The organism is Streptomyces sp. NPDC060035 (genome assembly GCF_042736635.1).
In the GTDB taxonomy this organism is placed as follows: Bacteria; Actinomycetota; Actinomycetes; order Streptomycetales; family Streptomycetaceae; genus Streptomyces.
The window spans coordinates 1-56,270 of record NZ_JBHWVO010000032.1 but is presented as its reverse complement, the minus strand read 5'-3'; the positions used below and the strand labels follow the sequence as shown (position 1 = coordinate 56,270).

At 70.3% G+C, this 56,270-nt stretch carries 51 protein-coding genes, 3 tRNA genes and 1 pseudogene (1 of these 55 running past the window's edge); 32 read left to right on the top strand and 23 right to left on the bottom strand.

The window, feature by feature from the left end:
* The 3 genes in view from ACFWBQ_RS33580 to era are tightly spaced (at most 51 nt apart) and all read left to right on the top strand, a layout consistent with a single transcriptional unit that may run on beyond the window.
* A protein-coding gene (locus ACFWBQ_RS33580) for a helix-turn-helix transcriptional regulator (RefSeq protein ID WP_385505986.1) crosses the window boundary here: on the top strand, positions 1-246 show its 3' end. Its footprint begins 663 nt before the window's first position; 246 of the gene's 909 nt are visible here — the last part of the coding sequence; its start codon lies off the left edge, out of view; it ends in the stop codon at positions 244-246.
* 49 nt (positions 247-295) lie between these two features.
* Positions 296-649, top strand: coding sequence for a cytidine deaminase (locus tag ACFWBQ_RS33575; protein WP_385505982.1), 354 nt, complete (start codon positions 296-298; stop codon positions 647-649).
* Between the two features lie 51 nt (positions 650-700).
* Positions 701-1,675 (top strand): GTPase Era, encoded by a 975-nt coding sequence (gene era, locus ACFWBQ_RS33570; protein WP_329211232.1) that lies wholly within the window; start codon positions 701-703, stop codon positions 1,673-1,675.
* Positions 1,676-1,717: 42 nt separating this feature from the next.
* Here the strand turns inward: era and ACFWBQ_RS33565 are convergent, their stop codons facing one another.
* A complete protein-coding gene (locus ACFWBQ_RS33565) occupies positions 1,718-1,984 on the bottom strand; it encodes a protealysin inhibitor emfourin (protein ID WP_385505978.1) in 267 nt (88 codons plus the stop codon).
* Positions 1,985-2,054: 70 nt separating this feature from the next.
* The gene (locus ACFWBQ_RS33560) at positions 2,055-3,131 is read right to left on the bottom strand and encodes a M4 family metallopeptidase (RefSeq protein ID WP_385505975.1); all 1,077 of its coding nucleotides are present in this window, start codon (positions 3,129-3,131) and stop codon (positions 2,055-2,057) included.
* Positions 3,132-3,423: 292 nt separating this feature from the next.
* Here ACFWBQ_RS33560 and leuA point away from each other — a divergent pair, with 292 nt between their 5' ends.
* The 9 genes from leuA (at position 3,424) to ACFWBQ_RS33515 (ending at position 12,682) form a co-directional block, all read left to right on the top strand.
* Positions 3,424-5,232, top strand: coding sequence for a 2-isopropylmalate synthase (gene leuA, locus ACFWBQ_RS33555; RefSeq protein WP_385505972.1), 1,809 nt, complete (start codon positions 3,424-3,426; stop codon positions 5,230-5,232).
* Between the two features lie 201 nt (positions 5,233-5,433).
* Positions 5,434-6,138 (top strand): TerB family tellurite resistance protein, encoded by a 705-nt coding sequence (locus tag ACFWBQ_RS33550; protein WP_385505969.1) that lies wholly within the window; start codon positions 5,434-5,436, stop codon positions 6,136-6,138.
* 169 nt (positions 6,139-6,307) lie between these two features.
* The gene (locus ACFWBQ_RS33545; RefSeq protein WP_385506047.1) at positions 6,308-8,398 is read left to right on the top strand and encodes an MMPL family transporter; all 2,091 of its coding nucleotides are present in this window, start codon (positions 6,308-6,310) and stop codon (positions 8,396-8,398) included.
* A gap of 32 nt (positions 8,399-8,430) precedes the next feature.
* On the top strand, positions 8,431-9,732 hold the full coding sequence (locus tag ACFWBQ_RS33540; RefSeq protein ID WP_385505967.1) for a sensor histidine kinase: 1,302 nt from the start codon (positions 8,431-8,433) through the stop codon (positions 9,730-9,732).
* Positions 9,729-10,403, top strand: a complete 675-nt coding sequence (locus ACFWBQ_RS33535) for a response regulator (RefSeq protein ID WP_385505964.1) — start codon at positions 9,729-9,731, stop codon at positions 10,401-10,403. Before ACFWBQ_RS33540 ends, ACFWBQ_RS33535 begins: the two co-directional genes overlap by 4 nt.
* Positions 10,404-10,446: 43 nt before the next feature.
* Positions 10,447-11,193, top strand: coding sequence for a DNA repair protein RecO (gene recO / locus ACFWBQ_RS33530; protein WP_385505962.1), 747 nt, complete (start codon positions 10,447-10,449; stop codon positions 11,191-11,193).
* A 21-nt stretch (positions 11,194-11,214) separates the two neighbouring features.
* Positions 11,215-12,027, top strand: coding sequence for an isoprenyl transferase (locus ACFWBQ_RS33525; protein WP_385505959.1), 813 nt, complete (start codon positions 11,215-11,217; stop codon positions 12,025-12,027).
* Between the two features lie 91 nt (positions 12,028-12,118).
* Positions 12,119-12,406: a hypothetical protein gene (locus tag ACFWBQ_RS33520; protein WP_385505955.1), complete on the top strand. Its 288-nt coding sequence runs from the start codon at positions 12,119-12,121 to the stop codon at positions 12,404-12,406.
* A gap of 78 nt (positions 12,407-12,484) precedes the next feature.
* The gene (locus ACFWBQ_RS33515) at positions 12,485-12,682 is read left to right on the top strand and encodes a hypothetical protein (RefSeq protein WP_385505952.1); all 198 of its coding nucleotides are present in this window, start codon (positions 12,485-12,487) and stop codon (positions 12,680-12,682) included.
* 34 nt (positions 12,683-12,716) lie between these two features.
* Here ACFWBQ_RS33515 and ACFWBQ_RS33510 read toward each other — a convergent pair whose 3' ends face one another.
* The 4 genes from ACFWBQ_RS33510 to ACFWBQ_RS33495 all read right to left on the bottom strand — a co-directional run bounded on the left by ACFWBQ_RS33510 (position 12,717) and on the right by ACFWBQ_RS33495 (position 15,913).
* Positions 12,717-13,151: a Fur family transcriptional regulator gene (locus ACFWBQ_RS33510; protein ID WP_385505950.1), complete on the bottom strand. Its 435-nt coding sequence runs from the start codon at positions 13,149-13,151 to the stop codon at positions 12,717-12,719.
* Positions 13,152-13,224: 73 nt separating this feature from the next.
* Complete coding sequence (locus ACFWBQ_RS33505; protein WP_385506045.1) at positions 13,225-14,124, bottom strand: metal ABC transporter permease; 900 nt, start codon at positions 14,122-14,124, stop codon at positions 13,225-13,227.
* Entirely contained in the window at positions 14,121-14,897 is a 777-nt protein-coding gene (locus ACFWBQ_RS33500) for a metal ABC transporter ATP-binding protein (protein ID WP_385505947.1), read from the bottom strand. Before ACFWBQ_RS33500 ends, ACFWBQ_RS33505 begins: the two co-directional genes overlap by 4 nt.
* A 44-nt stretch (positions 14,898-14,941) precedes the next feature.
* Positions 14,942-15,913 carry a metal ABC transporter substrate-binding protein gene (locus ACFWBQ_RS33495; RefSeq protein WP_385505943.1) on the bottom strand — a complete coding sequence of 324 codons (972 nt, stop codon included), beginning with the start codon at positions 15,911-15,913 and terminating at the stop codon, positions 14,942-14,944.
* Between the two features lie 166 nt (positions 15,914-16,079).
* On the opposite strand from ACFWBQ_RS33495, the gene ACFWBQ_RS33490 reads away from it, so the two are divergent.
* From ACFWBQ_RS33490 to ACFWBQ_RS33480, 3 genes are all read left to right on the top strand, one after another.
* A complete protein-coding gene (locus ACFWBQ_RS33490) occupies positions 16,080-17,462 on the top strand; it encodes a glycine--tRNA ligase (protein WP_385505941.1) in 1,383 nt (460 codons plus the stop codon).
* Between the two features lie 91 nt (positions 17,463-17,553).
* The gene (locus tag ACFWBQ_RS33485; protein WP_329211258.1) at positions 17,554-17,757 is read left to right on the top strand and encodes a hypothetical protein; all 204 of its coding nucleotides are present in this window, start codon (positions 17,554-17,556) and stop codon (positions 17,755-17,757) included.
* Between the two features lie 194 nt (positions 17,758-17,951).
* Positions 17,952-18,185, top strand: coding sequence for a DUF6243 family protein (locus ACFWBQ_RS33480; protein ID WP_385505936.1), 234 nt, complete (start codon positions 17,952-17,954; stop codon positions 18,183-18,185).
* A 58-nt stretch (positions 18,186-18,243) separates the two neighbouring features.
* On the opposite strand, the gene ACFWBQ_RS33475 is transcribed toward ACFWBQ_RS33480, so the two are convergent.
* Positions 18,244-19,716, bottom strand: coding sequence for an MFS transporter (locus tag ACFWBQ_RS33475; RefSeq protein WP_385505932.1), 1,473 nt, complete (start codon positions 19,714-19,716; stop codon positions 18,244-18,246).
* A gap of 101 nt (positions 19,717-19,817) precedes the next feature.
* Between ACFWBQ_RS33475 and ACFWBQ_RS33470 the strand changes: the two genes are divergently transcribed.
* The 5 genes from ACFWBQ_RS33470 (at position 19,818) to ACFWBQ_RS33450 (ending at position 27,256) form a co-directional block, all read left to right on the top strand.
* Positions 19,818-20,681, top strand: coding sequence for a helix-turn-helix transcriptional regulator (locus tag ACFWBQ_RS33470; RefSeq protein WP_385505930.1), 864 nt, complete (start codon positions 19,818-19,820; stop codon positions 20,679-20,681).
* Positions 20,682-20,727: 46 nt separating this feature from the next.
* On the top strand, positions 20,728-21,876 hold the full coding sequence (gene dusB, locus ACFWBQ_RS33465; protein ID WP_385505928.1) for a tRNA dihydrouridine synthase DusB: 1,149 nt from the start codon (positions 20,728-20,730) through the stop codon (positions 21,874-21,876).
* Positions 21,877-22,437: 561 nt separating this feature from the next.
* Positions 22,438-25,149 carry a pyruvate, phosphate dikinase gene (ppdK, locus tag ACFWBQ_RS33460; RefSeq protein ID WP_385505927.1) on the top strand — a complete coding sequence of 904 codons (2,712 nt, stop codon included), beginning with the start codon at positions 22,438-22,440 and terminating at the stop codon, positions 25,147-25,149.
* 510 nt (positions 25,150-25,659) lie between these two features.
* Positions 25,660-26,676, top strand: coding sequence for an ArsR/SmtB family transcription factor (locus tag ACFWBQ_RS33455; RefSeq protein ID WP_385505924.1), 1,017 nt, complete (start codon positions 25,660-25,662; stop codon positions 26,674-26,676).
* Between the two features lie 163 nt (positions 26,677-26,839).
* Entirely contained in the window at positions 26,840-27,256 is a 417-nt protein-coding gene (locus ACFWBQ_RS33450) for a VOC family protein (RefSeq protein WP_385505921.1), read from the top strand.
* Positions 27,257-27,313: 57 nt separating this feature from the next.
* Here the strand turns inward: ACFWBQ_RS33450 and ACFWBQ_RS33445 are convergent, their stop codons facing one another.
* The 4 genes from ACFWBQ_RS33445 to ACFWBQ_RS33430 all read right to left on the bottom strand — a co-directional run bounded on the left by ACFWBQ_RS33445 (position 27,314) and on the right by ACFWBQ_RS33430 (position 32,788).
* Entirely contained in the window at positions 27,314-28,480 is a 1,167-nt protein-coding gene (locus ACFWBQ_RS33445) for an alkaline phosphatase PhoX (RefSeq protein ID WP_385505920.1), read from the bottom strand.
* A gap of 116 nt (positions 28,481-28,596) precedes the next feature.
* Positions 28,597-28,956 carry a nitrite reductase small subunit NirD gene (nirD, locus tag ACFWBQ_RS33440; protein WP_385505918.1) on the bottom strand — a complete coding sequence of 120 codons (360 nt, stop codon included), beginning with the start codon at positions 28,954-28,956 and terminating at the stop codon, positions 28,597-28,599.
* The gene (gene nirB, locus ACFWBQ_RS33435; protein WP_385505916.1) at positions 28,956-31,541 is read right to left on the bottom strand and encodes a nitrite reductase large subunit NirB; all 2,586 of its coding nucleotides are present in this window, start codon (positions 31,539-31,541) and stop codon (positions 28,956-28,958) included. Before nirB ends, nirD begins: the two co-directional genes overlap by 1 nt.
* Positions 31,541-32,788: an NAD(P)/FAD-dependent oxidoreductase gene (locus ACFWBQ_RS33430; protein WP_385505913.1), complete on the bottom strand. Its 1,248-nt coding sequence runs from the start codon at positions 32,786-32,788 to the stop codon at positions 31,541-31,543. Before ACFWBQ_RS33430 ends, nirB begins: the two co-directional genes overlap by 1 nt.
* A gap of 146 nt (positions 32,789-32,934) precedes the next feature.
* Between ACFWBQ_RS33430 and ACFWBQ_RS33425 the strand changes: the two genes are divergently transcribed.
* Positions 32,935-33,726, top strand: coding sequence for a sulfite exporter TauE/SafE family protein (locus ACFWBQ_RS33425; protein ID WP_385505911.1), 792 nt, complete (start codon positions 32,935-32,937; stop codon positions 33,724-33,726).
* Here ACFWBQ_RS33425 and ACFWBQ_RS33420 read toward each other — a convergent pair whose 3' ends face one another.
* The 4 genes from ACFWBQ_RS33420 to ACFWBQ_RS33405 form a co-directional block, all read right to left on the bottom strand.
* A complete protein-coding gene (locus tag ACFWBQ_RS33420; protein ID WP_385505909.1) occupies positions 33,727-34,359 on the bottom strand; it encodes a class F sortase in 633 nt (210 codons plus the stop codon).
* A 24-nt stretch (positions 34,360-34,383) separates the two neighbouring features.
* On the bottom strand, positions 34,384-35,004 hold the full coding sequence (locus ACFWBQ_RS33415; protein ID WP_385505908.1) for a hypothetical protein: 621 nt from the start codon (positions 35,002-35,004) through the stop codon (positions 34,384-34,386).
* A gap of 341 nt (positions 35,005-35,345) precedes the next feature.
* Positions 35,346-35,807, bottom strand: a complete 462-nt coding sequence (locus ACFWBQ_RS33410; protein WP_385506040.1) for a DUF5990 family protein — start codon at positions 35,805-35,807, stop codon at positions 35,346-35,348.
* A gap of 47 nt (positions 35,808-35,854) precedes the next feature.
* Positions 35,855-36,649 (bottom strand): aminotransferase class IV family protein, encoded by a 795-nt coding sequence (locus ACFWBQ_RS33405; protein WP_385505906.1) that lies wholly within the window; start codon positions 36,647-36,649, stop codon positions 35,855-35,857.
* A 70-nt stretch (positions 36,650-36,719) separates the two neighbouring features.
* Between ACFWBQ_RS33405 and ACFWBQ_RS33400 the strand changes: the two genes are divergently transcribed.
* Genes ACFWBQ_RS33400 through ACFWBQ_RS33390 form a run of 3 tightly spaced genes read left to right on the top strand, consistent with a single transcriptional unit; the run spans position 36,720 to position 38,162 of the window.
* Positions 36,720-37,319, top strand: a complete 600-nt coding sequence (locus tag ACFWBQ_RS33400; protein ID WP_385505904.1) for an NADPH-dependent FMN reductase — start codon at positions 36,720-36,722, stop codon at positions 37,317-37,319.
* A 58-nt stretch (positions 37,320-37,377) separates the two neighbouring features.
* Positions 37,378-37,716 (top strand): divalent-cation tolerance protein CutA, encoded by a 339-nt coding sequence (gene cutA / locus ACFWBQ_RS33395; protein WP_385505903.1) that lies wholly within the window; start codon positions 37,378-37,380, stop codon positions 37,714-37,716.
* Positions 37,713-38,162 (top strand): gamma-glutamylcyclotransferase family protein, encoded by a 450-nt coding sequence (locus tag ACFWBQ_RS33390; RefSeq protein ID WP_385505901.1) that lies wholly within the window; start codon positions 37,713-37,715, stop codon positions 38,160-38,162. The genes cutA and ACFWBQ_RS33390 overlap by 4 nt, the downstream gene beginning before the upstream one ends.
* On the opposite strand, the gene ACFWBQ_RS33385 is transcribed toward ACFWBQ_RS33390, so the two are convergent.
* Positions 38,125-40,203 carry a molybdopterin oxidoreductase family protein gene (locus tag ACFWBQ_RS33385; protein ID WP_385505899.1) on the bottom strand — a complete coding sequence of 693 codons (2,079 nt, stop codon included), beginning with the start codon at positions 40,201-40,203 and terminating at the stop codon, positions 38,125-38,127. The genes ACFWBQ_RS33390 and ACFWBQ_RS33385 overlap by 38 nt on opposite strands.
* Positions 40,204-40,270: 67 nt before the next feature.
* Positions 40,271-41,011: a vancomycin high temperature exclusion protein gene (locus ACFWBQ_RS33380; protein ID WP_385505897.1), complete on the bottom strand. Its 741-nt coding sequence runs from the start codon at positions 41,009-41,011 to the stop codon at positions 40,271-40,273.
* A gap of 190 nt (positions 41,012-41,201) precedes the next feature.
* Between ACFWBQ_RS33380 and ACFWBQ_RS33375 the strand changes: the two genes are divergently transcribed.
* The 5 genes from ACFWBQ_RS33375 to ACFWBQ_RS33355 all read left to right on the top strand — a co-directional run bounded on the left by ACFWBQ_RS33375 (position 41,202) and on the right by ACFWBQ_RS33355 (position 48,142).
* Complete coding sequence (locus tag ACFWBQ_RS33375) at positions 41,202-42,119, top strand: sirohydrochlorin chelatase (RefSeq protein WP_385505896.1); 918 nt, start codon at positions 41,202-41,204, stop codon at positions 42,117-42,119.
* 36 nt (positions 42,120-42,155) lie between these two features.
* Positions 42,156-43,493: a deoxyguanosinetriphosphate triphosphohydrolase gene (locus ACFWBQ_RS33370; protein ID WP_385505894.1), complete on the top strand. Its 1,338-nt coding sequence runs from the start codon at positions 42,156-42,158 to the stop codon at positions 43,491-43,493.
* Between the two features lie 105 nt (positions 43,494-43,598).
* A complete protein-coding gene (locus ACFWBQ_RS33365) occupies positions 43,599-44,858 on the top strand; it encodes an NAD(P)/FAD-dependent oxidoreductase (protein ID WP_385505891.1) in 1,260 nt (419 codons plus the stop codon).
* A gap of 92 nt (positions 44,859-44,950) precedes the next feature.
* Complete coding sequence (gene dnaG / locus ACFWBQ_RS33360) at positions 44,951-46,855, top strand: DNA primase (RefSeq protein ID WP_385505888.1); 1,905 nt, start codon at positions 44,951-44,953, stop codon at positions 46,853-46,855.
* Between the two features lie 198 nt (positions 46,856-47,053).
* A complete protein-coding gene (locus ACFWBQ_RS33355; RefSeq protein ID WP_385505886.1) occupies positions 47,054-48,142 on the top strand; it encodes an RNA polymerase sigma factor in 1,089 nt (362 codons plus the stop codon).
* An 88-nt stretch (positions 48,143-48,230) separates the two neighbouring features.
* Here ACFWBQ_RS33355 and ACFWBQ_RS33350 read toward each other — a convergent pair whose 3' ends face one another.
* The 4 genes from ACFWBQ_RS33350 to ACFWBQ_RS33335 form a co-directional block, all read right to left on the bottom strand.
* Positions 48,231-50,156, bottom strand: coding sequence for an ABC transporter ATP-binding protein (locus tag ACFWBQ_RS33350; protein WP_385505882.1), 1,926 nt, complete (start codon positions 50,154-50,156; stop codon positions 48,231-48,233).
* On the bottom strand, positions 50,156-51,889 hold the full coding sequence (locus ACFWBQ_RS33345) for an ABC transporter ATP-binding protein (RefSeq protein WP_385505877.1): 1,734 nt from the start codon (positions 51,887-51,889) through the stop codon (positions 50,156-50,158). The genes ACFWBQ_RS33350 and ACFWBQ_RS33345 overlap by 1 nt, the downstream gene beginning before the upstream one ends.
* Positions 51,890-52,030: 141 nt before the next feature.
* Positions 52,031-53,476: an FGGY family carbohydrate kinase gene (locus ACFWBQ_RS33340; protein WP_385505874.1), complete on the bottom strand. Its 1,446-nt coding sequence runs from the start codon at positions 53,474-53,476 to the stop codon at positions 52,031-52,033.
* Between the two features lie 71 nt (positions 53,477-53,547).
* Positions 53,548-53,859: a YtxH domain-containing protein gene (locus tag ACFWBQ_RS33335; RefSeq protein ID WP_385505870.1), complete on the bottom strand. Its 312-nt coding sequence runs from the start codon at positions 53,857-53,859 to the stop codon at positions 53,548-53,550.
* 181 nt (positions 53,860-54,040) lie between these two features.
* Between ACFWBQ_RS33335 and ACFWBQ_RS33330 the strand changes: the two genes are divergently transcribed.
* The 3 genes from ACFWBQ_RS33330 to ACFWBQ_RS33320 all read left to right on the top strand — a co-directional run bounded on the left by ACFWBQ_RS33330 (position 54,041) and on the right by ACFWBQ_RS33320 (position 54,477).
* Positions 54,041-54,113, top strand: a tRNA-Asn gene (locus tag ACFWBQ_RS33330).
* A gap of 5 nt (positions 54,114-54,118) precedes the next feature.
* Positions 54,119-54,191, top strand: a tRNA-Asn gene (locus tag ACFWBQ_RS33325).
* A 212-nt stretch (positions 54,192-54,403) separates the two neighbouring features.
* Positions 54,404-54,477 (top strand) — tRNA-Ile (locus tag ACFWBQ_RS33320).
* Between the two features lie 166 nt (positions 54,478-54,643).
* Here ACFWBQ_RS33320 and ACFWBQ_RS33315 read toward each other — a convergent pair.
* Both ACFWBQ_RS33315 and ACFWBQ_RS33310 read right to left on the bottom strand, forming a co-directional pair.
* Positions 54,644-54,876, bottom strand: a pseudogene (locus tag ACFWBQ_RS33315) (hypothetical protein); the annotation flags it as partial.
* A 320-nt stretch (positions 54,877-55,196) separates the two neighbouring features.
* Positions 55,197-55,589 carry an ATP-binding protein gene (locus tag ACFWBQ_RS33310; protein WP_385505868.1) on the bottom strand — a complete coding sequence of 131 codons (393 nt, stop codon included), beginning with the start codon at positions 55,587-55,589 and terminating at the stop codon, positions 55,197-55,199.
* Positions 55,590-56,270: the final 681 nt, after the last annotated feature.

The following is a 56,270-nucleotide window of genomic DNA, read 5'->3' as shown; positions in this document are numbered from 1 at the left end:
AGCCCCGAATTCGCCGCGCTCTGGGACCAGCGCGATGTCGCCCCGGGCGGCCAGGTCCGCAAGGAACTGCAGCATCCGCTCGTCGGCACCCTCAGCGTGGAATCCACCCAGCTGCGGGTACCGGCCCGCCCGGACCTGGTGATCGTGCTGCACACCCCGCTGCCCGACACCGGTACGGAGGCCAAGCTCCAGTGGCTGGCCTCGCCCGAGGGACGACGTGGCTCGATGTACCCCGTGCCCGGGTGACCGGACCCCGTTGAGGGGTGGGTGCCCGCCCCCTTCGTATGCTCAGCACATGACCGATAGCACCGACCTCGGCCCCGAGGACCGCAAGATCGTCACGCTGGCCCGCAGCGTCCGCGCCCGCAACGGAGTGCCGGAGGGCGCCGCGGTACGGGACGAGACGGGACGTACGTACGCCGCGGGCACCGTGGCCCTGGAGTCGCTCAATCTCAGTGCGCTGCAGACCGCCGTCGCCATGGCGGTGGCCGGCGGTGCCACATCCCTGGAGGCTGCCGCGGTCGTCTCCGAGGCCGGGACCCCCTCGGCACAGGACCGGGCGGCCGTCCGTGACCTGGGAGGACCCGACACACCCGTGCTGCTCGCCGGGCCCGACGGGACGCTGCGGAGCACGGTGGCCGCGGGCTGAACCGGGGCGGAAGCGCCCTGCTGTGCAACGCCGGCGCCGGGATCGGGGAGAATGGGCGCCATGAGCGCTCGACCGAACACAGAAGCTGCTGCGCAGCAGGCTGAGAACAACGCCCCCCACCGGGCCGGCTTCGCCTGCTTCGTGGGCCGCCCCAACGCGGGCAAGTCCACCCTCACGAACGCTCTGGTCGGTCAGAAGGTGGCGATCACTTCCAACCGCCCCCAGACCACCCGGCACACGGTGCGAGGCATCGTGCACCGTGCGGACGCGCAGCTGATCCTGGTGGACACGCCGGGTCTCCACAAGCCGCGCACACTGCTCGGGGAGCGGCTGAACGACGTCGTACGGACCACCTGGGCCGAGGTCGACGTCATCGGCTTCTGCCTGCCCGCCGACCAGAAGCTCGGCCCCGGCGACAAGTTCATCATCAAGGAACTCGCCGGGATCAAGAAGACCCCGAAGATCGCGATCATCACCAAGACCGACCTGGTCGACTCCAAGGCGCTCGCCGAGCAGCTGCTGGCCGTCTCCCGCGCCGGCGAGGAGCTCGGCTTCGAATGGGCGGAGATCATCCCGGTCTCCGCGGTCAAGGACCAGCAGGTCGGCCTGCTGGCCGACCTGATCGCCCCGCTGCTCCCCGAGAGCCCCCCGCTCTACCCGGAGGGCGACCTCACCGACGAGCCCGAGATGGTCATGGTCGCGGAGCTGATCCGGGAGGCCGCACTCGAAGGCGTACGGGACGAGCTGCCCCACTCCATCGCGGTCGTCGTCGAGGAGATGCTGCCCCGCGAGGACCGCCCCGCGGACAAGCCGCTGCTCGACATCCACGCGAACGTCTACATCGAGCGCCCCAGCCAGAAGGGCATCATCATCGGCCCCAAGGGCCAGCGGCTGAAGGACGTCGGCACGAAGTCGCGCAAGCACATCGAGGCACTGCTGGGCACGCCGGTCTTCCTGGACCTGCATGTGAAGGTCGCCAAGGACTGGCAGCGGGACCCCAAGCAGCTGCGCAAGCTCGGTTTCTGAGCGGCACCGGGCGGGCGGGCCGCCCGTCCGGGTGCCCTCTTTCTACGCGCCCTCTTCGAGGATCCGTGCGATCAGCGTTCGCTGCTCCTCGGTCAGGCGGGGGTCCGCGCAGTGTACGGTCCGGTCGCCGACCGTGATCCGGTAGCGGAAACCGTCGGGCACTCCCGCCGGCGGACCGCCCCGGCCTGCGGCCAGCGCCGCCTCGGCCAGGGTCTCCCACTCCGCGGCGTCGGGCCGTCCCGAGGTGTCGACCTCGCCCTGGCGTGCGATGCCGGCGAACCCGCCGGTCCGGCTCACCTGAATCCGCATTGCGCACCGGCTCCTGTCTGATCCGCCCGGACGGCCCCGCTCCTGCCCACTGGCTCTGGTTCCTACCCGCTCATCTGGTCGGAACGCCCACCTCCGACCAGGCCTTCAGCACCGCCTCCGCCTCGTCGCCCTCCCCGAAACGGCTCCGCGCCGCAGCGACCGTCAGCCGGGCGAAGTCCGCGAACTCCGCGTCCTGGGCCAGCCCGCCCCCGGTCAGGACGTCGAACCAGATCTGGCCGGCCCGCTCCCACGCGTTGCCGCCGAGCGCCGTGGCCAGCAGGTAGAACGCCCGGTTGGGGATGCCGGAGTTGAGATGCACCCCGCCGTTGTCCTCGTCCGTCTCGATGTAGTCGTCCATCGATGCGGGCTGCGGGTCCTTGCCGAGCACGTCGTCGTCGTACGCCGTGCCCGGAGCCTTCATCGAGCGCAGCGCGACACCGCTGACACGGGGCGCGAGCAGTCCCGCGCCGATCAGCCAGTCGCCCTGTTCCGCGCTCTGGCCGAGCGAGTACTGCTTGACCAGGGAGCCGAACACGTCGGACACCGATTCGTTGAGCGCGCCCGACTGGCCCTGGTACGCCAGGTTGGCCGTGTGCTGGGTCAGCCCGTGCGCCAGCTCGTGGGCGATCACGTCGATGGCGACGGTGAAGTCGAGGAAGATCTCCCCGTCCCCGTCGCCGAAGACCATCTGCTCGCCGTCGAAGAACGCGTTGTTGTACTTCTCGTCGTAGTGCACGGAGCCGATCAGCGGCAGCCCTTTGCCGTCGATCGAGCTGCGGCCGTACGCCGTGAGGAGCAGCTCGAAGGTGGCGCCGAGCCCCGCGTACGCACGGTTGACGCTGGCGTCCTGGGTGGCTTCGTCGCCCTCGTCGCGGACCTTGTGGCCCGGCAGGTCCGTGCCGTGGCGGCAGTCGTACAGGGTCCGGTGGGGTTTGGAGGGGACCGGGTCCGAGGTGAGCGGGACCTCGGGTGTGTGGGCCAGCGCGGTCATCCGGCGACGGTCGCGCCGGGCCCCGTCGGCTTCCAGGGTGCGGCGCGCGGGGTCGGCCAGGCGCGGGTCGTCGGCCTGGGACAGCTTGTCGAGGACATGGGGCGGCACGATGGTGCAGAAGACGGGGTGGAACCCGTGGTTCGGTCGAGGCTGCATGCAAATGACTGTGGCACTCCGTCACCGGACTGTCACTGGTTGCGATGGTGATTGACGAAATAGAGTGATGAGTCACCGTTTTGCCCTCATGGTGATTCGATCCCGCATACTGATACGGACCGACGCATCGGGCGCCTCTCGGTTAGTGTTGCCGCATCATGCGTTTCGGGCTGCTCCTTCTTAGCTGCCGCGGCGAGGGCCTGTAGTCGTAGGCCGGCTCCCTCCCCGCGGAGTTCGCTGCTGCAGCGACACAGTCGGCCGCCCCTGCTGGACCTCCTAGGAGCCCTACGCCATGACTGCCGTAAATCCCGCTGCGCACTCCGTGAACGCCGACGACGCAGCTGCCCCCGTGGGCGGGCCCACTCCGGTCACCAACGCGACGCAGCTCCAGAAGCCCTCCGGGATGCCGGTCCACAAGTACCGCGGGTACGAGGCCGTGGACATCTCCGACCGCACCTGGCCGGACAACCGCATCACCCGGGCGCCCCGCTGGCTGTCCACCGATCTGCGCGACGGCAATCAGGCACTGATCGACCCGATGTCGCCGGCCCGCAAGCGCGAGATGTTCGACCTGCTGGTGACCATGGGCTACAAGGAGATCGAGGTCGGCTTCCCGTCCTCCGGCGAGACCGACTTCGCGTTCGTGCGCTCCATCATCGAAGAGGGCGCGATCCCCGAGGACGTGACGATCTCCGTCCTGACGCAGGCCCGCGAGGAACTGATCGAGCGGACCGTCGAGTCGCTGGTCGGTGCCCACCGCGCCACCGTCCACCTGTACAACGCCACCGCGCCCACCTTCCGCCGTGTGGTCTTCCGCGGCTCGAAGGAGCAGGTCAAGCAGATCGCCGTGGACGGCACGCGGCTGGTCATGGAGTACGCGGACAAGATCCTGGGCGACGAGACGATCTTCGGCTACCAGTACAGCCCGGAGATCTTCACCGACACCGAGCTGGACTTCGCCCTGGAGGTCTGCGAGGCCGTCTGTGACGTCTGGCAGCCGGAGGAGGGCCGCGAGATCATCCTGAACCTGCCCGCCACCGTGGAGCGTTCGACGCCGTCCACACATGCGGACCGGTTCGAGTGGATGTCGCGCAACCTGAGCCGCCGCGAGTACGTCTGCCTGTCGGTCCACCCGCACAACGACCGCGGTACCGCCGTCGCCGCCGCCGAGCTGGCGATCATGGCGGGTGCCGACCGCATCGAGGGCTGCCTGTTCGGTCAGGGCGAGCGCACCGGGAACGTCGACCTGGTCACCCTGGGCATGAACCTGTTCTCCCAGGGCGTCGACCCGCAGATCGACTTCTCGCAGATCGACGAGATCCGCCGCACCAGCGAGTACTGCAACCAGATGGAGGTCCACCCGCGCCACCCCTACGCGGGCGACCTGGTCTACACCGCCTTCTCCGGCTCCCACCAGGACGCCATCAAGAAGGGCTTCGACGCCATGGAGGCCGACGCGGCCGCCCGGGGCGAGGGCGTGACCGTCGACGATCTCGAGTGGGCGGTGCCGTACCTGCCGATCGACCCGAAGGACGTCGGCCGCTCGTACGAGGCCGTCATCCGGGTCAACTCGCAGTCCGGCAAGGGCGGAATCGCCTACGTCCTGAAGAACGACCACAAGCTGGACCTGCCGCGCCGGATGCAGATCGAGTTCTCCCGGATCATTCAGGCCAAGACCGATGCCGAGGGCGGCGAGGTCACGCCGACGCAGATCTGGTCCACGTTCCAGGACGAGTACCTGCCCAACCCGGAGAACGCCTGGGGACGCGTACAGATCCGCTCCGGCCAGACCACGACCGACACCGACGGCAAGGACACGCTCACCGTCGAGGCGACCGTCGACGGCTCGGACACCGTGCTGACCGGTACCGGCAACGGTCCGATCTCCGCGTTCTTCGAAGCGCTGCAGGCCATCGGCATCGACGCGCGCCTGCTGGACTACACCGAGCACACGATGAGCGAGGGCGCGAGCGCCCAGGCCGCCTCCTTCATCGAGTGCGCGATCGACGGCAAGGTGCTGTGGGGCATCGGTATCGACGCCAACACCACCCGCGCCTCACTCAAGGCGGTCGTCTCCGCGGTCAACCGCGCGACGCGCTGACGGCTCCGCCGGCCCTTCGGGGATACGTCCGACACGTCGCGGAACCACCCGGTTCAGGAGCCCCGTCCACCCGCCGAGGGTGGGCGGGGTTCGGCCATCTCCGGGTGTTGTGACACCCGGGATACTGACGCCACATCACGCATGTGGCTAACATCACGTCCAACGCGGCAATGTTGCCGGAGCGTTACGGAGGTGTGCGACGTGCGGTCAGCCAAAGGACAACGCGCCATAAGACTGCGTATCTGCGGCATCCGCACCGTATGGGACACCACGGGTGACGGGGAGTTCTTCTGCCCCGGCTGCGGAGGCGACCGCAACTACCGGCGTCTTACGGGCCGCAACCGCTTCACCGTGCTCGGCATGCCGTTGCTGCGGCGCGGCGCCGCGGGCCCCGTGATCGAATGCGCCGCCTGCCGGGACCACTTCCCCACCGACACCCTCGACCACCCCACCACCACCCGGTTCTCCGCCATGCTCCGGGAGGCCGTGCACACCGTCACGCTCGCCGTGCTGGCCGCGGGCGGAACCACCTCCCGAACGGTCCTGGAGACCGCGGCGGCCACCGTCCGCGACGCCGGTCTCGACGACTGCACCCAGGAACAGCTGTTCACCATCGTCGAGGTACTCGCGGCGGACACCGGCCACGGCGACGGCACCGATCCCGCCGCCGAGGCCTGCGGCGCCGCCCTCGCCATCGAGCTGCACGAGGTGCTGAAGCCGCTCGCCCCGCACCTGGCCACGGCCGGACGCGAGGTGGTCCTGCTGCAGGGCGCCAGGATCGCGCTCGCCGACGGACCGTACAGCCCGGCCGAACGCGAGGTGCTGACGACGGTGGGCGGCGCGCTCCAGCTCTGCCCCGGCGATACCGCCGAGCTGCTCGCGGCAGCCGCGCGTACGCCTTCGTAGAGGGCACCGCGGTACTCCCCAGGAAGTACCGCGGTGCGCTGCGCCACCCCTGGCAGTAACGGCGATGTCCCTCCCGCGCGCGACGAATCGGCCTTCCCCGGACGGGAGTCTGGACAGGACCGACACCGTCCAGGAGGGGAGGGCCCACGTCATGAGGGCCGAAACGGAAATGAGCGGCAGGCGACCGCAGCCGGAGCGGAGGTCACGGCTGCGACAGGCGCTGCCCTGGGTGATCGTCGCCTTCTGGGTCGCGCTGATCGCTGTCGTGGGGCCGTTCGCCGGCAAGCTCGGGGACGTACAGCGTGACCGCGCCGTCGACTATCTGCCGGCGGGCGCGGACTCGACGCAGGTCGCGAAGATCCAGGACACCCTGCCCGGCGGCGAGTCCACCGACCTCGTCCTCGTCTACCACCGGGACGGTGGACTGACCGCGGCAGACCGGGCCACGGCCGGCGAACAGACCGCCGCGATCGCGCGTGGCCACACGCTCTCCGGCGCCCCCGAAGGCATCGGGTCCAAGGACGGGACGACTCTGATGTTCCCGCTCTCCTCGACCGAGCCGGGCCAGGACGAGGAAGCCAGAACCGCGTTCGTCGGCGAGGTACGCGCGATCGCCGAGGGGAGCGGCGGGCTGAGCGTCGAGGTCGGCGGCCCGGGGGCGCTGATCAGCGACGCCCAGGAGGTCTACACGTCCCTGGACGGCCCGCTGCTCTACACGACCGTCGGCGTCGTCGCGATCCTGCTGATCCTGATCTACCGCAGCCCGTTCCTCTGGCTGGTGCCCCTTGTCGTCGCGGGGCTCGCCGACGTCCTTTCGATGGCAGTGGTGTACGGGCTCAACCAGGGCCTCGACATCACGGTCAGCGGTCAGAGCTCGGGTGTGATGACCATCCTGGTCTTCGGCGCGGGCACCGACTACGCCCTGCTGCTCGTGGCCCGCTACCGCGAGGAACTGGGCCGCTGGGCACGGCCCCGCGACGCCATGGCCGCCGCCCTGCGCGGCTGCGGGCCCGCCGTCGTCGCCTCCTCGGGCACCGTCGCAGCCGGACTCCTGTGCCTGCTCGCCGCAGACCTCAACAGCAGCCGAGGCATGGGACCCATCGCAGCCGTCGGGGTGCTGTGCGCCCTCTTCGCCATGATGACCCTGCTGCCGGCGCTCCTCGTGCTCCTGGGCCGCCGCGTCTTCTGGCCGCTCGTTCCCGCCTACGGCAGCACCCCCAGGCAGCGCCGGTCGCTCTTCACCGCCATGGGCAGCTCCGCCGGACGCAGGCCGGTCGCCGTGCTCGTCTCCGGAGGAGTGCTGCTCGGCGCACTGGCGCTCGGCGTGTTCAGCCTGCCCGGCGACCTCAAGCAGGAGGACTCCTTCACCAGCAAGCCCGAGTCCATCACCACGATGGAGACCCTCTCCGCCGCCTACCCCGAGCGCTCCACCCAGCCGATCACCGTGATCACCCCCACCGGCCGGGCGGACGAGACGCTGGCGGCGGCCCGTACGACCGAAGGCGTCGCGGGCGCCGAGCGAGGACGCAGCGGCGGCGGCTGGACCGAGCTGTCCGTCACGGCCCAGGACCCGCCCGAATCGGCGGGGGAGCAGGCCACCATCAGGGCCCTGCGCAGCGGTCTGGACGGCAGCCACGTAGGCGGGCCCGGCGCCCAGCAGATGGACCTGGAGAAGACCAGTGCCCGTGACCTGAAGCTCGTCGTGCCGCTCGTCATCCTCTCCGTCCTGCTGATCCTGATCGTGCTGCTGCGGAGCCTCGTCGCCCCGCTGCTGCTCGTCGCCGCCGTCGTCGCGGTCTGGGGAGCCTCGCTCGGCATCGCGGGACTCGTCTTCGAGCCGCTCCTCGGCCTCGAGGGCACCGACCCCGGACTTCCCCTGCTGTCCTTCGTCTTCCTGGTCGCGCTCGGCGTCGACTACGGGATCTTCCTCCTGCACCGCATGCGGGAGGAATGCCTGTCCGGAGCCGAACCGGCGGCCGCCGCGCTCACCGCGCTGCGCACGACCGGCGGGGTCATCGCCTCCGCGGGCCTGGTGCTCGCGGCCACCTTCACCGTGCTCACGAGCATGCCGATGGCGGCCCTGGTCGAGATGGGCTTCGTCATCGCGGTCGGTGTGCTCCTGGACACCTTCCTGGTCCGCACGTATCTGGTGACCTCGGCGAGCGTGGCTCTGGGACGCAGGGTGTGGTGGCCCGGCGCACTCGGCCGCAGGCCCGCCACGGACCACCCCCGCACACCGGAACTCGCGACGACCCGCTGACGGGAACCGTGCAACCGACCGAGGATGGCAGCGTGTCCGCAACCCGAACCACGCGCCGCAGCGAGCGCGTCCTGGCCGTCGTCAACCGCGACCCCCTGGCCGCGCCGCACAAGCTGCGCACCGACGCCCTCATCGCCGGGGGCGCCGGTGCGCTGTCCGTCGTGCTCGCCCTCGTCACCGACGACGGACGGATCCCCGACGCGGTCGGCTGGGTCCTGCTCCTGGCCGGTGCCGTGCCGCTGGTGTGGCGCCGCAGCAACCCCGTCGTCGTTCTGCTCACGATGATCCCGGTCCTCATGGCGTACCACGGGATGGACAACGCCCACTCGGCACCGATGCCGCAGACCTTCATCGCGCTCTACACCGTGGCGGTGACCGGCCGTCCGCTGCGCACCCTGCTCACCGGCGGTGTCGTGCTCGGCGCGATGGTGTCGGTGGTGTCGGCCATCGACGCCCACCAGGGGCTCGAACTGCTGCGGATCTCCGGCTGGATCATCGCCGTGCTGTTCTTCGGCGTGGACGTGCGGTTCTACCGCCGGTACGTCGCCTCCATGGTGGAGCGCGCGGAACGGGCCGAACGCACCAGGGAGGAGGAGGCCCGGCGCAGGGTCACCGAGGAGCGGCTGCGGATCGCCCGTGATCTGCACGACCTGCTGGCCCACAGCATCACCGTCATCGGGGTGCAGACCTCCGTGGCCTCGCACATCCTGACCGTCGACCCGGAGCGCCTGGACCGCGAAGCCGTCGCGCGGGCCCTCGACGACATCGCGGGGACCTGCCGGGAGGCCCGCGCCGAACTGAGGACCACCCTCCAGGTACTGCGGGCGGACTCCGACGAGAGCGACGGGCCGCTGCCGGGCCTGGTCGCCCTGCCCGGTCTCGTACGGGCTGCGGAGGCGGCCGGAGCGACGGTGGAGCTCTCCCTGCGGGCCCCGGCGAGCGGAATCGCCCCGGCGACCGGTGCCGCCACGTACCGGATCGTGCAGGAGTCACTGACCAACGCCGTGCGGCACGCGGGGCCCGGGGTACGGATCAGGGTCGCCGTGGAACCGGAATCCGGCAGTCCCGCCCTGCGGGTCACGGTCACCGACGACGGTGCGGGCAGCGGCTCCGGGCCGGGCGGCCCGGCCCAGGGAAGCCCCGAGGGGGGCGCCTCCGGGCCCGGATTCGGAATCGTGGGGATGCGGGAACGCGCACGCAGTTCGGGCGGCACACTGGCCGTGGGACCCCTTCCCGGGGGCGGCTTCGAAGTCGCGGCGGTTCTGCCGCTGCCCGGGCCCCGGGGCGAGGAGCGTGCGGCGGCCGCCGCCGACACGAGGGAGACCGCACGATGATCAGGGTCCTTCTCGCCGACGACCAGACCCTCGTCAGGGCCGCCTTCGCGATGCTCGTCGGGTCCGACCCGGACATGACCGTCGTCGCCGAGGCCGGTACCGGCCTGGAGGCGGTCGAGAAGGCCCGCTCGGCACGGGCCGACCTCGTCGTCATGGACATCCGGATGCCCGAGCTCGACGGCATCGAGGCCACCCGCCGTATCGCAGCCGACGAGGACCTCGCCGGGGTGAAGGTGCTCGTGCTGACGACGTACGACACCGACGACCATGTCGTGGAGGCACTGCGCGCGGGCGCGTCCGGCTTCCTGGTCAAGGACACCCGGCCCGCCGAACTCCTCGCCGCCATCAGGACGGTGGCCGCGGGGGAGTCCCTGCTCTCCCCGGGCCCGACCGCCCGGCTCATCGCCCGGGTGCTCAGCGCTCCCCGCGCTCCGGTCACCGGGGCGACAGGCGGTCCGGACCGTCTCTCGGACCGCGAGCGCCAGGTTCTCGGCCTCGTCGCGCGCGGACTGAACAACACGGAGATCGCCGAGACCCTGGGCCTCAGCCCGCTCACCGCGAAGACACATGTGAGCAGGATCATGGGCAGACTGGGCGCCCGGGACCGGGCACAACTGGTGATCATCGCTTACGAGTCCGGTCTGGTCGTACCCGCGGGCCACCAGGAATGAGGACCGCCGACGGACGTTCGTCCCGGTGCGCGACAATGGGCGCATGAGCTTGTTCCGGGACGACGGCGTCGTGCTGCGCACGCAGAAGCTGGGCGAGGCCGACCGGATCATCACGATCCTGACCCGCGGCCACGGCCGGGTGCGTGCCGTCGCGCGCGGAGTGCGGCGCACCAAGTCCAAATTCGGGGCGCGGCTCGAACCCTTCTCCCATGTGGACGTGCAGTTCTTCGCACGCGGCAGTGAACTCGTCGGCCGCGGCCTTCCCCTGTGCACCCAGAGCGAAACGATCGCCCCGTACGGCGGCGGCATCGTCTCCGACTACGGCCGCTACACCGCCGGCACCGCGATGCTGGAGACCGCCGAACGCTTCACCGACCACGAGGGCGAGCCCGCGGTCCAGCAGTACCTGCTGCTGGTGGGCGGGCTGCGCACACTCTCGCGCGCCGAACACGCGCCGAACCTCATCCTCGACGCGTTCCTGCTGCGTTCCCTCGCGGTCAACGGCTACGCCCCCAGCTTCGACGACTGTGCCAAGTGCGGAATGCCCGGCCCGAACCGGTTCTTCTCCGTCGGGGCGGGCGGCGTCATATGCGGCGACTGCCGGGTGCCCGGCAGCGTCGTACCCTCAGCGGAGGCCCTCGAACTGCTGAGCGCACTGCTCACCGGTGACTGGGAGACGGCGGACGCGTCCGAGGCGCGTCATGTCAGGGAGGGCAGCGGACTGGTGTCCGCCTATCTGCACTGGCATCTGGAGCGCGGGCTGCGCTCGCTGCGGTACGTAGAGAAGTGACACAGGGAGACGAGAGAGCTCATGGCAGTACGCGGGATTCTCGGTGGCCGTAGCCGACGCGAGTACAAGACCCCCGAGCCGCACCCCTCCGGCGCCACCCCGCCGAAGATCCCCGGCGAGCTGGTTCCCAAGCACGTCGCGGTCGTGATGGACGGCAACGGCCGCTGGGCCAAGGAGCGGGGCCTCCCGCGGACCGAGGGCCACAAGGTCGGCGAGGGCGTCGTCATGGACGTCCTCAAGGGCTGTATCGAGATGGGCGTCAAGAACCTCTCGCTGTACGCCTTCTCCACGGAGAACTGGAAGCGCTCGCCGGACGAGGTGAAGTTCCTGATGAACTTCAACCGCGACGTCATCCGCCGCCGGCGCGACGAGATGGACGAGCTCGGCATCCGGATCCGCTGGGTCGGCCGTATGCCGAAGCTGTGGAAGTCCGTGGTCCAGGAGCTCCAGGTCGCCCAGGAGCAGACCAAGGACAACGACAGGATGACGCTGTACTTCTGCGTCAACTACGGTGGCCGGGCCGAGATCGCCGACGCCGCGCAGCGCATCGCACAGGATGTCGCGGCCGGAAAGCTCGACCCGTCGAAGGTCAACGAGAAGACGTTCGCGAAGTACATCTACTACCCGGACATGCCGGACGTCGACCTCTTCGTACGTCCCAGCGGCGAGCAGCGCACGTCCAACTACCTGATCTGGCAGAGCGCGTACGCGGAGATGGTCTTCCAGGACGTCCTGTGGCCGGACTTCGACCGCCGGGACCTGTGGCGGGCCTGTCTGGAATTCGCCCGGCGCGACCGCCGTTTCGGCGGCGCGGAGGAGATCACCAGCAGCTGACGCCGGGGCCCAGGAAGAGGCGCCGACGGGCCGGGGGCCGGTCGCCCGACCCGGTCGACACGATCATGGCCCGTCGAGCAGGGGAGGGGCTGTGTCGCAGGCACCGGATGCCGGAGGGGCCGTGCCGCAGGAACCGGATGTCGTGGGGCAGGGGGCGGTCGAGCTGAGGTTCCGGCTGACCGCCCGGGACTGCACCAGGGCGCTGCGGGCCCGCAGCAGGGTCAGCGCGGAGGGCAGGCGCCACAGACTGCTCGGAGGGCTTTTGCTGGCGCTGGCAGCCGTGCTGGTGGCGCTGGAGGCGGGGCTGGACGTCGACTTCCCGCTGCCGATGTACGCGCTGGCGGGCATCACGGGCCCGCTGATGTTCCTGGACCCGTGACTGACGGCTCGTCAGCTTTGGGGCTATGTCAAGCGGCAGGGCGAGTCCCGCGTCCGGGTGGACGAGGACGGCCTGACCGTGACCATGGACCACTCCAGCGGCTCCTTCGGCTGGGCCGCGCAGCCGCGGTACCTGGAGACCGACGGGCTCTTCGTCCTGCTCGGTGACGACCGCAACGCCATCGCGGTGGCCCTGCTCGCCAAGCGCGGGGCCGACGGCCCGGCCGCGGTCGACCGGCTGCGCGGGATATTCGACCGCCGTCCGACGAGAGTCTGAGGCTTCCGGGGCGCCCCCGCAGACCTCCGGGCAGCTACTCGGTGGGTGACGCGCACTCCGCGCAGGTCCCGAAGATCTCCACCGTGTGGGCCACGTTCACATAGCCGTGCTGCGAGGCGATCGTCTCGGCCCACTGCTCCACGGCGGGTCCCTCGACCTCGACGGCCTTGCCGCAGACCCGGCACACCAGATGGTGATGATGATCACCTGTCGAGCAGCGCCGGTAGACCGCCTCGCCGTCCGTCGTCCGCAGGACGTCGACCTCGCCCGCGTCGGCGAGGGACTGCAGGGTGCGGTACACCGTCGTCAGCCCGACCGAATCACCCCGGTGCTTGAGTACATCGTGCAGATCCTGGGCGCTGCGGAACTCGTTCACCTCGTCGAGCGCCGCGGCGACCGCCGCCCGCTGCTTGGTGGACCGGCCGCGTACCGGGGCCGCGTTCGTGCCACTGATCGGCGCCGTGGCCACAGGTGCCTCCTCGTGTCGCCCGTACGTATGTCGGGCCATTGTGCCAGCCCGTCCCGGCGGCACGGTCGACACGTCACACACGGACGTCGTCCGTGGCCGTGCGGGCCCGCGGTACCTCCAGGGTGCACTCCGACTCGTCCGCTCTGCGTCCACGGGCGCGCCTGCGGGCCAGCGGTGTGGCAAGAGCGGTCAGCGCGATGAACACGGCGATAGCCAGCAGCACGATCGTCGCGCCGGGCGGTACCGGCCGGTAGTACGAGGTCACGGTGCCGGCCAGGGTCACGGCCGTACCGATGACGACGGCCAGTACGAACGTCACCTTGAAGGACTTCGCGATCTGCTGCGCCGCCGCGACCGGGACCACCATCAGGGCGCTGACCAGCAGCAGGCCCACGACCCGCATCGCCACGGTCACCGTCACCGCCGCCGTCACGGCGACCAGCAGGTTGAGCGCGCGCACCGGAAGGCCGGTGACCCGGGCGAATTCCTCGTCCTGGCTGACTGCGAACAGCTGCCGCCGAAGCCCCACCGTCACCAGCACCACGAAGGCGGCCAGCACGACGATCGCGGTGACGTCCTCCTCCGAGACCGTCGACAGGGAGCCGAAGAGGAACGAGGTGAGGTTGGCGTTGGAGCCGGTGTCGGAGAGATTGATCAGCATCACCCCGCCCGCCATGCCGCCGTAGAACAGCATGGCCAGGGCGATGTCGCCGCGGGTGCGTCCGTACCAGCGGACCAGTTCCATGACGACCGAGCCCGCGACGGCGACGAGCGTGGCCATCCAGACGGGGTTGGTGGAGAGCAGGAAGCCGAGGCCGACACCGGTCATCGCGATGTGTCCGATGCCGTCGCCCATCAGGGCCTGGCGGCGCTGCACCAGGAAGATGCCGATGGCGGGAGCGGTGACCCCGACCAGGACCGCCGCGATCAGGGCCCGCTGCATGAACGGGGGTGAGAGGAATTCCAGCATCAGGTGAGCAGTCCCGTCCGGACGGGCTCGGAGGCCGCGTGGGGGTGTACGTGGTCGTGGCCGGGCAGCGCGTGCTGGCCCAGGGCCTCGGGGGGCGGTCCGTCGTGCGTCACGCAGCCGTCGCGCAGCACGATCGCCCGGTCGATCAGCGGTTCCAGCGCGCCGAGCTCGTGCAGGACGAGCAGCACCGTCGTACCGGCGGCGACCTGCTCGCGCAGTGTCGCGGCGAGGATCTCCTGGCTGGCCAGGTCGACGCCGGCCATCGGCTCGTCCATGATCAGCAGTTCCGGCTCGGCGGCGAGCGCACGGGCGATCAGGACCCGCTGGTGCTGCCCGCCGGAGAGTGCGTTCACGGAGTCCCTGGCCCGGTCGGTGAGTCCGACGAGCTCGATGGCACGGTCGACGGCCGCCCGGTCCGCCTTGCCCGGCAGCCTCAGCTTCGTACGCGACAGTCGCCCGGAGGAGACGACCTCACGGACCGTGGCGGGGACGCCGCCGGCCGCCGTGGTGCGCTGCGGTACGTAACCGATGCGGGCCCACCGGCGGAAGCGGCGCAGCGGGGTGCCGAACAGTTCGACGGTGCCGCCGGTGAGCGGGACCTGGCCGATGACGGAGCGCACGGCGGTGGACTTGCCCGATCCGTTGGCGCCGAGCAGTGCCGCGACCTCACCTCGGTCGACGGTGAGATCGACGCCGCGCAGCACGGGACGCGCACCGAGCGTCGCCGTGGCGCCGCGCATGCTGATCACGGGTTCGGGCTTGCCGGGCTCGGGCATGAGCGCCTCCGATGCTGCTGCGACCGGTACGGGTGGGACGTGGGTCACTTCGCGCCGAGAGCCTTCTGGAGCGCGGCCAGGTTGGACTTCATGACCTCGATGTAGTCAGCGCCCTTGGAGGAGTCGGTGATTCCCTCCAACGGGTCCAGGACGTCGGTCTTCAGTCCGAGGTCCTTCGCCAGCGTCTTGGCGGTCCTGTCGCTCGCGAGGGTCTCGAAGAACACGGTGGTGGCCTTGTTCTTGTCGGCGACGGCGTGGATCTCGTTGATCCGGGCGGGGCTGGGCTCGGCCTCGGGGTCGATGCCGGCGATGCCCTCCTGGGTGAGGCCGTAGCGCTCGGCAAGGTATCCGAACGCGGAGTGTGTGGTGATGAAGGTCTTGGTCGCGGTGTCCTTCAGCCCGGTTTCGTACGCCGTGTCGAGCGCCTTCAGCTCGGTGACGAGGGCATCCGTGTTCGTGCGGTAGTCCGCGGCGTGGTCGGGGTCGGCCTTCTCCAGGGAGGTGCCGACGCCCTTCGCGACCTCGGCGTACTTCACCGGGTCCAGCCAGATGTGCGGGTCGGCGCCCGCCTCCTCGCCCTCGTGCGCGTGCTCCTCGCCCTCCTCGTGGCCGTGGTCGTGACCCTCGACCTCGGCGCCGTGGTTCTCGAGCGTGGTGAGCTTCGCGGCGTCCACGGTGTTCTTGACACCGGCCTGGCCGACGGCGTCGTCCACGGCCGGCTGGACGCCCTTGAGGAAGAGGATGTAGTCGGCGTCGCTCAGCCCGCCGATCTGGCGCGGTGTGAGATCCAGGTCGTGCGGCTCGACGCCCGGCTTCGTCAGCGGGGTGACGGAGACATGCGTGCCGCCGATCTTCTCGGCCAGGAACTGCATCGGGTAGAAGGACGCCACCACGTTCAGCTTGCCGGCGCTCCCGTGGCCGGCCGCGTCGGAGGAGGAGCAGGCGGAGAGCGCGGTGAGGCCGAGGGCGACGGCTCCGGCGACGGCGGTGGCGGGTATGAGGCGGCGTACGTTCATGACAGTCATTTTCAACAAAACTGGAAACGATTGTCAACAAGGCCGATGAGATGCCCGGATCGCGGGCCGTAGCCCGCTGTCCCACGTACCGATTTGATCCAGGGGGTGCGCCCGCCGGTAATCTGAAGCATTCGCCATCCCTCGCCGTCGCAATGAAGAGAGCACCGTGGCCGCCGACAAGATCGACACCATCGTCAGCCTGAGCAAGCGCCGTGGCTTCGTCTACCCCTGCAGTGAGATCTACGGCGGGCAGAAGGCCGCCTGGGATTACGGGCCGCTGGGCGTCGAGCTGAAGGAGAACCTGAAGCGCCAGTGGTGGCGCTACATGGTCACTTCACGCGAGGACGTGGTCGGTATTGACTCGTCGGTCATCCTGGCCCCCGAGGTCTGGGTTGCCTCCGGCCATGTCGCCACGTTCTCCGACCCGCTCACCGAGTGCACCTCCTGTCACAAGCGCTACCGCGCCGACCACCTGGAGGAGGCGTACGAGGAGAAGCACGGCAAGCCGCCCGTCAACGGCCTCGCCGACCTGAACTGCCCCAACTGCGGAAACAAGGGCACGTTCACCGAGCCCAAGCAGTTCTCGGGCCTTCTCTCCACACACCTCGGCCCGACCCAGGACTCCGGCTCCGTCGCCTACCTGCGCCCCGAGACCGCCCAGGGCATCTTCACCAACTTCGGTCAGGTGCAGCAGACCTCGCGCAAGAAGCCGCCGTTCGGCATCGCGCAGATGGGCAAGTCCTTCCGGAACGAGATCACTCCGGGCAACTTCATCTTCCGCACGCGCGAGTTCGAGCAGATGGAGATGGAGTTCTTCGTCAAGCCGGGCGAGGACGAGCAGTGGCAGGAGTACTGGATGGAGCAGCGCTGGAACTGGTACACCGGCCTGGGCCTGCGCGAGGAGAACATGCGGTGGTTCGACCACCCGAAGGAGAAGCTCTCCCACTACTCCAAGCGCACCGCTGACATCGAGTACCGCTTCCGCTTCGGCGGCAGCGAGTGGGGCGAGCTCGAGGGCGTCGCCAACCGCACGGACTACGACCTCAAGGCGCACTCCCAGGCCTCGGGCACGGACCTGTCGTACTTCGACCAGGAATCCGGCGAGCGCTGGACGCCGTACGTCATCGAGCCCGCGGCCGGTGTCGGCCGTTCGATGCTGGCCTTCCTCCTCGACGCCTACAGCGAGGACGAGGCGCCCAACGCCAAGGGCGTCATGGAGAAGCGCGCCGTGATGCGTCTCGACCCGCGCCTGGCGCCGGTCAAGGTCGCCGTCCTGCCGCTGTCCCGCAACCCGCAGCTGTCGCCCAAGGCCAAGAGCCTGGCCACCGACCTGCGGAAGAACTGGAACATCGAGTTCGACGACGCGGGCGCCATCGGCCGCCGCTACCGGCGTCAGGACGAGATCGGCACGCCGTTCTGCGTCACCGTCGACTTCGACACCCTCGACGACAACGCGGTGACCGTGCGTGAGCGCGACACCATGAAGCAGGAGCGCGTCTCCCTGGATCAGATCCAGGGCTACCTCGGCTCCCGTCTGCTGGGCTGCTGAGCACACGCACCTTCATAACGAAGCCCCCGGTTCCCTCCAGGAAACCGGGGGCTTCGTGCACACTGGGCGCACTCGTCCACAGGAGGCCAGGATGCCGTCCATGACCACGAGCAAGGTCAGCAGATGGGACCAGCACGGCCGTGAACACGTCGTCCACGTCCGGAAGTCGGGGATGCAGAGGCAACTGACCTGCGACACCTGCGGGTGGCGCAAGGGCGCGCAGTTCCTGCCGTGGCTCAAGGCCGAGGAACACCTCGCCGAGTCCCACCAGGCAACGGTCGACCCGAGCGCCTGAGCCGGGGACCAGCCCCGCGGCCGAAAAACGGGTGATGAGTCGCTCCGGGCCGGGGTACCTTTTTCGGTATGTCTTCGTTCTTCCAGATCTACGAGTGAGAGCGCGACGGGCCTCAGGGTCCGTCGCCCACCGAATCGATCCCTGAGATCCCTGATCTCTTCAGACTCACTTCTCACCACGAATGGGAGAACCCCGTGGCCAAGAGCCGCAACAACCTCCTCGGTGTGGGCGGACAGCGCAAGAAGCTGTCCCGCGCCGAGCAGCAGGGCGCGGGCCCCGCGCGCAACGCCGACCGCCAGACCGCGGCCGAACAGAAGCAGGAGCTGGTGCGCAAGATGCGTGAGCGCGCCGAGGGCTCCGGCTCCGCGCAGGAGGACGGCTCCGCGGACGCCTCCTCGCAGCAGGACGGCCAGGCAGCACAGAGCTGACGCACCGGTACGACGGCGGGCCCGGATCACCACGGTGATCCGGGCCCGCCCTCGTTTCTCACCCGACCGCGCGGGGCAGCCGCAGGCTCAGCAGGGTCGTCAGCACGACCGCCGCCAGCTGCACCAGCAGCGTCACGACGAGCGCGTCCCGCATCCCCGCACCCGGGGCCAGCGCGAGGAACAGCGTCCCGAGCGTCGCCACCCCCAGTGCCAGCGCGGCCTGCTGGGTCGTCGTCATCACTCCGCCGCCCACCCCGGCCCGCTCGGCGGGTACGTCGGAGAGCACGATGCGGAACAGGACGGGCAGCTGCAGCCCCTGCCCCAGTCCGGCGATCGCGACACCCGGCAGCAGTCCCAGGAGCCCGAGGTCCGGCCAGCCGTGCCACACGGCGAGCGCCAGTACCGTGACGCCCACGCCCTGGATGATCCCGCCGGCCGTCACGACCCGGCTGCCGAACCGGCGTACCAGCCGGGGGCCGGCCAGCGAGGCCGCGAAGAAGGCCGTGGCCATGGGCGCCAGCGACAGTCCCGCCGCTGCCGGGCCCATCCTCAGCCCCTGCTGAAGGGCCACGGCGATGACGAACATGAAGCCGCCGAAGCCGATCGAGAACGGCACCACCAGCGCCAGACCCCGCCGCAGTGATTCCAGCCGCAACAGGCTCGGCGGCACCAGCGGGGTCTGCCCGCGCGCGTCGGCCCGCCGCTCCACCCGGTAGAAGGCGAACGCGGTGAAGGGGAACAGCCCCAGCGAGACCCACGTCCACAGCGGCCAGCCCGCCGCACGCCCCTCGGTCAGCGGGGCCAGCAGCGTCACCAGCGACAGGGCCAGCAGCAGCGTGCCCGGTACGTCGACGGGGGCAGGCCGGTCCGAGCGGGTCTCCGGCACGGAGCGGGCGGCCAGGATCAGCCCCACCGCGGCCACCGGCACGTTGACCAGGAACACCGACCGCCAGCCCGCGCTCTCGCCGAACACCGACGACAGCGGGGCGGCGGAGACCAGGACGCCACCGAGGATCTGCCCGGCGACCATCGACAGCCCGGCCGTCGCCCCGTACAGGCTCATGGCCCGGGCCCGGCGGTGCCCCGCGGTGGCGGCCTGGATGGTGGCGAGCACCTGCGGCAGCATCAGCGCCGCGGCGGCCCCCTGCGCCACCCTGGCCCCGACGAGCGTCCAGGCGTCAGGAGCCAGCCCGCAGGCGAGCGAGGTGAGCCCGAAGGCCGCCATCCCGATGAGGAAGAGCCTGCGCCTGCCCGCCATGTCGCCCAGCCGCCCGCCGAGGACGAGCAGCACGGCGTACGAGAGCCCGTAGCCGGCGACGACCAGCTCCAGCAGGGCGGGGCCCGCGGCCAGGTCGTGGTCGATGGCGGGCAGGGCGACGTTGACGATGAAGAAGTCGATGAGGGGCAGTGCCGCGCCGAGCAGCACGGTGAACAGACCGAGCGTGCCGAGCACGGGCGTGGTGTGGTCGTGCCGCACGACGGGTGCGCCGGTGGCGGCGGGTGTCTTGGTCAGTACAGGGGATTCACTCACGTCAGTGACAATGGACCTGATCCCAGCCTGGTACCAGAGTGTCTTTATCCTGGTACCAGGAGCACCTGGCAGACAGCCGGGCCGTTCGGCACGCTGGGGGTATGACGACGATGGTGACCGAGGCTCCCGAGACCGACATCAGGCGGCACGAACTCGCCGGGTTCCTGCGCAGCCGCCGCGAGCGGATCACTCCCGAGCAGGCAGGCCTGCCCCGCGGCCCCCGCAGGCGCACCCCCGGTCTGCGCCGTGAAGAGGTGGCACAGCTCTCCGCCGTCGGAGTCACCTGGTACACGTGGCTGGAGCAGGCCCGCGACATCCACGTGTCCCCCCAGGTCCTCGACGCGCTGGCCCGCGCACTGCTGCTGGATCCCAGCGAGCGCTCCCACCTCTTCGCCCTCGCCGGCGCCGTCGACCCCGCACCGGGCTCCCGATGCGCCGGAGTCACCCCGGCCCTCGAAGCACTGCTCACGCAGCTGGAACCCTTCCCGGCGTGCGTCCAGAACAGCAGGTACGACATCCTCGCCTACAACCGCACCTACGGGCGGCTGCTGTGCGACCTGGACGCCGTCGCTCCCGAGGACCGCAACTGCATGCTCCTCGCCTACACCAACGAGGACTGGCGCGCCTCCGTGGTCGACCTGGCGGAGATGCGCCGGGTGATGGCGGCCAAGTTCCGCGGTGCCATGGCGGAACACCTGGCCGAGCCGGCCTGGAAAACGCTGCTGAGCCGCCTGGAGGCCGCCTCCCCGGAGTTCGGCGAGATCTGGGCCCGGCACGAGGTCGTGGGCCCCGGAGGGCGGACCAAGCTGTTCCGTAACGCCCGGGTGGGGCTGCTCCGCCTCGACCACACCGACCTCTGGCTCGGTCCCTCGGCGGGCCCCCGCCTGGTGACGTACGTCCCCGCCGACGAGGAGTCCCGGCAAGGGCTCGAACGCCTGCTGGACCTGTCTCCCGTGGGAGCCTGAGCGGACGGGATCCCGAGCCCCGTCCGGCGTACGCGACAATGGATGGATGACCACGCTCGCCCCTGCCCTCCCGCTGCTCCGGATCGGCCCGCACACCGTGCAGCCGCCGGTCGTGCTCGCCCCCATGGCCGGCATCACCAACGCGCCGTTCCGCACCCTGTGCCGTGAGTTCTCCGGCGGCAAGGGGCTGTTCGTCAGCGAGATGATCACCACCCGGGCGCTGGTCGAGCGCAACGAGAAGACCATGCAGCTCATCCACTTCGACGCGAGCGAGACCCCGCGCTCCATCCAGCTGTACGGAGTGGACCCGGTCACCGTCGGCAAGGCGGTCCGGATGATCGTCGACGAGAACCTCGCCGACCACATCGACCTCAACTTCGGCTGCCCCGTCCCCAAGGTCACCCGCAAGGGCGGCGGCTCCGCGCTCCCGTACAAGCGGCCCCTGCTGCGTGCGATCCTCCGCGAGGCCGTGGCGGGCGCGGGCGATCTGCCGGTCACCATCAAGATGCGCAAGGGCATCGACGACGACCACATGACCTACCTCGACGCGGGCCGCATCGCCGTCGAGGAAGGCATCACGGCCGTCGCCCTGCACGGCAGGACCACCGCCCAGCACTACGGCGGCACCGCCGACTGGGACGCCATCGGCCGCCTCAAGGAACACGTCCCCGAGATCCCTGTCCTCGGCAACGGCGACATCTGGTGCGCGGACGACGCCCTGCGGATGATGCGCGAGACGGGCTGCGACGGCGTGGTCGTCGGCCGCGGCTGCCTGGGGCGGCCCTGGCTCTTCGGCGACCTGGTCAGCGCCTTCGAGGGTACGGAGACCAGGCAGGCGCCCGCCCTGCGCGAGGTCGCGGACGTCATGCTGCGCCACGCGACGCTGCTGGGGGAGTGGATCGGCGACGAGACCCGCGGTGTGATCGACTTCCGTAAGCACGTGGCCTGGTACCTCAAGGGCTTCGCGGTCGGCTCGGAGATGCGCAGGAAGCTCGCGGTCACCTCCTCGCTGGAGGAGCTGGGCGGGCAGCTGCAGGAGCTGGAGCTGGACCAGCCGTGGCCGGACGGTGCGGACGGCCCTCGTGGGCGTACGTCCGGCAACAACCGCGTGGCGCTGCCGGACGGCTGGCTCAAGGACCCGTACGACTGCGCGGGCGTGAGCGCCGAGGCGGAGCTGGACACCTCCGGGGGCTGAGCCCCGCGGCTGTACAGGGGCACGGAGTGCCCCAATCAGGGCCCGCTCTTTTGAGCGGGCTTTTGTGCGTGATCCGGCCTGATTCGGGGTGGGGTGAGTGTGTGTGCGGTCCATCGGGAGTTCGTGTTCACGCTCCGCGGAACATAGGTGATCGCTGGGTAACGGTTCGCTGTCTTTGCGGCGTCCGGATAGTGACATCTGAGCGGGCCCAAGGGCGTGATTCTCGCCACCCTTGAGGGGTAAGTGGCTCAGATGAGCACCCTTCCGCATGCTGTACTTCTCAAATGATGGCACTGGGTGCCAGTCGACTTTGCTTTGATCGATCGACGCATTCGCTACTCTCTGTCGAAAAGTGGGCGATTTCCGGGCGCTCTGGGTAGTGATGAGTTCAGTAAGTGAACTCGGGGTCTCGATCGGTTGACCGCATGCACCACTTTCGATCTGCTGGCGGACGGGTGGTTGAGACCTCATGACGCGCAAGTGGACGTACCCAGACACCTTCGATCTGGGTATGTTCCTCGCCGTCAGGGCAGCCACCGCGTCCTCGAGGAGTCGAGACCCGTGTCGGAAAACAAAGATCGCCAGAAGTTCGTCTACGACTTCACCGAGGGCAACAAGGAGCTCAAGGACCTTCTGGGCGGCAAGGGCGCCAACCTCGCCGAGATGACCAATCTCGGACTGCCGGTCCCGCCGGGCTTCACCATCACCACCGAGGCGTGCAAGGTCTACCTCGACAGTGGTGACGAGCCTGCCGCGCTGCGCGACGAGGTCGGTGCACACCTCGCGGCGCTCGAGAAGCAGATGGGCAAGAATCTCGGCCAGGCCGACGACCCGCTGCTGGTCTCCGTCCGCTCCGGCGCCAAGTTCTCGATGCCGGGCATGATGGACACGGTCCTCAACATCGGCCTCTCCGACGCATCGGTCGTCGGGCTCACCGCCCAGTCGGGCGACGAGCGCTTCGCCTGGGACTCGTACCGCCGCCTCATCCAGATGTTCGGCAAGACGGTCCTCGGGGTCGACGGCGACCTCTTCGAGGAGGCCCTGGAGGCGGCGAAGGAGGCCAAGGGCGTCACCGTCGACGTGGACCTCGACGCGGCCGACCTGAAGAAGCTGGTCAAGCAGTTCAAGAAGATCGTCACCCGGGATGCCGGACGCGACTTCCCGCAGGACCCGCGCGAGCAGATGGACCTGGCCATAAAGGCCGTCTTCGACTCGTGGAACACGGACCGGGCGAAGCTCTACCGCCGCCAGGAGCGCATCCCCGGCGACCTCGGCACGGCCGTCAACATCTGCTCGATGGTCTTCGGCAACCTGGGCCCCGACTCCGGTACGGGCGTCGCCTTCACCCGTGACCCGGCCAGCGGCCACCAGGGCGTGTACGGCGACTACCTGCAGAACGCGCAGGGCGAGGACGTCGTGGCCGGCATCCGTAACACGGTGCCGCTCGCCGAGCTGGAGTCGATCGACAAGGCGTCGTACGACCAGCTGATGAAGATCATGGAGACGCTGGAGACCCACTACAAGGATCTCTGCGACATCGAGTTCACCATCGAGCGCGGTCAGCTCTGGATGCTCCAGACCCGGGTCGGCAAGCGCACCGCCGGTGCCGCCTTCCGGATCGCCACCCAGCTCGTCGACCAGGGCCTCATCGACGAGGCCGAGGCGCTCCAGCGCGTCAACGGAGCACAGCTCGCGCAGCTGATGTTCCCGCGCTTCGACGACGAGGCCAGCACCAAGCTCCTGGGCCGTGGCATCGCCGCGTCCCCGGGTGCGGCCGTCGGAAAGGCCGTCTTCGACTCGTACACCGCCGTCAAGTGGTCGCGGTCCGGCGAGAAGGTCATCCTCATCCGCCGGGAGACCAACCCCGACGACCTCGACGGCATGATCGCTGCCGAAGGCATCCTCACCTCGCGCGGCGGCAAGACCTCGCACGCCGCCGTCGTCGCACGCGGCATGGGCAAGACCTGTGTCTGCGGCGCCGAGGAGATCGAGGTCGACACCAAGCGCCGCAGGCTGACGGTCGGTGACACCGTCGTGGAGGAGGGCGACGTCGTCTCGGTCGACGGCTCCACCGGCAAGGTCTACCTCGGTGAGGTCCCCGTCGTGCCGTCCCCCGTCGTCGAGTACTTCGAGGGCCGGATGCACGCGGGCGCCGACGACGCCGACGAGCTGGTCGCCGCCGTGCACCGGATCATGGCGTACGCGGACCGAGTACGCAGGCTGCGCGTACGGGCCAACGCCGACAACGCCGAGGACGCGCTGCGGGCCCGCCGCTTCGGCGCCCAGGGCATCGGCCTGTGCCGCACGGAGCACATGTTCCTCGGCGAGCGCCGCGAGATGGTCGAGAAGCTGATCCTCGCGGACACCGACGACGAGCGCGAGACCGCGCTGGCCGCCCTGCTGCCGCTGCAGAAGGCCGACTTCATCGAGCTGTTCGAGTCGATGGACGGGCTGCCCGTCACCGTACGGCTCCTCGACCCGCCGCTGCACGAGTTCCTGCCCGACATCACGGAGCTCTCCGTGCGGGTCGCGCTCGCCGAGTCCCGCAAGGACGCCAACGAGAACGACCTGCGCCTCCTGCAGGCCGTGCACAAGCTGCACGAGCAGAACCCGATGCTGGGCCTGCGCGGCGTCCGCCTCGGCCTGGTCATCCCCGGTCTGTTCGCGATGCAGGTCCGTGCGATCGCCGAGGCCGCGGCGCACCGCAAGAACGCCAAGGGCGACCCCCGCCCCGAGATCATGATCCCGCTCGTCGGCACGGTCCAGGAGCTGGAGATCGTCCGCGAGGAGGCCGACCGCGTCATCGCCGAGGTCGAGGCCGCCACCGGCACCGCGCTGAAGCTCACCATCGGCACCATGATCGAGCTGCCGCGCGCCGCGCTGACCGCGGGCCAGATCGCCGAGGCCGCGCAGTTCTTCTCCTTCGGTACGAACGACCTCACCCAGACGGTGTGGGGCTTCTCCCGCGACGACGTGGAGGCCTCGTTCTTCACCGCGTACCTGGAGAAGGGCATCTTCGGGGTGTCGCCGTTCGAGACGATCGACAAGGACGGCGTCGGTGCGCTCGTACGCAGCGCCGTGGAGGCCGGCCTGGCCACCCGGCCCGACCTCAAGCTCGGTGTCTGCGGCGAGCACGGCGGTGACCCCGAGTCGGTGCACTTCTTCCACGAGGTGGGCCTGGACTACGTTTCCTGCTCGCCGTTCCGTATCCCGGTGGCGAGGCTGGAGGCGGGCCGCGCCGCTGCCGGTTCGAAGGGCAGCGACAGCCGCTGATCCCGTCGGCGGCCGACCGACACCCGGCGGCCGACCGACACCCTGCGACCACGACTCCGGGGCTGCCGGCGGATCATCCCTACCCTCACCCGATCCGACGGCGGCTCCGGAAAACCCGGAAGCGGCGGCACCCTGTGCGGGGGTGCCGCCGCTTCGTCAATTGAATTGCGAACCATTGAGGGTTGTTGCTTTTCTCCGTTCGGTGCGCAAATTCTCTGCCGAACGGACCGGGGTGCGGTCCATGGATCCCCACCCATGGACCGCACCCGGCTACCCCCGTCGGGTACGGAGCCGCACCGTCGTACACCGCCGCCGAACAGGCAAAGCCCCCCACGGCCCTCACCCGCTCTTTCGGTGACGCCGGATGCGTACCCGACGTCGTACAGCTTTTCGGTTGACGAGGATGCGGGCGAGACGTTTCAACTGTGGCCGAAACCCCGTGGTGACGTCGTGTGACGATATGCATACCCTTCGGTGGGGGCGATTGCGGTTGCAACAGGTGGGGGTTCGGTGCTGCGTATCCATGTGTCCGGAGAGGACCTTTCCAGAGTGCGGATGGCCACGAGGCCGGACGCAATGTGGGAAACCATTCTCAGTTTTCACCGACTGAGGGACCGGAGGGGTTCCACGGTGTTCGGGAAATGGCGCTCGGAATCCCGGACCCGGTTGAACGGCGAAACGCGCCTGCTCTCCGCAGTCGTTCCGCTCCGCGGCTATTTCCCCGACTTCCTGACGCCTTCCCAGGAAGGTGCCGAGCCTCTCGGCCTGGACGCGGGAATGGAGGCACTGCGCGACACCCCCGTGGAGCGCCTCCACGGCGATCTGGCGCTGCTGGCCGGAAACCGCCCCCGCCTCCAGCGGTCACCCCGGGGCGGGGGATCACCCGCGGCCCTGCTGGACGCGCTCGCCGAGGGGCGTACGGAGCCACTGGGGCGCCTCATAGCCGCCCTGCGCAGCTACCACCGCGCCACCGTCGAGCCGTACTGGCCGCACGTACAGGCGAGCGTCGAGGCCGACCGGGCCATCCGGGGCCGGGCCCTGCTGGACGGCGGCACGGACGAACTCCTCTCCACCCTGCCGCCCATGATCCGCTGGCGGGAGCCCGTGCTCGAGGCGGACTACCCCGTGGACCGTGAGCTGCATCTGGACGGGCGGGGCCTGCTCCTGCAGCCTTCGTTCTTCTGCCGCGGCAGCCCCGTCGTCTACCGGGACCCGCACCTTCCGCCGGTCCTCGTCTATCCGGTCACCCACCGCGGTGCCCCGGCCTTCGCCGAGCCCGGCCCCTGGCTGGGGCGGCTCGTCGGGCACACCCGCTCCGCAGTCCTTCGGGCCGTCGGCAACGGCTGCACGACGAGCGAGCTGGCACGCAGGACCGGAGTGTCCCTGGCCTCGGCGAGCCAGCACGCCTGCGTGCTGCGCGAGGCCGGCCTGCTCCTGACCCTGCGCCACGGCAGCTCGGTCCTGCACACCCTCACCCCGCTGGGCGCCTCGCTGCTCAGGGGCGGCGCCCCGCTCGCCATGTCCTGACGGGTCCGGCGTCCCCGGAGCCGTCGAGGGCGACGGGCGGTCGCCCAGGGAGGAATCCTCCTGCGAGCGATGAATTCGGCGGGGCTCTGCGGTCTACCTCTCGACAGCGCTCGAACGCAGCGCCACGGAGCACGCGAAGTGCCGGGACGGAAGAGTGGGAACCATGCCTCAGATGATCTTCGTGAACCTGCCGGTCAAGGACCTGGAGACGACGAAGAACTTCTTCGGGAAGCTCGGCTTCGGCTTCAACCCGAAGTTCAGCGACGAGACGACGGCCTGTCTGGTCATCAGCGACACGATCTTCGCCATGCTCATCAGCGAGCCGCGCTTCAAGGAGTTCACCAAGAAGGAGATCGCCGACGCAGGGAAGACGACGGAGGTCCTCCTCGCCCTGAGCGCGGACAGCAGGGCCGAGGTCGACGAGATGGCCGACGCCGCGCTCGCCGCGGGCGGGTCTGCGGCCAACGAGCCCATGGACATGGGCTTCATGTACGGCCGTTCCTTCCAGGACCCGGACCACCACATCTGGGAGGTCGTGTGGATGGACCCGGCGGCGGCCGAGGGCGACGGCCAGGCCTGATGGCCGCTCGGCCGGCCTCACGGCACCGGAACCGGCGCCGTGAGGCTGTGGCCTGGCTCAGCTGCGGAACGGCCCCGTGACCTCGTACGTGATGCCACCGGACGAGCTCCCGCTGGTCCCGCGCTGCGAGGAGAAGTAGAGCCGGGTGCCGTCCGGGGAGAAGGCCGGGCCGGTGATCTCCGAGCCGGACTGGCCGCTGATCCGCAGGAACGGGGCGACGGTGTCGTCCGGGGTGATCAGGCAGATCTCCAGGTTCCCGCCGTCCTCGGCGACATACAGGTCACCCGAGTCGGAGCGGGTGACGTTGTCGACGCCGGTGAGCGGGGCGCCGCCGCCGGTGACGAGCGAGTCGTCGTAGGCGAGCGAGAGGCTGGAGGCGTTCGCGTCGTACGCCCACACCCGGTTGTCGCCCTTGGTGGTGAACCAGCAGGTGCCCGCCGCGTAGAAGCAGCCCTCGCCGCCGTTGAACACCTTGGCACCGGAGACCTGGTAGCGGGTCAGGGTGGGCGAGCCGTCCGGGTCGGGGACCGTGGTCCAGGTCACCGGCCCCGAGGTGCCGGTGCCCGCCACCAGGACCTGCAGGGTGCCGGCGGACAGATTGCCCCAGGTGGTGGGGCGGAAGCGGTAGAAGCGGCCGTCCGTCTCGTCCTCGGTGAGGTAGATGTACCCGTGGTCGGGGTCGGCAGCGGCCGCCTCGTGCTTGAAACGGCCCAGGGCGGGCCGCTGGACGGCCGCGTTCACGCCCCAGGGGTCCGTCTCGTAGACGAATCCGCGGCTGACCTCCTCACAGGACAGCCAGGTGTTCCACGGGGTCCTGCCGCCCGCACAGTTGTTGTTCGTGCCGGACAGGATCCGGTAGGCGTTGGTGACGGTCCCGGAGGAGTTGAAGCGCACCGCGCTCGCCCCGCCGCCGCTGCCGGAGGAGACCTCGGCGTTGGAGACGTAGATCCAGCCGCTGCCGTCGGCGTACGTGGCACCTCCGTCGGGTGCGCTGTGCCAGGCGTAGGAGGTGCCGGGGACGGTCTGTCCCGAGCGGGCGACGATTCTGCTGGTGAAGCCGCTCGGCAGCAGGATGCCGTTGCTGTTGGCGGCCTGCAGCGCGCCGTAGGGGCCGGCGGCCGGCTGGGCGGGGTCGGCGAAGGCGGCACCCCGCCACAGGGTGCCGCCGAAGGCCGCCGCCGATGTCCCGATCACCGCTGTGCGCAAGAAGGTCCGACGTTCCACGATCACTCCACGGGTGACGTGAGGGCCCGCCGGTCCGGTCGGCCCGGCGGGTCGAACGTCAGGACAGTAGAGGTACGCAATTGACGGAGCGTCAACGTGCGGTGAACGGGCCGGGATCAGTCGGCGCGGACCGCGAAGACCGGCACGGTGACCTCGTCGTCGTCCAGGCAGGCGCCCGTCTCCAGGTCGAAGCGCTGCTTCAGCAGCGGCGAGGCCACGAACGGCCGCCCGCCCGCCGAGCCGACCAGGCCCCGGGAGAGGACGTACGCACCGGTGAACGGATCGCGGTTGTCGATCGCGTACGCGCGCCCCGCCCGGTCCACGAACAGCGCGACCTGCCGGCCGTCCGGGAGGAGGGCCGCCACCCCGCGCCCCGGCGTCAGCAGCTCGCGGTCGCAGACCGTGAGCCAGCCGTCCCCGTCCGCGAGCTGGATCGTCCGGGTGTCCTGCGCCGTTTCCATCGTCTGGGTCGTCATCAGGAAGAAGTCCCTTCAAGAGTACGGATGGCAAGCACGGGACCCGCGAGAATGTCCAGGTCGGGCTTGACCTGGTCGCGCTCCGGGACGAACTTCACCGAGGGGTCGGGTGCGTCGGGGGCGTTGACGAAGGTGACGAAGCGGCGCAGCCGCTCCGGGTCGTTGATGGTCTCGGCCCACTCGTCGCGGTAGCCGCGGACGTGGTCGGCCATCAGCCGCTCCAGCTCGTCGCACAGCCCCAGCGAGTCGTGGACGACGACGTCCCGTACGTGGTCCAGGCCGCCCTCGATCCGGTCCAGCCAGGTCGAGGTGCGCTCCAGCCGGTCCGCCGTACGGATGTAGAACATCAGGAACCGGTCGATGAGACGCACCAGTTCGGCGTCTGACAGGTCCTGGGCCAGCAGGTCCGCGTGACGCGGTGTGGCGCCGCCGTTGCCGCCGACGTACAGGTTCCAGCCCTGCGCCGTGGCGATGATCCCGAAGTCCTTGCCGCGGGCCTCCGCGCACTCGCGGGCACAGCCCGAGACCGCCGACTTCAGCTTGTGCGGCGAGCGCAGACCCCGGTAGCGCAGCTCCAGATCGATCGCCATCTTCACCGAGTCCTGCACGCCGTAGCGGCACCAGGTCTGCCCCACGCAGGACTTGACCGTGCGCAGCGACTTCCCGTACGCGTGACCCGACTCGAAGCCGGCGTCCACGAGGCGGGTCCAGATCAGCGGCAGCTGGTCGACGCGGGCGCCGAACAGGTCGATCCGCTGGCCACCGGTGATCTTCGTGTAGAGGCCGAAGTCCCGGGCCACCTCACCGATCACGATCAGCTTCTCCGGGGTGATCTCACCACCCGGGATGCGCGGCACGATCGAGTAGGAGCCGTTGCGCTGGAGGTTGGCCAGGAAGTGGTCGTTGGTGTCCTGGAGGGCCGCCTGCTCGCCGTCCAGGACGTAGCCGCTCGCACCGACCGTCGGCGCCAGCGAGGCGATGATCGAACCGACCGTCGGCTTGCAGACCTCGCAGCCGTCCCCGCCCTTGGCCTCCTCGCGGCCGTGCGAGTCCAGCAGGCCGGCGTACGACGTGACACCCAGGGTGCGGACGATCTCGTACAGCTCGCTGCGGGTGTACTCGAAGCAGCCGCACAGCCCCTGGTCCTCGGGCTGCGGCAGCAGCTGTCCGATGACCTTGACGCAGCTTCCGCAGCCCGTACCCGCCTTGGTGCACTTCTTCACCTCGGGCAGCGTGGTGTGCTCGCAGATCGCGCCCTTGGTCACGTTGTGGCAGGAGCAGATCACGGCCTCGTCGGGCAGTGAGGACGGGCCGAGCGTGACCGGGCCGCCCGCGCCGGCCGGCAGCACCAGCTGCTCCGGGGCGACCGGCAGGACCGTGCCGGTCATCGGCCGCAGTGTGCCGTACTGGTCGGCATCCCCGACCAGGACGCCGCCGAGCAGCGTGCCGTCCCGGCCGATCACCAGCTTCTTGTAGACACCCGAGCGGGAGTCGGAGTAGACCACGTCGAGGCAGCCCTCGGCCGCGCCGTGCGCGTCGCCGAACGAGGCGACGTCCACACCGAGCAGCTTCAGCTTCGTCGACAGGTCGGCGCCGGTGAACGAGGCCGCGTTGCCCGCGACCACCTCGGCGACCGCGACCGCCATCTCGTAACCCGGCGCCACCAGCCCGTACACCCGGCCGTCCGAGGCCAGCGCGCACTCACCGATCGCGAAGACGGCGCTGTCCGAGGTGCGGCACTCCTCGTCGACGATGATGCCGCCGCGCGGGCCTACCGCCAGGCCGCAGTCGCGGGCCAGCTGGTCCCGGGGGCGTACACCGGCGGAGAAGACCACGAGGTCGGTGGCGAGCGAGGAGCCGTCGGAGAGCGACATGCCGTTGACCCGGCCGTCCTCGCCCGCGGTGACCTCCTGGGTGCCGACACCCGTGTGGACGGAGAGGCCCATGTTCTCGATGGTGCGCAGCAGCGCGGCGCCACCGCCGTCGTCGACCTGGACCGGCATCAGCCGGGGCGCGAACTCCACGACGTGTGTGCTGAGTCCGAGGCCCTTCAGTGCGCCGGCGGCCTCCAGGCCGAGCAGCCCGCCGCCGACCACCGCGCCGGTCGTCGCGGTCTTCGCGTACTCCTCGATCGCGAGGAGGTCCTCGATGGTGCGGTAGACGAAACAGCCCTCGGTGTCCTTGCCCGGAACCGGCGGTACGAACGGGTACGAGCCGGTGGCCAGCACCAGCGTGTCGTACGAGAAGGTCTGCCCGGAGCGCGCGGTGACCGTGCGCGCCTCGCGGTCGACGCTCTCCGCCGGGTCGCCCACGTGCAGCTCCATGCCGTGCCGCGCCATGAAGTCCGGCTCGACGAGCGAGAGGTCCTCCGGCGTCTTCCCGGAGAAGTACGAGGTCAGCTGCACCCGGTCATAGGCGGGGCGGGGCTCCTCGCAGAGCACGACGACCCGGGCCGTGCCCTCGGCGGCCGTCAGCCCTCGGTCGGCGAGCGCTTCCAGGAACCGCTGGCCGACCATGCCGTGCCCGACGACCACGATCGTCGGCACGCCTGCGGTGGGGGCGGTCGGGGGAGTGGACACCGGCATCAGAAGCCTCCGTCGTTGGTGAGCAGGTGGAGCAGGGACATGTCGGCGGGGAGGGGTTCGTCGTCCTGCCAGGTCCGGGCGAGGGTGCCGACCGCGGCGAGATCGCCGAAGAGCACCCCGCCGGCGAGCCGGTCGCCCCGGACGACGACCGTGCGGTACGCGCCCCGGGTGGCGTCGGCCAGCCGGATCACGTCGTCGCCGGGCATCGGGCGGGAGTCACCGAAGGCGGCCAGGTCGAGACCGCCCGGGGCACCGGCGACACCGGCGGCGACAGGGACGGCAGCGGGGGAGCGCAGGGTGAGCCGGGTCAGGGCCCTGGTGCCCTCGTAGCGGGCGGACTCTCCGGCCAGTACCCCGGCCAGCACGTCCGCCTGTTCGAGCGCGGCGCCCGCCAGCCCGTACACGGTGCCGCGGTGCTCGGCGCAGTCGCCGACCGCGTGGATGTACGGGTCCGAGGTGCGCAGCTCGTCGTCGACGACGACACCCTTGCGGACGTCGAGTCCGGCAGCCTGCGCCAGGCCCGTCCTGGGGCGGACCCCGCAGGCCAGCACCGTGATCTCGGCCTCCAGCTCGTAGCCGTCGGCGAGCTCCACGGCGCGCACCGCGGGGATCGCCCCATCGGTGCAGCGCAGGCCGCGTACCCGGCACTCGGTGTGCACCTCGACCCCGAGGGACTCCAGGTGGCGCTGCAGCAGCCCGGCAGACTCGGCGTCCAGCTGCCGCTCCATGAGGTGCTCGCCCTGCTGGGCCAGCACCACCTGGGCGCCGCACTCGGCCAGCGCACGGGCCGCGGAGACCCCGAGGAGCCCGCCGCCGATGACGACGGCGCGAACGCCGGGACGTACCGCCGCGCGCAGGGCCAGGCAGTCGTCGAGGGTGCGGAAGGGATGCACCCCGTCCGGCAGCATGTGGCCGAGGCCCCGCAGAGGCGGCAGCACCGGGTTGGAGCCGGTGGCCAGCACCAGTCGCTCGTACCCGATGACGCTGCCGTCGTCGCAGTGCACCAGCCGGTCGGCCCGGTCGATCCGTACGACCCGCACCCCGCGCCGCACCTCGGCGGGCGGCAGCGCGATGACGTCCGGCTCGTACCGTCCGGCAAGTACCTCGGCGAGCAGCACCCTGTTGTACGGTGCGTGCTCCTCCTCGCCGATGACGGTGACACCGGGGACCCGGGCGGCGAGCCGTGCGCCCGCCATCCCGGCGCCGATCACCACCACACGCGCCGTGTTCCCGCTCTGTGTCCTCATGAAAGAGAGACTGCGGGGCCGGTGTTACCCGACCGGATCCCTCCTGTTTCCCGGGAGGAACCTTGCGCTCAGCGCCCGGGGACGCGCTCTGTGAGGGCCGGGCAACTGGTTGGACTGGGCACCTATCGCCTGCCTAAGGTCACGACATGCCCGAGATAACGCTGACCACCCTCGTCCTCCTCTGCCTGGCCGCTGCGGCGGCGGGCTGGATCGACGCGGTGGTGGGCGGCGGAGGGCTCCTCCTCCTGCCCGCTCTGCTGCTGGGTCTGCCGAACGTTCCGGCCGCTCACATCCTCGGCACCAACAAGGCGGTCGCCATCGTCGGCACCTCGGGGGCCGCAGTGACCTATGTACGCAAGGCGCCGGTGCAGGTGGGGACCGCCGTGCGGATCGGGCTCATGGCGCTGGCCGGATCGATGACCGGCGCGTTCTTCGCCGCGGGGATCAGCAGCGATGTGCTGCGCCCGGTGATCATGGTGGTGCTGCTCGGTGTCGCGGCCTTCGTCATGCTGCGGCCGTCCTTCGGCACGGCGGCGGCCGGCGACGGGACGGGCAAAAAGGTCACCCGGGCCCGTACCATCACCGCGATCGTGCTGGTCGGCGGAGGTATCGGCTTCTACGACGGGCTGTTCGGGCCGGGCACGGGAACCTTCCTGGTGCTGGCCCTGACCGCCGTGCTCCACCTCGATCTGGTGACGGCGTCCGCCACCGCCAAGATCGTGAACGTCTGCACCAACGCCGGTGCGCTGGCGATGTTCGCCTACCAGGGCACCGTGCTGTGGCAGCTGGCCGCGCTGATGGCCGTATTCAATCTGGCAGGCGGCATGTTCGGAGCGCACATGGCGCTCAGGAAGGGCAGCGACTTCGTCCGGGGGGTCCTGCTGGTCGTGGTGTTCTCGCTGGTCGCCAAGCTCGGCTTCGACCAGTGGACGGCCTGATCACCGCACCTCGGTGAGGTGGGCGTACGCCACCACGTTGCCCAGGTAGCCGGTCTGCTGCGAGAAGCCGCCGCCGCAGGTGATCAGCCGCAGAGAAGCGTGCGCCGAGGCGCCGTAGACCCGCTGGTCGGGGAAGTCCTCGTTGTCGTACACCTCGATCGCGTCGACCGAGAAGACGGCGGTGCGGCCGTCCTTGCGGTCGATCTCGACCCGGGCCCCCTTCTTCAGCGACCCGAGCGCGTAGAAGACCGACGGGCCCTGGGCGTTGTCGACATGACCGGCGACGATCGCGGTGCCCTTCGCGCCGGGCGGGGCGCCGCCCTTGAACCAGCCCGCGATATTGCGGTTCCCGGCAGGCGGTACGTCCAGGCTGCCGTCCCGGCCCAGGCCCAGCCGCATCATGGGTGCGTCCACGCCGACGCCCGGAATGCGGATCCGGACCGGCTCGGAGGGGTGCAGCGGTTCGGCGACCGGTGAGCCGGCCGGGAGTTCGGGACCTGAGGCGAAGGCCTCGGCCGTGGACGGCTGGGGCGGGACGAGCTGGGTGGCGGAGCCGTTCTGGACCAGCCAGACGCCGCAGAGCGCGGCGATGCCCACCAGCCAGGCCCTGGCCTTCCTGGTCGTCCCGTCCACGTCGCTGTCCTCGCCCCGCCGGCCTCAGCTGTCCTGGGAGCCGTTCGAGCGGCGGCGCAGGAGCCAGGCGCCGCCGAGGGCCGCCGCCCCGAGGACGCCGACGCCCGCGGCGATCTGCGCGGTGTCGGGCCCCACGCTCCCCCCGACGCCCGTCCCGACGTGTCCGGAGGGCCGGGTCGGCCGGGGCTCGGGCTCGGGCCTGGGCCAGCCGGAGGAGGCCGTGGGCTCCACCGTCTCTTCGGGCTTGGGCCAGCCCGCGGAGGCCGCGGAGCCGGAGCCCGCGGTCACCTCGAGATCCCCGGTGGCCTCCTTGCCGTCGTCGCAGGACACCGCGACGACGTACGTACCGGACTCGGTGCCCTGCGGCACGGTGAACCGGCCGGTCACCACCTCCTTGTGGGTGCCGGGCTTCAGGTCGAAGTCCCCGGCGCCGAGGTCGTTCGCGTCGCCGATGCCCGCGCCGTCGGGACCGCATGCGGTGGTGCTCACGGTGACCGAGGTTCCGGGGGCGGCGGACGCCGGAGCGAACTCCAGCTTGCCGAGGTCGCCCGCGTACGCGGGCGGGGCGGCGGTGGCGAGGCCGAGCGCGACGGCGGAGAGTGCCGCGGCGGCGGTACCGGTCACGAGGCGGGCAGGGCTGCGCATGGGAATCCTCCGGGCAGGCGGGTGTGTCCTGCCTCCGAGACAACGGGCCGCGCCCGCCTCCTGCCTGCTGACGCATGGTCAGATTTCACTCGCACGGACCTGTCGGATGCGCCTGCCTGTCAGGCCCGGTGCAGGTCGTGGCGGTGGCGCCGGCTGCTGGGCCCGCCGGGTGTCGATCGGGTGACGCCACGCACCATGTTGTGTGACGCACATCACATACATGGTCCTGCAGGGTCGGGGCACACGGTGTACACCCCCCCCACGGGACGGCAGCCCCCCGGCCGCCCCCAAGGCAACCGCCCTCACCGGCCCAATCCCCCCTGGGACCGGTGAGGGCGGTGTCATGTGCCGCCCGTGGCGGACCACGTGATGTCCGGAGGGCGTACGCGGGCGCACCGCGGCTGCCCCTTGTCGTCGGTCAGACGCAGCCGCGCGGTGAGGTGCCCGGTCCGGGTGGCGGCATCGAGGACGCTCCGGTCGATATCGCCGATCATCAGTTTGGCGCGCCGGAACATGGTGAAGACACCGGACTCGTCCACGGTGCCCCAGGACAGATAGACGAAGCGCCCGCCGAGCCGGTTCTGGATGTACGGCCCCGCGAGCTCGACGCCGTCGCCGGTGGGGGTGGCGGTGCAGTCCAGTGTCCAGGCCGCGAAGGGGGCATCCCCGGGATGCAGTCCCAGCAGCTCGTCAGGCCTGTCCGTGCGCTGCACGCCTACATGGATGTTCTCGAAACCGGCGAATTCGGTGCCCGGGCGGCAGGTGCGGCCGGGGAGTTCTGAGGCTTCGATATGGATCTGCATGGCGCCCATGCTCCTGCACCTGCCGTCCGGCGGTACACGGAGCCGGTTCAGATGGTGTCCCAGGGGGCGCTTTCGTAGACCTGCCCGATCCTCTTCATCAGCTCCTCGTCGACCGCGAAGGAGGTGTCGTCGATCCGGTGGACCGGTGCGATGCCCTGCGAGTTGGTGACGAAGGCCGCCCGGTAGGCACCCAGGCCCTCCAGTGTCACCGGGCGCCGTTGCGACGGCCGGCCGTCCTGTGCGAGGCCGCTGTCCAGGAGGGCCATGGTGATGCCGGTCAGCGCGGGAGCATCCGGCCAGACCACCGAAGTGCCCTCCCAGAAACCGATGTTGGTGATCGATCCCTCGGTCACCACGCCGCCGGGCGCCGTCAGCAGCGCCTCGTCGAAGCCGGACCGCTGTGCCAGCAGTCCGTAATAGGTCTGGCCGAACTCGCCCGGGCGCTTGATATGGGGCACGGTGCGCGCATACGGCACGGACATCAGGCTCTTCGGCGCGGTGGACATCCTCGCGGGCTCCCGCACGGTCACCATCGGTGTCGTCGCCGTGGCGCCCGGCGGGAGGAAGCCGTTCACCCGCACCGACGCGTCCCGTACCCCGGCGCCGTCGAGCGCATGCAGGATCAGCCCGCGCACATGTTCCCCGCCCAGGGGCAGGCCGAACAGTTCCCGGTTCGCCGAGTCCAGCCGGTCCAGGTGCAGGGCGAGACCCTGCACCCTCCGGTCCCTGACCTGCATCGCTGTGAAATGGCCGTAGCCGGCCAGGGCCGGGACCCGAAGATCCTCCCCGGTGGCCCGATGGCCGTTGATCTCGATGTACGTCGGGGCTGCGGTAGGTGTCATGCGCCCCACCGTAGGTCGCGACGCGAGGCGACTTGACCTCAACCATGGTTGAGGCGTGAGGCTGCGATGCATGGACCTCAACGCACCTGTTCCCACCGCATCCCCCGCCCCTCTGAAGGTGGCCGTCATCCTCGGCAGCAACCGTGAGGGCCGCTTCGCGCCCGTTGTCGCCGAGTGGTTCCTCGACCGGGCGGCAGGTCACCCGGACATCGAGACCGACCTCATCGATGTCGCCGAGTCCGAGATCCCGGCCGCCCTGTCCCACCGCCCCGGCGCCCGACTCGCGGACGTCGCAGACCGGTTGGCGCAGGCCGAAGCCTTCGTCGTACTCACCCCCGAGTACAACCACTCGTACCCGGCCCCGCTGAAGAACCTCATCGACCGGCACTACGCCGAATGGCAGGCCAAACCCGTAGCCTTCGTCAGCTACGGAGGAATCTCCGGCGGCCTGAGGGCCGTTGAACACCTCCGCCAGGTCTTCGCCGAACTCCACGCCGTCTCCGTACGCGACACCGTCTCCTTCCACAACGCGGGTGCGCTCTTCGACGACCGGGGCAGGCACAAGGACCCGGCACCCTCGGACGCCGCGGCCAAGACGATGCTCGACCAGCTGGTCTGGTGGGGCCGCGCCCTGCGCGAGGCGAGGGAACGGCATCCGTACGGCGCCTGACACCGCAGGGGACGACAATCGAGGGGCCCGTATGCCGACAAGACGAGGAGCCCCGGGGATGACAGAGCCGGCATGGCTGACCGTACTGACCACGACGGACAGCGAGGAGAAGGCCCACCTCCTGGCCCAGGGCGCTGTGGAGGCACGGCTCGCCGCCTGTGCCCAGATCTCCGCACCCGTCACCTCGGTCTACCGGTGGAAGAACGCCATCGAGACCACCGAGGAATGGCAGGTGCTGTTCAAGACGAGGGCCGACCGGTACGACGAGCTGGAGGCCCACCTCGTCGAGGCCCACGACTACGAGACCCCGGAGATCATCGCGACGCCCGTGGTGCGCGGCAGCGCCCGCTACCTCGCCTGGGTGACGGCGGAGACGGCGTCCGCGGCGGCCCTGTGACCGACGCGGGCCTGCCGTTCTTCGTGTACGGCACGCTGCTCCCCGGCGAGCGCAACCACGACCTGTTCCTGCAGGGCCGTACGAGCGCGGAACGCCCGGCGGTACTGCCGGGCGCCCTCCTCTACGAAGGCCCCGGATATCCGTACGCCATCGAGGGCCACGGCACGGTCCACGGTGCACTCGTCACCGCCGCGCCCGGATCGTACGGGGAACTGCTCCGGCTCCTGGACGACCTGGAGGAGTACCTGGGCCCGGACCACCCGCGCAACCTGTACGAGCGGGTGGTCCGGCAGGTGGTCCCCGGGCCGGAACCGGGCGAGCAGGTCCGCGCCTGGGTCTACTTCGCGGCCACCGCGGTCACCCGCACCCTGCGCAACGACGGGACACCCATCCCCTCCGGGGCATGGCTCACCCGGCGGCCTCCACCCGCACCGCGCACACCTTGAACTCCGGCATGCGCGACACCGGGTCCAGGGCCGGGTTCGTCAGGGTGTTGGCCCGGCCCTCGCCCGGCCAGTGGAACGGCATGAACACGGTGTCCTGCCGGATGCCCACCGTGATCCGGGCCGGCGCAACCGCGCGCCCGCGCCGTGAGGTGACCGCGACCGTATCGCCCTCGGCCACCCCGATCCGCTCGGCGAGCCGCGGATGCAGCTCCACGAAGGGGCCCGGCGCTGCGGCGTTCAGCTCGTCCACCCGGCGGGTCTGCGCCCCCGACTGGTACTGGGACACGACCCGACCGGTGGTCAGCACGACCGGGTACTCGGCATCCGTCTCCTCCGCGGCCGGCCGGTGGGTGACCGGCACGAACCTGGCACGCCCGTCGTCCGTCGCGAACCGCTCGAGGAACAGCCGCGGCGTCCCGGCGTGCTCCTCGTCCGGGCAGGGCCAGAACACCCCGTCCTCCGCCACGATCCTGGCGTAGGTGATGCCCGCGTAGTCGGCGGGACCGCCCGCCGAGGCCCGCCGCAGCTCGTCGAACACCTCCTCCGGATCGGCCGGGAAGCCCTTCCCGTGCCCCAGGAGCCCGGCCAGGGCGTTCAGCACCTCCAGGTCGCTGCGCACCCCCGGCGGCGCCGTGACCGCCCGCTGCCGCAGCAGCACCCGGCCCTCCAGATTGGTCGTGGTGCCGCTCTCCTCCGCCCACTGCGTCACCGGCAGCACCACATCTGCCAGCGCCGCCGTCTCCGACAGCACCACATCCGCGACCGCCAGGAAATCCAGTGACCGCAGACGCTCCTCGATGTGTCCGGCGCGCGGGGCGGAGACGACCGGGTTGGAACCCATCACCAGCAAGGACTTCACGTCCTGTCCCAGCGCGTCCAGCAGCTCGTACGCACTGCGCCCCGGCCCGGGCAGCGCATCGGGGTCGACGCCCCAGACCCCGGCCACATGGCGGCGCGCGGCCGGATCGGTGAGCTTGCGGTAGCCGGGCAGCTGGTCGGCCTTCTGGCCGTGTTCCCGGCCGCCCTGGCCGTTGCCCTGGCCGGTCAGGCAGCCGTACCCGGACAGCGGGCGCCCCGCCCTGCCGGTGGCCAGGCAGAAGTTGATCCACGCACCGACCGTGTCCGTCCCCTTCGACTGCTGCTCGGGACCCCGCGCCGTGAGAACCATTCCGGTCTCCGCCCCGCAGAACATCTCCACTGCCTCGCGCAGTTGCGGCACGGGCACCCCGGTGATGCGCTCCACCAGCTCCGGCCAGTGCGCCATCGCCCCCGCCCTGGCCTCGTCCCAGCCGTTCGTGCGGGTGCGGACGAACTCCTCGTCCACCCGCCCCTCCGCCACGACCAGATGCAGCATGCCGAGCGCGAGCGCCAGATCCGTTCCCGGCCGGGGCGTCAGATGCAGATCGGCCTGCTCGGCGGTCCTCGTGCGGCGCGGATCGATGACGATCAGCCGGCCGCCGTTCTCCCGCAGCTCGGTCAGATAGCGCAGCGCGGGCGGCATCGTCTCCGCGAGGTTCGAGCCGACCAGGATCACGCACCCGGTCCGCGGGATGTCCTCCAGGGGGAACGGCAGCCCCCGGTCGAGCCCGAAGGCCCGCTGGTGCGCCGCGGCCGCCGACGACATGCAGAAGCGCCCGTTGTAGTCGATCTGGGAAGTGCCGAGGACGACACGGGCGAACTTTCCCAGCGCGTACGCCTTCTCGTTGGTGAGGCCGCCGCCGCCGAAGACGCCCACCGCGTCCGCCCCGTGCCCGTCCCGCGTCCCGCGCAGCGCGCCCGCGATCCGTTCCAGGGCCTCGTCCCACCCGGCCGGCTCCAGCTCGCCGCTCACCGCGTCGCGCACGAGGGGCTCGGTCAGCCGTACACCGGCGGCGAGCACGGCGGGCGCGGTGCGCCCCTTGCCGCACAGGGCACCCCGGTTGACGGGGAAATCGGTGCGCTCCACGACCTCGGGCACCGCGCCATCGGTACCCGGTCGCAGTTTCATCCCGCACTGCAGCGCGCAGTACGGGCAATGGGTGGACGTCTCGGTGCGGGCCATACGCCCAGCGTGCGAGCCGGGTATTACGGGCACCGATGCGTCCGGTTACGCCCCCGGTACGCGCACCTCAGCCCGGGCCGTCGCCGACGGTGAGGTCGGCGGCGAGCGCCTCGGTCACTCCGGGCTCGCGCGGCCCCAGGAAGTGCGGATCCGGCTTGAACACGGCATCCAGGGCGGCCTTGCCCGCCGCGAACACCTCCCGCGTCCCGCCGTAGTACCAGGTCGCATCGTGTACGGCGTCGACCCCCACTCCATATGCGTCGATCCCGGCGGTCCGGCACAGGGCGATGGCCCGCCGGATGTGGAAGCCCTGGCTCACCAGAACCGCCCGGTCGACCCCGAAGATCCTCTTTGCCCGGACACAGGAGTCCCAGGTGTCGAATCCGGCGTAGTCGCTGACGATCCGCCCGTCCGGCACCCCGCGGGCGGTGAGATACGTGCGCATGGCGTCCGGCTCGTCGTACTCCACCCGGCTGTTGTCCCCGGTGACCAGCACGACCTTCACCTTGCCACTCCGGTACAGCTCGGCCGCGGCATCGAGCCTGTGCGCGAGATACGGCGTCGGCCTGCCCTGCCACAGCCCGGCCCCGAACACCACGGCGACCTGCTGCGCGGGAGCGTCGGCCGTGGTCCGTACGCGGGCGTCTGCCGTGGCGTGCAGCCAGGTCGCGGGCGCCAGGGCCACCGCACAGGCGATCATCAGCCCCTGCAGCAGCCACCGCTGCCCGCGTCGTGTGCGCGGCAGCCGCGGCCGCATCGCCGCGAGCCACCCCGGAGCCGCCGGCCGCTTCAGTGCCCTCAGCCGCATGAATCCCCCTGTTTCGGTACCGGTTTCCTCATGTAACGGGACGAACAGAGGAGGGAAAGGGTTCTCCGAACGGGCCGACGGATGCGAAACGCCGGTCCTGACACCGCCCGCGCCCGCCCCGTGAGACAGCGGAAAGCACCCGTCACCGGTGCGAAACGGCACGGCAACGTCCGCCCGGCACCATCGGTCCATGACGGAGACGGCACCGGAACACCCTCGTGAGCCCCTGCCCCTCGACAGCACAGCGCAACTCCTGACCCGCATCACCTCACAGCTCGGAACCCAGCTCAGCCTCGTCTCCCTGAACGGAACCCGCAGGCCTATGCACCCCACCTGGAACGACGCCCACCGCGGCGATGGGGGGCCCTTCGCCCCCACCCTGGTCGCCGTCGCGCACGGCAGCCGGGACCCGCAGGCCCTGCGCACCGTCCAGGAGCTCCTGCAACGGGTACGGGAACTGCGCCCCGGCCTCGACGTACGGCTCGGCCACATCGAGCTGAACGAACCCCTGCTTCCGGCGACGCTGGAAGGCATCGGGGCGGGCGACGCCGTACTCGTACCGCTGCTGCTCGGCCGCGGTCACCACGTCAGGCACGACCTGCCGCTGGCCGCCGAGGCCGCGAGCGAGCTGCGGACCCGGATAGCCGCCCCCCTCGGGCCGCACCCGCTGCTGGTCGAGACGCTCTACGAGCGGCTCGTCGACGCGGGCTGGCAGGCAGAGGACGGCAGGAGCCGCAGCGCCGCCGTCGTGCTCGCAGCAGCCGGATCGCGCGACCCGGATTCCGCCGTCGACACCCGCCGCACCGCAAGAATGCTCAGCGACCGTCTCGGCGGAGTGCCCGTCGTACCCGCGTACGCATCGGCTGCCACGCCCACCGTCCCGGTCGCCCTGCGCGCCCTCGCCGCACGCGGCCGGCACCGGGTGGCCGTGGCCTCGTACTTCACCGCACCCGGCCGCTTCGCCGCGGCGGCAGCCGCCGCGGCACCGTGGATCGCCTCCGCTCCGCTCGGCGCGCACCCGTCCATGGCACGACTGCTGCTGCACCGGTACGACCGGGTGACGGCGGAAGGATCCCTGCCGGGCGAGCGACTGCTGGCGTCGGCCTGAGCCGTCCTGTCGGCCCGGCCGTTTACTGTCGAGGTCATGGACGGTACGCACGACTTCCGGGACACACAGGGTGACACCACGCCCTACGGCACGGCCGACACCGAGCGCTGGGACACCGAGCCCGACAAACGGCCGGGCCGCACCGCCTTCCAGCGCGACCGTGCCCGGGTACTGCACTCCGCCGCCCTGCGCAGGCTCGCCGGGAAGACCCAGGTGGTCACCCCCGGAACCCGGGGCCACGCCTGGGACGCCAGCCCCCGGACCCGGCTGACGCACTCCCTGGAATGCGCCCAGGTCGGCCGCGAGCTGGGCGCCGCGCTCGGCTGCGATCCCGATCTCGTCGAGACGGCCTGCCTCTCCCATGACATGGGCCACCCGCCCTTCGGCCACAACGGCGAACAGGCACTCAACGACTTCGCCTCGGACTGCGGCGGCTTCGAGGGCAACGCCCAGTCGCTGCGCCTGCTGACCCGGCTGGAGCCCAAGCGGTTCGTCCGCGACACCCGCACCGGCGAGCTCGTCAGCGTCGGACTCAATCTGAGCCGTGCCGCCCTGGACGCCGCCACCAAGTACCCCTGGCCCCGCGGCGGGCACCCGACCGATCCCGGCTCACCGAAATTCGGGGTGTACGAGGACGACCTGCCGGTCTTCGACTGGGTCCGAAAGGGCGCACCGCAGGACCGCAAGTGCTTCGAGGCCCAGGTCATGGACTGGTCCGACGACGTCGCCTACTCCGTGCACGACTTCGAGGACGGACTCCACGCCGGGCACATCGACCCCAGCTGTCTTTTCGCCGAACCGGAGCGCCGGGACATCTGGGAGGTCGCCATCGGCCGTTACGTCCCGGCGGACACCGACCCGCAGGAGCTCGCCGACGCCCTCGACCGGCTCGTCGGCCAGGAGTGGTGGCCGCACGGCTACGACGGCTCCGCGGTCGCCCAGGCCCGGCTGAAGGACGCGACGAGCCAGCTCATCGGACGGTTCTGCCTCGCCGCCGAGTCCGCCACCCACGGCGCGTACGGCCCCGGGCGGCTCGGCAGGTACGGCGCCGAACTCGTCGTCCCGCGCGAGGTCCGCAACGAGTGCGCGGTGCTCAAGGCCGTCGCCGACCGTTACGTCATGCAGCGCGCCGAGCAGGAGGCCATCCGCGCCGACCAGCGGATCGTCATCGCGGAGCTCGCTGCCGCGCTCACCGCCCGCGCCCCGGAGGGGCTCGAACCGCAGTTCCGCGCCCTGTACGGGGCCGCGCCCGACGACCGGGCCCGCAAGCGGGTCCTCGTCGACCAGATCGCGGCCCTCACGGACGCCTCGGCCCGTTCCCTGCACGGGACGCTCACCCGGGTTCGGCAGACTGGACCACGACAGGGCACATGACACCTGGATGTGACCGATCGGGGTACACCCTCTTTCGCCATCACGCTGCGTGCGGGACGCTCGCAGGTGGCGGCGCCGCGCAGCACAGCACCGAGGAGGCATCAAGTGGTCGACGCAAACCGGACGTTCGTCATCGTCGGCGGAGGACTTGCAGGAGCGAAGGCGGCCGAGACACTTCGGGCGGAGGGCTTCACCGGCCGGGTGATCCTGATCGGGGACGAGCGCGACCATCCGTACGAACGGCCTCCCCTGTCCAAGGGGTATCTGGCCGGGAAGGAGGAGCGGGACAGCACCTTCGTCCACGAGACGGCCTGGTACGCCCGGGCGGACATCGAGCTCCACCTGGGGCAGGTGGTCACGTCCATCGACCGGGACGGGCGTTCCGTACAGCTCGGTGACAACACCGTCGTCCACTACGACAAGCTGCTGCTCGCCACGGGCGCCGAACCGCGCCGCCTCGACATCCCGGGCACGGACCTGGTCGGCGTCCACCATCTGCGCCGCCTCGCCCACGCCGACCGGCTGCGCAACGTGCTCGCCGCCCTCGGCCGGGACAACGGCCATCTGGTCATCGCCGGGGGAGGCTGGATCGGTCTGGAGGTTGCCGCGGCTGCCCGCGGCTACGGCGCGGAGGTCACCGTGGTCGAACCCTCCTCGACCCCCCTCCACCACGTCATCGGCCCGGAGCTGGGCCAGATCTTCACCGATCTGCACACCGACCACGGCGTCCGCTTCCACTTCGGCGCCCGTCTCACCGAGATCACCGGGCAGGACGGACTGGTCCTCGCCGCCCGCACCGACGACGGCGAGGAGCACCCCGCCCACGACGTGCTCGCCGCGATCGGCGCCGCCCCGCGCACCGCGCTCGCCGAGGCGGCCGGGCTGGACATGGCCGACCGGGCGCACGGCGGCGGCGTTGCCGTGGACGCCTCCCTGCGTACCTCGGATCCGCACATCTTCGCCGCCGGGGACATCGCCGCCGTGGACCATCCACTGCTCGGCACCCGGCTGCGGGTGGAGCACTGGGCGAACGCCCTGAACAGCGGCCCGGCCGCCGCCCGGGCCATGCTCGGCCAGGAGGTGTCCTACGACCGGGTCCCGTACTTCTTCTCCGACCAGTACGACCTCGGCCTGGAGTACTCGGGCTGGGCGCCGCCGGGTTCGTACGACCAGGTCGTCATCCGGGGGGACGCCGGCAAGCGTGAGTTCATCGCCTTCTGGCTGAAGGACCGCAGGGTGCTCGCCGGGATGAACGTCAATGTGTGGGACGTCACGGAGACCGTCCAGGAGCTGATCCGGGCCGGTCAGCAGACCGACCCGGACGCCCTGGGCGACCCGTCGGTGCCGCTGGCGTCGCTTCTCTGACCCGGTGGACAGCCGGGACCGGCCGGCGGCGGGCACCCCGGCCCCGCCGCCGGCCGGTCCCGGATGTCCGGCCCCACCCGTAGACTTCACTCGTGGCAGGCAGGATCAATGACGACGACGTGAAGGCGGTACGGGACGCGGTCCCGATCGACGCCGTTGTCTCCGAGTACCTCCAACTGCGCAACGCGGGCGGCGGAAACCTCAAGGGCCTGTGCCCCTTCCACGACGAGAAGTCCCCCTCCTTCCAGGTGAGCCCGAGCAAGGGTCTCTTCCACTGCTTCGGCTGCCAGGAGGGCGGCGACACGATCGCCTTCGTGATGAAGATCGACCACCTCACCTTCTCCGAGACGGTCGAGCGCCTCGCCGCCAAGGCGGGCATCACCCTGCGGTACGAGGAGGGTGGCTACAACCCCTCCCACCAGCGCGGCGAACGCATCCGGCTGGTCGAGGCCCACAAGATCGCCGCTGATTTCTACCGCGAGCAGCTGGACGGCCCCGAGGCGGAGATCGGCCGCAAGTTCCTCGCCGGGCGCGGCTTCGACCAGGACGCCGCAGCCCACTTCGGCGTCGGATACAGCCCGGCCGGCTGGGATCACCTCACCCGCTATCTGCGCGGCAAGGGCTTCAGCGACAAGGAGCTCATCACCTCCGGCCTCTCCCAGGACGGCCGCCGCGGCCCCATCGACCGCTTCCGCGGTCGGCTCATGTGGCCGATCAGCGACACCTCCGGAGAGATCGTCGGCTTCGGCGCCCGCAAGCTCCGCGACGACGACAACGGCCCGAAGTACCTCAACACCCCCGAGACCTCGATCTACAAGAAGTCCCAGGTGCTGTACGGCATCGACCTGGCCAAGAAGGACATCGCCAAGGTCAGCCGGGCCGTCGTCGTCGAGGGCTACACCGACGTCATGGCCTGCCACCTCGCCGGGATCACCACCGCCATCGCCACCTGCGGCACGGCGTTCGGCAACGACCACATCAAGATCCTCCGACGACTCCTGATGGACAACGGCAGCGCCCGCGTCATCTTCACCTTCGACGGCGACGCGGCGGGCCAGAAAGCGGCCCTGCGCGCCTTCGAGGACGACCAGAAGTTCGCCGCCGAGACCTACATCGCCATCGCCCCGGACAACATGGACCCGTGCGATCTGCGGCTGGCCAAGGGCGACGACGCCGTCCGTGACCTGGTCGAACCCCGCACCCCGCTCTTCGAGTTCGCGCTGCGCCAGATCGTCGCCCGCTACGACCTGGAGACCCCGGCGGGCCGCGCCGCGGCGCTCGACGAGGCGGCGCAGGTGGTGGCGAAGATCAAGACGAGCAGCGTGCAGCGAGAGGTGGCTGTCCAGCTCGCCGGCTTCGTCGGCATCCTCGACCAGGAGTTCGTCGTACACCGTGTTGCCCAGCTCGCCCAGTGGGCCCGCAGCCGGGGCGACCGCGACCCCGCCGGACCGGGACCCACGCGCCGGGGAGCCCAGCAGCCGGTCCAGGCCCCCTCGGCACCCTCCGGCCCCGCGCTGAACCTCCGCAGCCCGGCCCACCGCACCGAGCGCGAGCTGCTCAAGCTCGCCCTGCAGAAGCCCGCCCTCGTCTCCCCGGCTTTCGACGCCTACGGCATCGACGAATTCACCGCCCCGCCGTACGCCGCGGTGCGCCAGTGCATCGCGGAGGCGGGCGGCGCCGAGCAGGGCCTGGCCGAGACCCGCGACTACCTGGTCAGCGTCCTGGACCTGGCGCCCAACGACACCGTGCGCAACCTCGTCACCGAGCTCGCCGTCGAGGTGTTCCACGGCAAGTCCATCGACGAGACGTACGCGGGCATGCAGCTCGTCCAGGTCCGCCTGCGCGCAGTCGACCGCAGGATCGACGACGTCCAGGGCAGCCTCGCCCGCCTGGGGAGCAACGTGGCCCCCGATCATCTGGCCGCCGCGCAGAACGAGGTCTGGGTCCTCCAGCAGTACGCCCAGTCACTGCGGAGCAACGGCGCCGACGCCCTCTGATCCGTAGCGCCGCCCGACCCGCCCGGTAATCGGCCGGTCACGCACCGGACTCAGAAAGTCACCGCACGCCCCTCGTGGCAGCGATGTGTCGTACCCCACACTGGGGGCCGGTGCCTGAGTCATCGGAGCGCGGACGGTCCACCGAAGGCGGACCCCCATCCCCGCGATCCGGCAGCGATCACCTGGAGGTCGCCCCCCGTGCAGACCCGGACCGTGACGACCACGACCGAGCATGTCCCGGCGATTCCCGCGCAGAACCGGGCCACGCGCCATCCCGAGGCGGCGGGACCGCCGCGGGGTGCACCCGACCCGGTGATGGAGGAACCGGTGGAGGTTCCCGAACCCCCGGAGTCACGGAGCCGCCCGGAAGCCGGCGGTCCGTCCTCCGATCTGTTCCGCCAGTACCTGCGGGAGATCGGACGGATCCCGCTGCTCACCGCCGCCGATGAGGTGGAACTGGCGCGCCGCGTCGAAGCGGGCCTGTTCGCCGAGGAACGCCTCGCAGGCACCCCCGACCCGGACACCCGGCTCGCCGTCGATCTGGACCGGCTCGTGGTCATGGGACGCACGGCGAAGCGCCGGCTCATCGAGGCCAACCTCCGCCTCGTCGTCTCCGTGGCCAAACGCTACGTCGGCCGCGGGCTGACCATGCTCGATCTTGTCCAGGAGGGAAACCTCGGGCTGATCAGGGCCGTCGAGAAATTCGACTACGCCCGGGGCTACAAGTTCTCCACGTACGCGACCTGGTGGATCCGCCAGGCGATGTCCCGCGCCCTCGCCGACCAGGCCCGGACCATAAGAGTCCCGGTGCATGTCGTCGAGCTGATCAACCGGGTCGTACGGGTCCAGCGCCGCATGCTCCAGGAGCGCGGCTACGAGCCGACCGCCGAAGAGGTCGCGGCCCAGCTCGACCTGACGCCCGAACGGGTCGGCGAAGTCCTGCGCCTCGCCCAGGAACCGGTCTCGCTGCACGCCCCCGTCGGCGAGGAGGACGATGTCTCCTTCGGCGACCTCATCGAGGACGGCGACGCCGCCTCCCCCGTCGAGTCCGCCGCCTTCCTTCTCCTGCGCGAACACCTGGAGGCGGTGCTCTCCACCCTCGGGGAGCGGGAGAGGAAGGTGGTCCAGCTGCGCTACGGGCTGGACGACGGGCGGCCCCGCACGCTCGAAGAAATAGGCCGGATCTTCGGAGTGACACGCGAACGCATCCGGCAGATCGAATCCAAGACCCTGAACAAGCTGCGCGACCACGCCTTCGCCGACCAGCTCCGCGGCTACCTGGACTGACCAACAGACCGACCGGCATCGCGTTCCGGCCCACACGCACCAACGGGCCGCCCGGCAGTCAGCCGGACGGCCCGTCAGCGCGCTCCTTCTAGTCCACCTCGGCCAGTGCCTGCGCGAACTGTGCCGCGTACAGCCGGGCGTAGGCGCCCTTGGCCGCCAACAGCTCGTCGTGCGTGCCCTGTTCGACGATCGAGCCGTTCTCCATCACCAGGATCACATCGGCATCCCGGATCGTCGAGAGCCGGTGCGCGATCACGAAGCTCGTCCGGCCGTGCGCGAGACGGGCCATCGCCTTCTGGATCAGCACCTCGGTACGTGTGTCCACCGAGCTGGTTGCCTCGTCCAGCACGAGGATCACCGGGTCCGACAGGAACGCCCGCGCAATGGTGATCAGCTGCTTCTCGCCCGCGCTGACCCCGGACCCCTCGTCGTCGATCACCGTGTCGTAGCCGTCCGGCAGGGTACGGACGAAGCGGTCGGCGTGGGCCGCCCGCGCCGCTTCCTCGATCTCCTCCCGGGTGACCTCGCGCGAAGCGCCGTAGGCGATGTTCTCCGCGATCGTGCCGCCGAACAGCCAGGTGTCCTGCAGCACCATCCCTATGCCCGACCGCAGTTCGTCGCGCGACATCCTCGCCACATCGACGCCGTCGAGCGTGATCCGTCCGGCCGTCACGTCGTAGAACCGCATCAGCAGATTGACCAGCGTCGTCTTGCCGGCGCCCGTCGGACCGACGATCGCGACCGTGTGTCCGGGCTCCACACTCAGCGACAGATCCTCGATGAGCGGCTTCTCCGGGTCGTACCTGAAGGACACCTTCTCCAGCGAGACGCTGCCGCGCAGCTCCTTCGGCCGCTCGGCCGTCTCCGGGTCGGGACCCTGTTCCTCGGCGTCCAGCAGTTCGAATATCCGCTCGGCCGAAGCGACGCCGGACTGCACCAGGTTCGCCATCGAGGCGACCTGCGTCAGCGGCATCGAGAACTGGCGCGAGTACTGGATGAACGCCTGCACATCGCCGATCGACAGCGCACCCGACGCCACCCGCAGACCGCCGACGACCGCGACCAGCACGTAGTTCAGGTTCGATACGAACATCATCAGCGGCTGCATGATCCCGCTGTTGAACTGGGCCTTGAAGCCCGCCTCGTACAGCGCGTCGTTCTCCTCGGCGAAGTCCTTCGCGGACTCGTTCTGGCGCCCGAAGACCTTCACCAGGGTGTGCCCGGTGTACATCTCCTCGATATGGGCGTTGAGCCGGCCCGTCACCTTCCACTGCGCCACGAACTGCGGCTGTGACCGCTTGCCGACCCGGGCCGCGACGAACACCGACAAGGGGATCGTCACCAGCGCCACCAGGGCGAGCAGCGGCGAGATCCAGAACATCATGATCAGCACGCCCACGATGGTCAGCAGGGAGTTGATGAGCTGGCCCATCGTCTGCTGCATCGTCTGGGAGATGTTGTCGATGTCGTTCGTCGCCCGGCTCAGCACCTCGCCGCGCTTCTGCCGGTCGAAGTAGGACAGCGGCAGCCGCGCCAGCTTCGTCTGGAGATCCTCGCGGAGCTGGAACACGACCCGGTTGATCACCCGGATCGACAGACGGGTCGACACGAGCATCAGCAGCCCCGCGCCGACGTAGACCACCAGTGCTGCCAGCAGGACGTTCCCCACCGCGCCGAAGTCGATGCCCTGGCCGGGGGTGAAGTCCACCCCCGACAGCATGTCGGCGAGCCCGCCGTTGCCCTGCTCCCGCAGGCCGTCGATGGCCTGCTCCTTCGTCGTACCCTCCCGTATCTGCCGGCCGACGACCCCCGCGAAGATGAGGTCCGTGGCCCCGCCGAGGATCTTCGGCCCTACCACCGAGAGCGCCACGCTCAGTGTTCCGGCGCCCAGCATCAGATACAGCGAGGACTTCTCCCTGCTGAACCTCTTCACCAGCCGCTTCCCGGACCCCTTGAAGTCCATGGACCGCTCGGTGGGCCCTTGGGCCATCATCCGTCCGCCCGGCCCTGCCATCAGGCGGCCTCCGCTTCCGTCAGCTGGGAGAGCACGATCTCCCGGTAGGTTTCATTGCCGTCCATCAGTTCGCGATGGCTGCCCGTCCCGACGACCCGGCCCTCGTCCAGGACCAGGATCCGGTCGGCGTCACGGATGGTGGACACCCGCTGTGCCACGATCACCACGGTCGCACCCGCCGTCTCGTGGGACAGCGCCCGGCGCAGCGCGGCGTCGGTCGCGTAGTCCAGCGCCGAGAAGGAGTCGTCGAAAAGGTAGATCTCCGGCTGCTGCACCAGCGTCCTGGCGATCGCGAGGCGCTGCCGCTGACCGCCGGAGACATTGGTGCCGCCCTGCGCGATCGGCGCGTCCAGGCCGTGCTCCAGCTCCTGTACGAACTCCTTGGCCTGGGCCACCTCCAGCGCGTGCCACAGTTCCTCGTCGGTCGCGTCGGGGTTTCCGTACCGCAGATTCGTCGCGACCGTGCCGGAGAAGAGATACGGCTTCTGCGGGACGAGGCTCACGGTCTTCGCCAGCAGGACGGGATCCAGCGTCCGCACGTCCGTGCCGTCGACCAGCACGTCGCCGTCCGTCACATCGAACAGCCGCGGTACGAGCCCGAGCAGCGTCGACTTCCCGCTGCCCGTCGACCCGATGATCGCGGTCGTCTCGCCGGGCCGCGCCACGAGGTCGACCGAGCGCAGCACGGGCTCCTCGGCCCCCGGGTAGCGGAACTCCGCGCCCCTTACCTCCAGATGACCGTGCTTGCGCAGCTCCGTGACCGGAGCCGTCGGCGGCACCACGCTCGATTCGGTCTCCAGAACCTCCTGGATGCGCTCGGCACAGACCTCGGCGCGCGGCACCATCATGAACATGAAGGTGGCCATCATCACCGACATGACGATCTGCATCAGATACGCGAGGAACGCGGTCAGCGCACCTATCTGCATGCCACCGCTGTCGATGCGGTGCGCACCGAACCAGACCACGGCGACGGACGACAGGTTCACCACCGTCATCACGACCGGGAACATCAGTGCCATCAGCCGGCCCGTGGACACGGCCACATCCGTCAGCTGGGTGTTGGCGCCGCGGAAGCGCTCCTTCTCGTAGCCGTCGCGGACGAAGGCGCGGATGACGCGGTTTCCGGTGATCTGCTCGCGCAGCACCCGGTTCACCGTGTCGAGCCGCTCCTGCATCGTGCGGAACAGCGGCCGCATCCTCTTCACGATGAGACTCACCGAGATACCGAGGACCGGGACCACCGCCAGCAGCACGGCCGACAACGGGACGTCCTGCCCGAGCGCCATGATGACGCCGCCGACGCACATGATGGGCGCCGACACCATCAGGGTGAACGACATCAGGACGAGCATCTGGACCTGTTGGACGTCATTGGTCGTGCGGGTGATCAGCGAAGGAGCCCCGAAGCGCCCGAATTCGCGTGCGGAGAACGACTGCACCCGGTCGAAGACGGACGCCCGTACGTCGCGCCCGAGCGCGGAGGCGGTCCGCGCTCCGTAGTAGACGGCGCCGATGCTGCAGAGGAGTTGGGCGATGCTGACAGCGATCATCACGCCGCCGAACTCCAGGATGTAGCCCGTGTCCCCCTCGACGACACCGTTGTCAATGATGTCTGCGTTGAGGCTGGGCAAGTAGAGAGTGGCGCAGGTCTGCAGGAGCTGGAGCAGCACGAGCAGCGCGATGGTGGGTCTGTACGGGCGCAGATAGGCCCGCAAAAGTTTTATGAGCACGCGTGTCTCTCGGAGTCGACGGACGGCAAAGGCCGCTCCATCCTGCGGTACACCGCACCGCAACCTCCAACGCTTTTGCTCAAGCCCGGGTCAAGAATCCAGCTCGATCCCCGCGTTCCTCAGGCGTGGTCCCCGCGTCCGTCAGACGGCGCCGTCGAAGGCCCCCGGATGCACCTGATCCCGGGTCGCCCTGTACTGCTGGCGCACGGCCCGGCCGACCGGAAGCTCGTCGCCCGGCTCCAGCACCTGCGCCGCCGCACCCTGCCAGGCCGGGGGAGTCCGCGGGTCGAGGGCCCCCTGGGAGACCCCGAGCGCCCACGCCGCCTGCCGGGCGGCACCCAGCGCCGCGTACTGGGCGGGTTGCGGGACGACGACCTGCGTACCGAACACCGCGGGGGCCAGCGCCTGCACGGCGGGCAGCTCCGCGGCCGCGCCCAGCAGGAACACCCGCCGCACCTCCACGCCCCGGCCGCGCAGCACATCCAGCGCGTCGGCCAGGGAGCACAGCATCCCCTCGAAGGCCGCCCGCGCCAGATGCTCCGGCTTCATCGACTCGCGCCGCAGCCCGCTCAGCGTTCCCGCGGTGTGCGGCAGCTGCGGGGTGCGCTCGCCCTCCAGGTACGGCAGCAGTACGAGCCCCGAGGAACCCGGTGTCGACTTCAGCGCCAGCGCGGACAGCTCGTCCAGATCGTCCAGGCCCAGCATCTCGGCGGTGCCGCGCAGCGCACGTACGGCATTGGAGGTGTGGACCACCGGCAGATGCATGCCGGTCGCGTCGGCGAACGAGGTGATCATTCCACTCGGATCCGCCAGCGCCTCGTGGTGCACGGCCATCACCGAACCCGACGCGCCCAACGACACCACGGCGTCACCGGCCGCGACCCCGAGCCCGAAGGCGGCACCCATCGTCTCGCCGGTCCCCGCCGAGATCAGCAGCCCCTCGGGTGTCGTCCCGGCGGCGTCGGACGGACCGAGCACCTCGGGCAGCGCGGCCTGGTGGCCGAGCGCCAGCTCCACGAGATCGGGCCGGTAGGAGCCGGAACCCGCCGACCAGTAGCCCGTGCCGGACGCGGCACCGCGGTCGGTGGTCCGGCGGGAGGGCCGGCCGAGCAACTGCCACACCAGCCAGTCGTGCGGCTGCAGCACGGCGGCGACACGCTGCGCGTTCTCCGGCTCGGTGCGGGCCAGCCAGCGCAGCTTCGCCACGGGCTGCGCGGCCTGCGGTACGGACCCGACCGCCTCGGCCCAGGCCTGCCGGCCGCCCAGCCCGTCGATCAGATCGGCCGCGGCGACCTGCGCCCGCCGGTCGTTGCCGAGCAGCGCCGGACGTACGAGATTGCCCTGGCGGTCCAGCGGCACCAGGCCGTGCTGCTGCGCGGACACCCCGATGGCCTGCACACCCTCGAGCAGACCGCCGGAAGCCGCCTCACCGAGTGACAGCAGCCACGCCTGCGGATCCACCTCGGAGGCCTTGGCCTCGATGGGATGCGCGGCATACCCCTGCCGCAGCACCGCACCCGTGTCCGTGTCACAGACGACGATATGAGTGAAGGCGGATGAACTGTCCAAGCCGGCGACTATGCCCATACCCAGGATTCTGCCGCACCGGCGGAGCTTTGCCCTACCGGGCGCCACCCGGCACCCGGCAGAGGGCCGGGTCAGGTGTTCGTGGTGCCCCAGTCGTCGCTCCCGTGGTGACCGTTGTGGCCACTGCGCTCCCGCAGCGAGCGCACCCGGTCGGAGACGGAGACGGGCACCTTGTCCCCGACCTTCTCGCTCACCGAGTGGTACGCCTTGCCCGCGAACTCCCGGCCGCCGTGCGCGGCGGACTCCGCGGCGTTGCGTACGGCGGGGTTCTCGGCGAGCCGCTGTGCGGACTTCTTCAACTGCTCGTAGCGCTCGCGCCCGGCTCGCGTGCCGAGCACGTAACCGAGGGCCACTCCGGCGATGAACGTGAGCCGGTACCGCATGGCTGCCACCCTTCCTTCGCTCTGTGCAACGTGTGCTGGCCGCCTACCCGCGGGCACCCGAGATCACCCCGGGCGATACCGATTGGCGAAGCACCCCCCTGCTTGCGCTAATGTATGTGTCGCAGCGAACGCGCGCCGCTCGGCAGCCGCCAGGCAGGTACGATTCGAGGCAACGGAACAATCCCCTGTAGCTCAATTGGCAGAGCAGCCGGCTGTTAACCGGCAGGTTACTGGTTCGAGTCCAGTCGGGGGAGCGCGATCCCCTGTAGCTCAATTGGCAGAGCATTCGGCTGTTAACCGGAGGGTTACTGGTTCGAGTCCAGTCGGGGGAGCGGAACGGAAGAGGACCCTTCGGGGTCCTTTTTCGCGTGCCCGGCGAGGGCCTGCCGACGACTCTTTCGGGGCGATTCGGCACCGGCCGGAACCGGGCAGCATGCAGCGCAGTCTTCATGGTCACGCGAAGCCGACCATCCGCAGCAAGAGATCGTATGACCGGCTATGCTGCGGCAGACGGCGCGCACACATGTACGCGCCACGCCGAAACGGGGCGGTAGCTCAGCCGGTTAGAGCAGCGGACTCATAATCCGTCGGCCGTGGGTTCGAGTCCCACCCGCCCCACTTGCGCACGCCAGGAGAAACGTTCTGACCTGGGGAAACGCGGTTTGCGGGGTCATTTTGCGTGTGGCGGACGCCTCAAGAAGGTGTGGCGGACGTGGTTTTTCACGCGTCCGGGACGAGCCTTGAACAGCTGTGAGCTGGGCTTTTGTAGCCCCTCGTCCGTGGGATGAGGCTTCTGCCACACGTCGGCATCGTTCCAGTCCCGCAGTCGCCGCCAGCAGGTCAGGCCCGCGCCGAAGCCCAACTCTTGAGGCGCGTTTCTGGCAGCGGCTTGCGGCCCGGGTGCCTGAATCGGCGTTCCTTGCGTGGCAGCAGCGGCTCGATCCGCTCCCACAGGCCATCCGACACGATCCTCCTCCGCGAGAAGACACCGGAGTGTGTGAAGTGGGAGGGCACCATCTGGCACAGCAACCACACCGACGACCTCATGACGGAAGAGGTCACGCGACGGCGGAGAGAACTCCAGGCCGGGGCAGAGCGCTTGCGAAGCCGGCGGATGGGAAGTGCAGGATCGAACACCCCAGGCGAGGCCAACGCCAGTCCCTGCCCCTGAAGGGGCTACCCGCCGCCCTGCCCGTCGAGACAGGTGATTGAGAAGGCGCCGGTACCTGGGCGCGGGTTCGCTGATTTCGGGCTTGGCCACATTGGTACAGCGGCCGCATGTGAGATCGATCTTGAGGTGGCTGCCCGCCCCGCCGGTCGGTACCGGTGGTTTGGTACTACCGGGCGAGAAGGGCGCTTACGGTCTTGCCGCCGGCCGTCCCGCGGGTCACCGCGGTGGTGCGGGCGAGTCGGTTGACCATGGGCCAGCCGAATCCTCCGGTGCCGTCGTTCAGGTCGGGGGTGCGCATGAGCGGCGCTTGCGGGCTGTGGTCATGTACGGCCACCTCGATGCTGTCCGGGTGCGCGGCGAGGTCCAGGGTGCAGGTGCCGCCGCCGTGGCGCAGGGCGTTGGTGACGAGTTCCGAGACCACCAGGACCACGGTGTCGGCAGTCTCAGCCGCGCTCGCCGGCGGTACGAGACCTTCGAGGAATTCCCGGGCGCTCTGGCGTGCGCCGGCAACGGATGCCGTGGAACGGGCGGTTGCCACGCTGACGCTCATTGTGTCCATCAGGTCACCCTGGTCTCTGGATCGTCACGCAGGTCCTGTCTGGCGCTGCTTATGCCCGGCCCGTGGTGTGTCAACCGCGCGAGCGCCGGCTGTGGCGCGTGTCCTGAGCGGTCATCCGCATGGCCAGACGGGGCGGCTGTGGTGTTCGCGGAGTCGAGGTTGGCGGTAACGGCGCTGGTCGGAGTGGGCGAGCCTGGCCGGAGCGGGACCGCCGCGCACCCGTTCCGTGGCCGATGCCGACTATCTCTCCACCTGGGTCCCAGAAATCTATGTCGGCCGGAGTAGACATTGTGGTGGCGGCGTGGTTATGGTTTCTCTCGTAGCCCAGAGAGACAGCAGGGCCCGGCAGAGACGAACTGGCGGGCAGCAGTAACCGCAGTTGCAGTTCGCAGGACGGTGCGGTGGTGGAGTTTCGAAGCCAGGGTTGTTGTAGGACGGCGACGGGGCTGACGGCCGGACCGGGTGGCCCGCAGTGATCAGGGGCCGCCGTGAGCAGTACCGCAGTTCACGCGGCAGCAGTACCCGCAAGTGCAGTACCCAGCAGTGAAGTTGAGTGAGCAGTACCTCGGTGAATGGCGTCGATTGCGGGCGCGCGCATCGGGAGGTTCGGCAGTGGGGTTCTAAGCCAGAGCAGACGCAGGACGGGCGACGGGGCTGGCTGTCGAAGGGTGGCGCTGAGAC

Excerpts from the sequence above, each read along its gene's own strand:
- ACFWBQ_RS33575 (WP_385505982.1), top strand. The coding sequence starts at position 296 with ATGACCGATAGCACCGACCTCGGCCCCGAGGACCGCAAGATCGTCACG.
- era (WP_329211232.1), top strand. The coding sequence starts at position 701 with ATGGGCGCCATGAGCGCTCGACCGAACACAGAAGCTGCTGCGCAGCAG.
- ACFWBQ_RS33565 (WP_385505978.1), bottom strand. The coding sequence starts at position 1,984 with ATGCGGATTCAGGTGAGCCGGACCGGCGGGTTCGCCGGCATCGCACGC.
- ACFWBQ_RS33560 (WP_385505975.1), bottom strand. The coding sequence starts at position 3,131 with ATGCAGCCTCGACCGAACCACGGGTTCCACCCCGTCTTCTGCACCATC.
- leuA (WP_385505972.1), top strand. The coding sequence starts at position 3,424 with ATGACTGCCGTAAATCCCGCTGCGCACTCCGTGAACGCCGACGACGCA.
- ACFWBQ_RS33545 (WP_385506047.1), top strand. The coding sequence starts at position 6,308 with ATGAGCGGCAGGCGACCGCAGCCGGAGCGGAGGTCACGGCTGCGACAG.
- ACFWBQ_RS33535 (WP_385505964.1), top strand. The coding sequence starts at position 9,729 with ATGATCAGGGTCCTTCTCGCCGACGACCAGACCCTCGTCAGGGCCGCC.
- recO (WP_385505962.1), top strand. The coding sequence starts at position 10,447 with ATGAGCTTGTTCCGGGACGACGGCGTCGTGCTGCGCACGCAGAAGCTG.
- ACFWBQ_RS33525 (WP_385505959.1), top strand. The coding sequence starts at position 11,215 with ATGGCAGTACGCGGGATTCTCGGTGGCCGTAGCCGACGCGAGTACAAG.
- ACFWBQ_RS33500 (WP_385505947.1), bottom strand. The coding sequence starts at position 14,897 with ATGCCCGAGCCCGGCAAGCCCGAACCCGTGATCAGCATGCGCGGCGCC.
- ACFWBQ_RS33495 (WP_385505943.1), bottom strand. The coding sequence starts at position 15,913 with ATGAACGTACGCCGCCTCATACCCGCCACCGCCGTCGCCGGAGCCGTC.
- ACFWBQ_RS33485 (WP_329211258.1), top strand. The coding sequence starts at position 17,554 with ATGCCGTCCATGACCACGAGCAAGGTCAGCAGATGGGACCAGCACGGC.
- ACFWBQ_RS33470 (WP_385505930.1), top strand. The coding sequence starts at position 19,818 with ATGACGACGATGGTGACCGAGGCTCCCGAGACCGACATCAGGCGGCAC.
- dusB (WP_385505928.1), top strand. The coding sequence starts at position 20,728 with ATGACCACGCTCGCCCCTGCCCTCCCGCTGCTCCGGATCGGCCCGCAC.
- ACFWBQ_RS33450 (WP_385505921.1), top strand. The coding sequence starts at position 26,840 with ATGCCTCAGATGATCTTCGTGAACCTGCCGGTCAAGGACCTGGAGACG.
- nirD (WP_385505918.1), bottom strand. The coding sequence starts at position 28,956 with ATGACGACCCAGACGATGGAAACGGCGCAGGACACCCGGACGATCCAG.
- nirB (WP_385505916.1), bottom strand. The coding sequence starts at position 31,541 with ATGCCGGTGTCCACTCCCCCGACCGCCCCCACCGCAGGCGTGCCGACG.
- ACFWBQ_RS33430 (WP_385505913.1), bottom strand. The coding sequence starts at position 32,788 with ATGAGGACACAGAGCGGGAACACGGCGCGTGTGGTGGTGATCGGCGCC.
- ACFWBQ_RS33425 (WP_385505911.1), top strand. The coding sequence starts at position 32,935 with ATGCCCGAGATAACGCTGACCACCCTCGTCCTCCTCTGCCTGGCCGCT.
- ACFWBQ_RS33415 (WP_385505908.1), bottom strand. The coding sequence starts at position 35,004 with ATGCGCAGCCCTGCCCGCCTCGTGACCGGTACCGCCGCCGCGGCACTC.
- ACFWBQ_RS33410 (WP_385506040.1), bottom strand. The coding sequence starts at position 35,807 with ATGCAGATCCATATCGAAGCCTCAGAACTCCCCGGCCGCACCTGCCGC.
- ACFWBQ_RS33405 (WP_385505906.1), bottom strand. The coding sequence starts at position 36,649 with ATGACACCTACCGCAGCCCCGACGTACATCGAGATCAACGGCCATCGG.
- ACFWBQ_RS33400 (WP_385505904.1), top strand. The coding sequence starts at position 36,720 with ATGGACCTCAACGCACCTGTTCCCACCGCATCCCCCGCCCCTCTGAAG.
- cutA (WP_385505903.1), top strand. The coding sequence starts at position 37,378 with ATGACAGAGCCGGCATGGCTGACCGTACTGACCACGACGGACAGCGAG.
- ACFWBQ_RS33385 (WP_385505899.1), bottom strand. The coding sequence starts at position 40,203 with ATGGCCCGCACCGAGACGTCCACCCATTGCCCGTACTGCGCGCTGCAG.
- ACFWBQ_RS33380 (WP_385505897.1), bottom strand. The coding sequence starts at position 41,011 with ATGCGGCTGAGGGCACTGAAGCGGCCGGCGGCTCCGGGGTGGCTCGCG.
- ACFWBQ_RS33375 (WP_385505896.1), top strand. The coding sequence starts at position 41,202 with ATGACGGAGACGGCACCGGAACACCCTCGTGAGCCCCTGCCCCTCGAC.
- ACFWBQ_RS33370 (WP_385505894.1), top strand. The coding sequence starts at position 42,156 with ATGGACGGTACGCACGACTTCCGGGACACACAGGGTGACACCACGCCC.
- ACFWBQ_RS33350 (WP_385505882.1), bottom strand. The coding sequence starts at position 50,156 with ATGGCAGGGCCGGGCGGACGGATGATGGCCCAAGGGCCCACCGAGCGG.
- ACFWBQ_RS33340 (WP_385505874.1), bottom strand. The coding sequence starts at position 53,476 with ATGGGCATAGTCGCCGGCTTGGACAGTTCATCCGCCTTCACTCATATC.
- ACFWBQ_RS33335 (WP_385505870.1), bottom strand. The coding sequence starts at position 53,859 with ATGCGGTACCGGCTCACGTTCATCGCCGGAGTGGCCCTCGGTTACGTG.
- ACFWBQ_RS33310 (WP_385505868.1), bottom strand. The coding sequence starts at position 55,589 with ATGGACACAATGAGCGTCAGCGTGGCAACCGCCCGTTCCACGGCATCC.